The 57,671-nt window shown below is 41.5% G+C and carries 43 protein-coding genes and 1 tRNA gene; 24 read left to right on the top strand and 20 right to left on the bottom strand.

What is annotated here, in order from left to right; translation table 11 throughout:
• Positions 1-109: 109 nt before the first annotated feature.
• Both HWQ44_RS08175 and HWQ44_RS08170 read left to right on the top strand, forming a co-directional pair.
• On the top strand, positions 110-1,402 hold the full coding sequence (locus HWQ44_RS08175) for an ATP-binding protein (RefSeq protein ID WP_292717324.1): 1,293 nt from the start codon (positions 110-112) through the stop codon (positions 1,400-1,402).
• Entirely contained in the window at positions 1,392-3,176 is a 1,785-nt protein-coding gene (locus HWQ44_RS08170) for a tetratricopeptide repeat protein (RefSeq protein WP_292717321.1), read from the top strand. Before HWQ44_RS08175 ends, HWQ44_RS08170 begins: the two co-directional genes overlap by 11 nt.
• 268 nt (positions 3,177-3,444) lie before the next feature.
• Here HWQ44_RS08170 and HWQ44_RS08165 read toward each other — a convergent pair whose 3' ends face one another.
• Entirely contained in the window at positions 3,445-4,311 is an 867-nt protein-coding gene (locus HWQ44_RS08165) for a calcium-binding protein (RefSeq protein WP_292717319.1), read from the bottom strand.
• A 180-nt stretch (positions 4,312-4,491) separates the two neighbouring features.
• Positions 4,492-5,751 (bottom strand): glycosyltransferase family 4 protein, encoded by a 1,260-nt coding sequence (locus HWQ44_RS08160; protein ID WP_292717317.1) that lies wholly within the window; start codon positions 5,749-5,751, stop codon positions 4,492-4,494.
• Positions 5,752-5,902: 151 nt separating this feature from the next.
• Here HWQ44_RS08160 and HWQ44_RS08155 point away from each other — a divergent pair, with 151 nt between their 5' ends.
• Positions 5,903-6,673 (top strand): DUF429 domain-containing protein, encoded by a 771-nt coding sequence (locus HWQ44_RS08155; protein ID WP_292717314.1) that lies wholly within the window; start codon positions 5,903-5,905, stop codon positions 6,671-6,673.
• Positions 6,674-6,724: 51 nt separating this feature from the next.
• On the opposite strand, the gene glgP is transcribed toward HWQ44_RS08155, so the two are convergent.
• Positions 6,725-9,289, bottom strand: coding sequence for an alpha-glucan family phosphorylase (glgP, locus tag HWQ44_RS08150; RefSeq protein WP_292717311.1), 2,565 nt, complete (start codon positions 9,287-9,289; stop codon positions 6,725-6,727).
• Between the two features lie 554 nt (positions 9,290-9,843).
• Positions 9,844-10,167, bottom strand: coding sequence for a hypothetical protein (locus HWQ44_RS08145; protein WP_292717308.1), 324 nt, complete (start codon positions 10,165-10,167; stop codon positions 9,844-9,846).
• 606 nt (positions 10,168-10,773) lie between these two features.
• On the opposite strand from HWQ44_RS08145, the gene HWQ44_RS08140 reads away from it, so the two are divergent.
• From HWQ44_RS08140 to HWQ44_RS08125, 4 genes are all read left to right on the top strand, one after another.
• Positions 10,774-10,902 (top strand): hypothetical protein, encoded by a 129-nt coding sequence (locus tag HWQ44_RS08140; RefSeq protein WP_256091202.1) that lies wholly within the window; start codon positions 10,774-10,776, stop codon positions 10,900-10,902.
• Positions 10,903-11,566: 664 nt separating this feature from the next.
• Positions 11,567-12,262 carry a DapH/DapD/GlmU-related protein gene (locus tag HWQ44_RS08135; RefSeq protein ID WP_292717292.1) on the top strand — a complete coding sequence of 232 codons (696 nt, stop codon included), beginning with the start codon at positions 11,567-11,569 and terminating at the stop codon, positions 12,260-12,262.
• Between the two features lie 363 nt (positions 12,263-12,625).
• Positions 12,626-12,742 (top strand): photosystem II reaction center protein I, encoded by a 117-nt coding sequence (locus tag HWQ44_RS08130; RefSeq protein WP_041566417.1) that lies wholly within the window; start codon positions 12,626-12,628, stop codon positions 12,740-12,742.
• Between the two features lie 196 nt (positions 12,743-12,938).
• Positions 12,939-15,821 (top strand): DUF3769 domain-containing protein, encoded by a 2,883-nt coding sequence (locus tag HWQ44_RS08125; RefSeq protein WP_292717289.1) that lies wholly within the window; start codon positions 12,939-12,941, stop codon positions 15,819-15,821.
• A gap of 219 nt (positions 15,822-16,040) precedes the next feature.
• Here HWQ44_RS08125 and HWQ44_RS08120 read toward each other — a convergent pair whose 3' ends face one another.
• The 4 genes from HWQ44_RS08120 to HWQ44_RS08105 all read right to left on the bottom strand — a co-directional run bounded on the left by HWQ44_RS08120 (position 16,041) and on the right by HWQ44_RS08105 (position 19,432).
• A complete protein-coding gene (locus HWQ44_RS08120; protein ID WP_292717287.1) occupies positions 16,041-16,325 on the bottom strand; it encodes a hypothetical protein in 285 nt (94 codons plus the stop codon).
• A gap of 210 nt (positions 16,326-16,535) precedes the next feature.
• A complete protein-coding gene (locus HWQ44_RS08115) occupies positions 16,536-17,048 on the bottom strand; it encodes an outer membrane beta-barrel protein (RefSeq protein ID WP_292717284.1) in 513 nt (170 codons plus the stop codon).
• Between the two features lie 152 nt (positions 17,049-17,200).
• A complete protein-coding gene (gene murJ, locus HWQ44_RS08110) occupies positions 17,201-18,805 on the bottom strand; it encodes a murein biosynthesis integral membrane protein MurJ (protein ID WP_292717281.1) in 1,605 nt (534 codons plus the stop codon).
• A gap of 225 nt (positions 18,806-19,030) precedes the next feature.
• Positions 19,031-19,432: a hypothetical protein gene (locus HWQ44_RS08105; RefSeq protein ID WP_292717279.1), complete on the bottom strand. Its 402-nt coding sequence runs from the start codon at positions 19,430-19,432 to the stop codon at positions 19,031-19,033.
• A gap of 96 nt (positions 19,433-19,528) precedes the next feature.
• On the opposite strand from HWQ44_RS08105, the gene HWQ44_RS08100 reads away from it, so the two are divergent.
• Positions 19,529-22,546, top strand: a complete 3,018-nt coding sequence (locus HWQ44_RS08100; RefSeq protein ID WP_292717276.1) for a GAF domain-containing protein — start codon at positions 19,529-19,531, stop codon at positions 22,544-22,546.
• 121 nt (positions 22,547-22,667) lie between these two features.
• Here the strand turns inward: HWQ44_RS08100 and HWQ44_RS08095 are convergent, their stop codons facing one another.
• Together HWQ44_RS08095 and HWQ44_RS08090 are read right to left on the bottom strand one after the other, a co-directional pair.
• Complete coding sequence (locus HWQ44_RS08095) at positions 22,668-23,174, bottom strand: pentapeptide repeat-containing protein (protein WP_292717274.1); 507 nt, start codon at positions 23,172-23,174, stop codon at positions 22,668-22,670.
• Positions 23,175-23,322: 148 nt separating this feature from the next.
• Positions 23,323-24,843 (bottom strand): LCP family protein, encoded by a 1,521-nt coding sequence (locus tag HWQ44_RS08090; protein ID WP_292717271.1) that lies wholly within the window; start codon positions 24,841-24,843, stop codon positions 23,323-23,325.
• Between the two features lie 115 nt (positions 24,844-24,958).
• Between HWQ44_RS08090 and HWQ44_RS08085 the strand changes: the two genes are divergently transcribed.
• The 5 genes from HWQ44_RS08085 (at position 24,959) to HWQ44_RS08065 (ending at position 30,157) form a co-directional block, all read left to right on the top strand.
• Positions 24,959-26,023: a mannose-1-phosphate guanylyltransferase gene (locus HWQ44_RS08085; protein WP_292717268.1), complete on the top strand. Its 1,065-nt coding sequence runs from the start codon at positions 24,959-24,961 to the stop codon at positions 26,021-26,023.
• A 78-nt stretch (positions 26,024-26,101) separates the two neighbouring features.
• Entirely contained in the window at positions 26,102-26,398 is a 297-nt protein-coding gene (yidD, locus tag HWQ44_RS08080) for a membrane protein insertion efficiency factor YidD (protein ID WP_292717264.1), read from the top strand.
• A 31-nt stretch (positions 26,399-26,429) separates the two neighbouring features.
• Positions 26,430-28,076 carry an AarF/ABC1/UbiB kinase family protein gene (locus tag HWQ44_RS08075; RefSeq protein WP_292717261.1) on the top strand — a complete coding sequence of 549 codons (1,647 nt, stop codon included), beginning with the start codon at positions 26,430-26,432 and terminating at the stop codon, positions 28,074-28,076.
• Between the two features lie 231 nt (positions 28,077-28,307).
• A complete protein-coding gene (locus HWQ44_RS08070; protein ID WP_292717258.1) occupies positions 28,308-29,291 on the top strand; it encodes an ATP-binding cassette domain-containing protein in 984 nt (327 codons plus the stop codon).
• A 77-nt stretch (positions 29,292-29,368) separates the two neighbouring features.
• Positions 29,369-30,157 (top strand): ABC-2 family transporter protein, encoded by a 789-nt coding sequence (locus HWQ44_RS08065; protein ID WP_292717255.1) that lies wholly within the window; start codon positions 29,369-29,371, stop codon positions 30,155-30,157.
• Positions 30,158-30,401: 244 nt separating this feature from the next.
• Here the strand turns inward: HWQ44_RS08065 and HWQ44_RS08060 are convergent, their stop codons facing one another.
• Together HWQ44_RS08060 and HWQ44_RS08055 are read right to left on the bottom strand one after the other, a co-directional pair.
• Entirely contained in the window at positions 30,402-32,132 is a 1,731-nt protein-coding gene (locus tag HWQ44_RS08060) for a serine/threonine-protein kinase (RefSeq protein WP_292717252.1), read from the bottom strand.
• Positions 32,133-32,420: 288 nt separating this feature from the next.
• Positions 32,421-33,257 carry an alpha/beta hydrolase gene (locus HWQ44_RS08055; RefSeq protein WP_292717339.1) on the bottom strand — a complete coding sequence of 279 codons (837 nt, stop codon included), beginning with the start codon at positions 33,255-33,257 and terminating at the stop codon, positions 32,421-32,423.
• Between the two features lie 264 nt (positions 33,258-33,521).
• On the opposite strand from HWQ44_RS08055, the gene HWQ44_RS08050 reads away from it, so the two are divergent.
• The 3 genes from HWQ44_RS08050 (at position 33,522) to HWQ44_RS08040 (ending at position 40,351) form a co-directional block, all read left to right on the top strand.
• Positions 33,522-35,054, top strand: coding sequence for a SagB/ThcOx family dehydrogenase (locus tag HWQ44_RS08050; protein WP_292717336.1), 1,533 nt, complete (start codon positions 33,522-33,524; stop codon positions 35,052-35,054).
• A gap of 970 nt (positions 35,055-36,024) precedes the next feature.
• On the top strand, positions 36,025-38,826 hold the full coding sequence (locus tag HWQ44_RS08045; RefSeq protein ID WP_292717249.1) for a PAS domain S-box protein: 2,802 nt from the start codon (positions 36,025-36,027) through the stop codon (positions 38,824-38,826).
• A 7-nt stretch (positions 38,827-38,833) separates the two neighbouring features.
• Positions 38,834-40,351, top strand: a complete 1,518-nt coding sequence (locus HWQ44_RS08040; protein WP_292717246.1) for a hybrid sensor histidine kinase/response regulator — start codon at positions 38,834-38,836, stop codon at positions 40,349-40,351.
• A gap of 14 nt (positions 40,352-40,365) precedes the next feature.
• Here HWQ44_RS08040 and HWQ44_RS08035 read toward each other — a convergent pair whose 3' ends face one another.
• Positions 40,366-41,280: a rhodanese-related sulfurtransferase gene (locus tag HWQ44_RS08035; RefSeq protein ID WP_292717243.1), complete on the bottom strand. Its 915-nt coding sequence runs from the start codon at positions 41,278-41,280 to the stop codon at positions 40,366-40,368.
• A gap of 71 nt (positions 41,281-41,351) precedes the next feature.
• Between HWQ44_RS08035 and HWQ44_RS08030 the strand changes: the two genes are divergently transcribed.
• Positions 41,352-41,424, top strand: a tRNA-Ala gene (locus HWQ44_RS08030).
• Between the two features lie 176 nt (positions 41,425-41,600).
• On the opposite strand, the gene HWQ44_RS08025 is transcribed toward HWQ44_RS08030, so the two are convergent.
• The gene (locus HWQ44_RS08025) at positions 41,601-42,029 is read right to left on the bottom strand and encodes a hypothetical protein (protein WP_292717241.1); all 429 of its coding nucleotides are present in this window, start codon (positions 42,027-42,029) and stop codon (positions 41,601-41,603) included.
• Between the two features lie 290 nt (positions 42,030-42,319).
• Here HWQ44_RS08025 and HWQ44_RS08020 point away from each other — a divergent pair, with 290 nt between their 5' ends.
• Positions 42,320-42,766 carry a DUF2127 domain-containing protein gene (locus HWQ44_RS08020; protein WP_292717238.1) on the top strand — a complete coding sequence of 149 codons (447 nt, stop codon included), beginning with the start codon at positions 42,320-42,322 and terminating at the stop codon, positions 42,764-42,766.
• Between the two features lie 197 nt (positions 42,767-42,963).
• Positions 42,964-44,370, top strand: a complete 1,407-nt coding sequence (locus HWQ44_RS08015; protein ID WP_292717236.1) for a 1-acyl-sn-glycerol-3-phosphate acyltransferase — start codon at positions 42,964-42,966, stop codon at positions 44,368-44,370.
• Between the two features lie 69 nt (positions 44,371-44,439).
• On the opposite strand, the gene HWQ44_RS08010 is transcribed toward HWQ44_RS08015, so the two are convergent.
• The 4 genes from HWQ44_RS08010 to rsmI form a co-directional block, all read right to left on the bottom strand.
• Positions 44,440-48,084 carry a response regulator gene (locus HWQ44_RS08010; protein ID WP_292717233.1) on the bottom strand — a complete coding sequence of 1,215 codons (3,645 nt, stop codon included), beginning with the start codon at positions 48,082-48,084 and terminating at the stop codon, positions 44,440-44,442.
• Positions 48,085-49,084: 1,000 nt separating this feature from the next.
• Positions 49,085-49,996, bottom strand: a complete 912-nt coding sequence (locus HWQ44_RS08005) for a hypothetical protein (RefSeq protein ID WP_292717230.1) — start codon at positions 49,994-49,996, stop codon at positions 49,085-49,087.
• Positions 49,997-50,054: 58 nt separating this feature from the next.
• Complete coding sequence (locus HWQ44_RS08000; protein ID WP_292717227.1) at positions 50,055-50,333, bottom strand: GlsB/YeaQ/YmgE family stress response membrane protein; 279 nt, start codon at positions 50,331-50,333, stop codon at positions 50,055-50,057.
• Positions 50,334-50,951: 618 nt separating this feature from the next.
• Positions 50,952-51,812 (bottom strand): 16S rRNA (cytidine(1402)-2'-O)-methyltransferase, encoded by an 861-nt coding sequence (rsmI, locus tag HWQ44_RS07995; RefSeq protein ID WP_292717224.1) that lies wholly within the window; start codon positions 51,810-51,812, stop codon positions 50,952-50,954.
• A gap of 119 nt (positions 51,813-51,931) precedes the next feature.
• Between rsmI and HWQ44_RS07990 the strand changes: the two genes are divergently transcribed.
• From HWQ44_RS07990 to HWQ44_RS07970, 5 genes are all read left to right on the top strand, one after another.
• The gene (locus HWQ44_RS07990) at positions 51,932-52,825 is read left to right on the top strand and encodes a sugar kinase (protein WP_292717221.1); all 894 of its coding nucleotides are present in this window, start codon (positions 51,932-51,934) and stop codon (positions 52,823-52,825) included.
• Positions 52,826-52,871: 46 nt separating this feature from the next.
• Positions 52,872-53,732 (top strand): 3'(2'),5'-bisphosphate nucleotidase CysQ, encoded by an 861-nt coding sequence (locus tag HWQ44_RS07985; protein WP_292717218.1) that lies wholly within the window; start codon positions 52,872-52,874, stop codon positions 53,730-53,732.
• 394 nt (positions 53,733-54,126) lie between these two features.
• The gene (locus tag HWQ44_RS07980; protein ID WP_292717215.1) at positions 54,127-54,438 is read left to right on the top strand and encodes an RNA-binding protein; all 312 of its coding nucleotides are present in this window, start codon (positions 54,127-54,129) and stop codon (positions 54,436-54,438) included.
• A 123-nt stretch (positions 54,439-54,561) separates the two neighbouring features.
• The gene (rpsU, locus tag HWQ44_RS07975) at positions 54,562-54,756 is read left to right on the top strand and encodes a 30S ribosomal protein S21 (RefSeq protein WP_292717212.1); all 195 of its coding nucleotides are present in this window, start codon (positions 54,562-54,564) and stop codon (positions 54,754-54,756) included.
• Between the two features lie 298 nt (positions 54,757-55,054).
• Entirely contained in the window at positions 55,055-55,777 is a 723-nt protein-coding gene (locus tag HWQ44_RS07970; protein ID WP_292717209.1) for a hypothetical protein, read from the top strand.
• 65 nt (positions 55,778-55,842) lie between these two features.
• Here HWQ44_RS07970 and HWQ44_RS07965 read toward each other — a convergent pair whose 3' ends face one another.
• Together HWQ44_RS07965 and HWQ44_RS07960 are read right to left on the bottom strand one after the other, a co-directional pair.
• Positions 55,843-56,730 (bottom strand): hypothetical protein, encoded by an 888-nt coding sequence (locus HWQ44_RS07965; protein WP_292717206.1) that lies wholly within the window; start codon positions 56,728-56,730, stop codon positions 55,843-55,845.
• A gap of 49 nt (positions 56,731-56,779) precedes the next feature.
• Positions 56,780-57,289: a hypothetical protein gene (locus HWQ44_RS07960; RefSeq protein ID WP_292717203.1), complete on the bottom strand. Its 510-nt coding sequence runs from the start codon at positions 57,287-57,289 to the stop codon at positions 56,780-56,782.
• Positions 57,290-57,671 lie beyond the last annotated feature (382 nt).

Here is a 57,671-nt window from a genome sequence, read left to right as displayed (position 1 = left end):
GGATTTGAGAAATTATGTAGGCATACTCTATCCTAGACATGAGCTAAACTTGTGCTTCAAAAATCATGAGCCATTATATGAATAGTTAGCACGTTTACGGCACTCTCTAATGTCTGAAGACTTATTAAACTCCTTTCAAGAAGCATACAGCAATCTCGAACTGTTTCCGTTGATGGAACGGAACGAAATGGAAAGATTTCGAGTCGAATATGGTGATGATTTGATTGCAGACCTGAACCAATTAGTAGAAGATAGTCCTAATGGAGATGGCAAAATTGTCTTTACAGGACATCGGGGATGTGGTAAGTCTACTTTGTTAGCTGAATTTAGCCGACAAATTCAAGATAAATATTTTGTAGTTCTGTTTTCTATTGCTGACAAAATTGAAATGTCGGCGGTTAATCATATTAATATACTGTTTGCGATCGCAGTTAATTTGATGACAGAGGCAGAAGCACGCAAAGTTGATATTCCGCAATCTACTAAAGAAGCTCTTTATAAATGGTTCGCTACCCGCACTCGCACTGAAGAATCCAATTTGCAAGCAGAAGTTAGTATAGGTTTTGACCTTTTAAAGTTGATTAGCTCTAAATTAAAAGCTGATGCTAGTGTTCGGGATGAAATTAAGCAAGAATTTGAACGCAAGTTATCAGATTTAGTTGCCAGAATTAATGAAATTGCTGCTCTAATTCAAGCTGCAACTCAACAAAATGTTTTAGTAATTATTGATGATTTAGATAAACTTGACTTAGGAAGAGTTAACGAAATTTATCGAGATAACATTAAGGCTCTCTGTCAACCTAACTTTCAAATTATTTACACCATCCCGATCGCAGTCCTTCGGGAAACATTTATCAGCACAATAATTACCACAGAAACCAACGATCAGGTTGTAGCAATGCCTGTATTAAAAATTTTTGACAAAGGTAAAAATCGCTTTCCTAATGCCCAACCTCGTTTGGAAGCAACCAAGATTCTCGGTGAAGTTTTACAAAAGCGGATTCCCAGTGAATTAATCGCGGCTGAAACTGCTGAGAAAATTGTGATTTACAGTGGTGGTGTATTGCGAGAGTTAATTCGGATCTCTAAAGAATGTTGCCGCATTTGTTTGCGGATGATCCGGCGAAATCCCTCAGCCGAAGTTATCATTGATGATAAAATTCTCCTTCAAGCAATCAATAAAATCCGCAATGATTTTTCCATCCGCTTAGGAAAGACTGATATCGATATTTTGCAGAGTGTGTATGAACAATTTATGCCCAATGATCCCAAACAAGCAGAGTTTTTAGATTTGTTACATGGGCTGTATGTTCTAGAGTATCGCACCGATGAAACTTGGTATGATGTTCATCCAATTATTATCGAAAGCTTGAGAAGACAGGGAGCTATTAATGTTAAATGAAGAATTATTAGATGATGAGGGAGAAAATCAAGATGCGTATGATGATTTAATTGTCTCTATTGAAGCTCAAAAACGGGGATTAAATTTACTGATTGCAGTTTGCGATGATGCTAGCTTTCGTGATGAGATTATTGCCCAGTATGAAGCCGAATTACAATCCACCTTCCGTTCCTATCGAGTAACTTTAGCACATCACGAACCGAGCCTAAAAGCTGCTCTTAACCAACTAGTACAACAAGAAGAATATCTCCGTCAGCAGAACCTGGCGGTGATTACTGTGACGGGTGCTGAACAACTTTATTTTCTCAGATTGGGAAATGAGCAATCGGAACAGGAGAAATTTTTTGGTTATTTACAGTGGACAAGGGAAGGATTACGCGAGTTTCCTTTTGCGATTGTACTTTGGGTAACTAACCAAATTTTAGTCAACCTGATTAAAAAAGCTCCTGATTTTTGGAGTTGGCGCAATGGTGTATTCCGATTTGAATCTAAAAAGACAAATGCTATTCCTGGTAAAGAACTAGAAAATATCCGCTTTGTTTTTCGAGATACAGAATTAGCCAGCACAGATACTAATGAAAATAATCGTTTTTTCTTGCCCATTCAAGATTTACAAAGGCTAATCGAGAAAGTAGAACAGGAACAGGGAACTAAAGATCCCACCTTGGCTACCTTATATTCAAGGTTAGGTGATATTTACCGCAGCAGATTAGAACGGGGTGAATCTCAAAATTATCAAGAAGAACAGGAATTAGCAATTAAGTATTGGCGTCAAGCAAGTGAACTACAAAATGAATTAGGTTTGCAGATAGATTTAGCTACTAGCCTCAATAATTTAGCAGGAATATATCGTGCAATAGGAAACTACAGCGAAGCCGAACCTTTATATAAACAAGCTTTAGAATTAAGGAAACGCCTGCTAGGAGACAATCATCCTTCTTTTGCTACTAGTCTCAATAATTTGGCAGGACTCTACAAATCTACTGGACAATATAGTAAAGCGGAACTCCTATATCAACAAGCTTTGGAACTGAGGAAACGCCTGTTAGGAGAAAATCATGCCGATGTTGTCGCCAGTCTGAACAATTTGGCACTACTATATGATGAGCAAGGACGTTATAATGAAGCAGAACCTTTGTATCTGCAATCATTAGAACTCGAAAAACGTCTGCTTGGCGAAAATCATCCTTCTTTCGCTCTCATTCTGAATAATTTAGCGCTACTTTATTATCATCAAGGACGTTTCAGTGAAGCTGAACCGTTGTCGCAACAAGCAATAGAACTAGATAAGCGGTTTTTGGGAGAAGAGAATCCTGATGTTGCAACAGATTTGCACAATTTAGGTTTAATATACCGCGCTCAAGGACGCTACGATCAAGCCGAAGCAGTGTTTTTGCAATCATTGGAACTTAAGCAGCGTTTACTGCAAAAGGCGCATCCACTTTTAGCAGATACTATCTATGCTCTTGGTTATATGTACAGGGAGCAGGGGCGTTACAATGAAGCAGAACTCTTATGTATAAAAGCCTTAGAACTTGATAAGCATCTATTGGGAGAAAATCATCCCAATGTTGCCGAAAGTCTCAACAATTTAGCAGAAATCTATCGTGCAACAGAACGTTACAGCGAAGCAAAACCCCTTTATCTGCAAGCTTTAGCTATTTGGGAGCGAGTCTGGGGTGAAAATCATCTTCGTAGTGTTACTGCTCGTCAAAATCTAGAAAAACTTGCCGCACTAATGCAGAATAATGGTGAGTGCGATCGCATTACATAAATTTTTTCAACTACCCTTCGTCCAACGCCCTTCAACGTTACCAAGTTAAGTTAATAGTCTATGATCCTAAACAGGAAGAGATTTGACAATGGATAAGATAAAACATTATCGACAACTAATAATACAAAGATTGACAAAACATGCACAAATTATAAATAATCCGAAGTAATTAACCGGACTTGATATCAAACTCTAGCAGAACTTCAAACCCTTTATAAATAGCGATCGCATTAATCTTGTTCACAACCAGCAAGTTCTTAAATTCGATTTATCGTTCTGCTAAACCCACCTGTCCACCAATTAGTCCCAGAAATCCTGTTCCAAAGTGCTGAATTTCCAAAAAACTTGCTTGCTCAGGTGAGGTTTTGTAAATTCGGAATGTCTTCATAATTCCTAAGGTGGCAGCACTTTCTAAAGGCCCAACAAAGCTAATATCTCGGTCAAAAAAATAAGTTTGATTAGCCCATTGAGCCATCTGATTTGCATTTAAAAAATAGCAACCAGCGTGAGGATTGAGGGCACGACAAAAGGTAATTGGTGTATTCATAATTGTACCTTTTAATTCTTTTTGCTCCTGCACCTTTTGAAAGGGAGCAGTTACTCTTAAAGCCAAATCCCCATCAATGTAAGCTTTGTGAACCAAACCGTGGGAGGAGACTTCATAACGATGTGGCTGGAGCAAATTTAAATCACCCGCTTGTTGAGTAAACCAGTTTAATTTTATAAAAAACCAAGGGTCATGGATAATTAGATCATCTTCAAGAAAGCAGTAGTAATCATATTCACCAAGACAATTTTGCAGAACAGCTTGGCACTCAAACCCCAAAAGTAGAGGTTCTGCATTGCTAGAATGATGCCTATATAAATGGGATGGTAAGGGAAGCTGATTTAGAAGATGATCGTTTTTAGTTGTACAAATAACAATATCTAGTTCATGAGACTGCGGTTGATTAGCAGGCAAAGCTAGTCGTTGAGCAATGTTGATAATACTTTGAGATTTGTCAAATAATTGATGTAAGGCAGTAATGCTTTTAGTTAACGCCTGCAAGCGGGTTTGGGGGTTTTTACGTTGGGAAGCATGACGACCCTCATTGCTAGGTTTGAAAAAATGGGCAATAGTAAAAATAATTCGCATTGAAGCTATAGATTTATTCTTTGTAAAATTAATTAAATTGTCTAGTATAGCAATCCTATTTGATTTGCGATCGTTGCAAGCCGCAGATCCCTGATTTGTTAAAGAAATCAGGAATCTTGTTTCTCAGGAATAATTTCAGATTGCTATGGTAAAAAACTTTAATTATTCACACTTACTTACTTAACTTCTGCCAAAACCTTTAGAATGTGGGCGCTTTTTCAAACTATCAGAACTTTTGCCAGCTAACATCCATTGCAAATGCTGTGGTAATAGTTTCGCTAAATCATAACGCTTCAAAATTGTCTCTCGCGCATTCGCACGAATTGCATTCATCTCCTGAGGATGATTCAGCGCCTCTTCAACCCTATTAGCAATATTTTGGGGAGAAAAGAAATCTACTAACAGTCCATTTACTCCATCCTGTACGACTTCCAATACTGGCGGAGTTCTAGAAGCTACTAGTAAACATCCTGCTGCCATTACTTCTAACATTGACCAGGATAATACAAAAGGACGGGTTAAATAAACATGAGCAGAAGAAGCTTGTAAAACCTGAAGATATTCATTGTAAGGAAGTCTATCTGTAAAGTGCAGCCTCGATAAATCCAAAGATAACTTTTCTAGCATTAATTGTTTATAAGTCTTACCATCGGGGAGATTCTTCCCATAAGCCACCCGATCTTCTCCTACAACTACCACATGACACTTAGGTCGTCGCTGTTGAAGTAGCGCCACCGTTTCCATAAACTGTGGAAAACCTCTATAAGGTTCCATCCCGCGTCCCACATAAGTTACCAACTCTTCCACATGGGAAAGATCCAGATTTATTCTTGGTAAAACTAACTTTGCGCCTGGTTTGGGGACAAAATATTGGGTATCAACACCATCATGAATTACAGTCAGTTTGCTATGATATTCTTTGGGAAACTGCTGGCGCTGCCAATTCGTTGGAGAAAGACCGCGATCGCAGCTATATAAATCAGTTAAAATCGGCGCATTTTTCACGCGGATGCGGCATTCATCATCAGCATTCAGCGGTTCATTGGGATCAAAATCTGCATCTGAACCATGAGCCTGATAAAACCACTCGAAATAACACAATAATTCTGCTTTGGGGAAAACATCTTTCATAAATAAAGTTGGCCCCCAACCAGAATGACCATAAACTATATCTGGAACGAAACCCTCAGCTTTTAATTTTTCTGCTACGCGATAAACAGCCTGAGCTGTAAGAACAGCATTTTCTAGGCTGCGAACGTAGTGGTGGGTTTGGGGAGCCGCTTCCCGAGAAGGAGTGTAAATAGCTTTATAAACGCCAGGTATTTCCCCTTCCCGACGATTTGTCCCAAAGACCACTTGGTAATTAGGATCTTTACCTAAAACTATCGCTAGGTTGCGAAATTGTGAGGGAAAATTGGGATGTAAAAATAAAATTTTCATTGGAATAATCTTGATTAACTTATTGCCAGATAAAATAAATTAAGACAAGCTGCCTAAGATTATAAGATTATTCATCACGATTTTTAGCAAGTAAATTTAGGTAAATAGTTGCCCGATAATGCGAAAATAATCGCAAGTTCGTGTTATTACTATGAAATTTATTGGCATTGATTTAGGCTGGCGATCGCAACCAAGTGGACTATGCTGTTTAGAATGGATAGATGGACAACTACAACTAGTTGATCTAGACCGCAAAGAAGCCATTGCAGACATCCTCACCTGGGTCGATGAGAGTGTACAACCAAGTGAACCAGCCATCATCGCCGTAGATGCACCTACCCTCATACCCAACGCTAACGGCAGTCGCCTCCCCGACAAACTCAGCCACAAGTACTTTGGCAAATATCATGCGGGATGCTACCCAGCTAATCAAAACCTACCCTTCGCCGATCGCACCATCAACTTTGGTTTAGAATTAGAATCACGCGGTTTTGCACATGCCCCCACCATTGAACCCCAAAAACTCAGCAGATATCAAATAGAAGTCTTCCCCCACCCAGCAATCGTTAATCTATTCAACTTAGAACGCATCCTCAAATACAAAAAAGGACGCCTCAGTGAGCGTCGCCTAGAACTAGTCAAACTCCAAAATTATCTTCTTGATATCCTCCCCTTCCTCTCACCTCCTCTGCGTCTCTGCGGTAGCCTACGGCAAGTCACTGGTGCGTCTACGTTCCTTCTTGAAATCCCCACTACAGGCGCAGCCCTCAAAGCAGCCGAAGATAAATTAGATAGCCTAGTTTGCGCTTATGTTGCTGCATACTGGTGGTATTGGGGAGAACAACGTAATTTAGTATTAGGCGATCGCACCACTGGCTACATTGTCATCCCCCAAAGAATTTTAGATAAAAGGCGTTGCTAAAGTTAAATTAGCAACGCCTCGTTTTGAGTATTCAATAACTACTCAACACTCTTACTCTGCCCAAGCAATCAACCTTGGTTCATAGGGATTAGCCAGGTGTGGATTTTTCGGCAATACACGCAAAGATAAACCTTGCAAACCAGAAGCAGTATAGATGATATTACCTGTGTAAATACTCAATTGCTGTGCATCTTCACCTTGGTAATCCATCACCACTGGCACAGCGTTGACAATCTCACCATTGGCATCGATCGCCCCTTGATATAGCTCCACCTGCACATCATCATTGGTCAAAGTTGCCAAGTCAACCTTGGCTTTGACAGCAACGGTTTGGTTCACCTCAATGTCTGAAGCTGCTGATACGTCAACATCTTTGATTCTGATGTTAAACCAGTGTTCGCCCAGTTTTGCTTTCCAAGCAGCTAGTTCTTTAGCTGGGGCATAGTTATCAACAGTCAGGGTATGATAGCGATCGCTGGCTGGGAAATAAGCCCTTTGTGCATATTCTCCTACCATTCGCGCTGTATTAAAGAATGGACAATTCAACCGAATTGCATCCTTCATTTTGGCAACCCACGGACGGGGTAAGCCATCAGTATCGCGATGTTCATAAAATAGCGGTACAACTTCTTTCTCTAACAACTCGTAGAGAGCATTTGCTTCTACTTCATCTTGGTAGTTAGGATCGTCGTAATTCTCTCCATGTCCAATTGCCCAGCCTGTGCGGACGTAATCAGCTTCATCCCACCAACCATCTAGTACACTTAAATTTGGCAAGCCATTCATTGCCGCTTTCATGCCGCTAGTACCAGAGGCTTCCCGTGGACGACGCGGTGTATTTAACCAGATATCGCAACCCGCAACCATCAATCGAGATATGTGAATGTCGTAATTGGGAACAAACACTACCTGTTTTTCTAAATGTTGTTCGCGGATAAAGTGATTGATATCGCGGATCAGTTCTTTACCGGGGATATCCTTGGGATGTGCCTTACCAGCAATCACGAATTGCACTTTCCGGTCTTTGTTAGCCAGCAGAAGCCGCTTAATGCGATCCAAATCACGCATCCAGAGGGTGGCGCGTTTGTAGGTGGCAAACCGCCGGGCAAAGCCAATGGTGAAAGCGTAAGGATCTAAAACTTCTTGGGCTTGGATAATTTCGGAAGCAGAAGCGCCGCGATCGGTCAAATGCTTGACCAAATGCTCTCGCACATGCAAAATCATATCTAAGCGGCAGCGTTCGTGATTACGCCACAATTCTTCATCGGGTATGGCATCCATCCGCTCCCACAATGGGCTATCTGGTGGTGCTGATGACCAATTTGGGCCGAGGTAGCGATCGTACAATTCTTGAGTCGATTTCGCCACACAACTCCGAGCATGGACACCGTTAGTAATTGCGGCGATTGGTACTTCCTCTACTGGCACTTTCTGCCACAAACCCTGGAACATTTGCCGCGACACTACACCATGCAGTTGAGCGACACCGTTAGAAAATGTTGCCATCTTCAGCGCCAGCACCGCCATACTGAAAGGCCCAGATAAATCGCCTGTATTCTCACGCCCCAGTCCTAAAAACTGCTCTTTAGGCAATCCAAATATCTCTGCATAGTACCCCAGGTAGTACAACATTTTGTCGGGAGCAAACAAGTCAATTCCCGCTGGTACTGGCGTGTGGGTGGTAAAGATATTGCTGGAAGCTACCACCTGTCTAGCTTGGGGATAATTCAGTCCCTCTTCCTGAATCAGCAAGCGGATGCGTTCTAGGGCAGAGAAGGCAGCGTGGCCCTCATTCATGTGGTAGGCAGTGACCTTCAGCCCCAAAGCTTTGAGCATTTGCACACCACCGATCCCCAGCATGATTTCCTGGTGGATACGCATATCGATGTCGCCACCATACAGCTGATCTGTGATGTCGTGGTCGTAAACATTGTTGGGTTCAATGTTGGTGTCCATCAAATATAGGGGCACAGTTCCTACCTGTACGCGCCAAACTCTGGCATATACCTTGCGTCCTGGATAATCTACCGCAATCCGCAGTTCTGAACCATCGGCATTGCGCTCTAGATGCAAGGGCATATTGTAAAAATCATTCATCAGGTAGCGTTCCTGCTGCCAGCCATCAGCATTTAAATACTGGGCAAAATAGCCTTGCTGATACAGTAAACCTACACCTACAAGCGGTAGCCCCAGGTCACTGGCAGATTTGAGGTGATCCCCCGCCAGAACGCCCAAGCCCCCAGAATAGACGGGCAAACAATCCACAAGTCCAAATTCCGCCGAAAAATAGGCGTAGCATTCTTTTGGTTTATGCTCCCGTTGTTTCTGATACCAAGTGCGCTCTTGCAAATAATCTTCTAACTGACGGTCAGCTCGATCCATTTGGGCGAGAAAACCTTCATCTTCGACAACTTCCAGAAGCCGCGATTGAGAGATAGTACCCAACATTAACACCGGGTTGTGATGGCTAGACTCCCATAGGTCAGAGTCTAAGCGACGAAATAAATCTTTAGTTTCAACGTTCCAATCCCAGTGCAAGTTCTGCGCCAGCCGCCGTAGTGGTTCGAGTCGCGGCGGTAGTGAAGGGGATACGTTAAATGTACGAATTGGCTGCATAGGTTGGCAAAACTCCAAGTTTAGCTATGGTTATTGTTTACTCTCTTTACCAATGTTGCCAATTCTTTATACTGTAGTTTGTGAAAAAGCGATGACTTTGTTAAGCATTGAGAATTATTTTTAACCTCGTTGCTAAAGTTTACACCAAGGTGTTTCTAATTCTATGCCTTACTCTGAGCCATGTACTTGGTATATTAAGATTTAATCATTTACTGGCATGTATCACTTAAAAAAATCTCGTTTTGAATAAATAATTTATATTTATTTTAGTATTGCTTCTGGGGATCAATTCTAGAGTCATGGCTGAAGGTGAAAATTCCCCATAGCTGTGTCCAGGAAAGTTAAATTTTTAATTATTTTTTAATAAAATTACGCTGGGAAAGTTGCAGTGTCAGAAGGTAGGAGGCAGAAGAGAAACCCCATAAATAATCCCATGAAAACCGTACCAAGCAGTTAACCAGGAAAAGCGATGCCTGCGGCGGGCTACGCCTATGCAACTACTTGGTATTAAATATTGAAGCTAAATCAGGAACATGACTTAGTAACGTGTTATTTTATGCACCTAGTGAAGGCTGATCTTTAGTATTTTTTGTCATTGTCAGAGCTACAGCTGCTGCATAAGCAATCTCCGCTGCCATTTGATAAGCAAGTTTGATACTTGATGAAGTGTCCTTGGCTTTAGGAGAGGGGGAAGCTTTTTTTCGGCGCGACTCAAGTTTTACATCACCTGCTGCAATCGCTCGTTGTAAAATGATCCAGGCATCTAGGTCTTCTGAGTCATAATTACTTTGAAGCTGCGATCGCAGTCGATCTTCGGCTACAACACTTAGATAGCCAGTAGTTAGAGCTTGTTGCACAATTTCTTTAATTAAAGCCATAATTTGAACCAAGTGTGTGAGTTAAAACCGATACCTCAATTTGGGCAATTGGATGTTATTTTGTGGACTTCTCCTGGAAACTAAGCTAAATTTTAGGTTTCTTTCAATAAAATTTATAATAAGTAGTGCCAAGCACGCATCACCCGCTTGGCTCACCCGAATGGGTGATTTACAAATTTTTAGATATAAGTAATAAGGAAGAGGAAAATTTTTAGCTTTTTCAAGAATAGGGTGTCACAAGTATAGTAGATATCATTCTGAGTTTAACACCCAATCATAAAATTACTTGGATGAGCAACGGTAAAAATATGGACAAAAATGCTAATTATTACAGCATTTTTAACTCATCGGACTCAATGGATTTAACCTAAGTGTCTCAAATTATTTTAGAGTAGCGTAGACTTTGTCCGCCGTAGGCATCGCACCAGTAAAAAAGGTAACTTAATTTCTACCATTCTCATCAACAAGCAACCTGAAAATCAACTTATTTAATGAGAATGTTCCACTAAAAATAAAATGTGTTATCGTTAAAAACAATTGTTATTAAAAACCATTCATGTAATTACAAACGTGAATTGGCTAGTCTGTAAATCATCCGTGTGCAACATGATTGGAGCAGCATACTCTAGAAATTCGTTGCAAGAAAGCCGTCATAGCAGTCGGGGAAGCGCTTACTTGTTTGCACCGATGGTTAACTTCAATGTGATGGCTGATGTGGGAGATAATCCACCCTAATTGGGTTTTATTTGGGCAAAAATACCCAGAAAAATCCAACAATAATTACATTGTCATGCTAGGCAGAAATTTTATCTAAACTTTGAATATAGTCTAGTTAAATGTATTTTTTGTTGCCAGATAGCTTGTGGAACTGAGTTGTTTCAAAAGACTAAAACCGCTTGAGAGAAAATAACCTCAAGACAAACAACATTATCCCTAGTTATTTTAGGAGTGCTGTTAGCGGTAGCAAGCTTTTCAAATTTGCCAGAAAACCAAAACAGTAGCCTAATCTTTACCAGCCAATTTCCCATCAGACAATTTAATAGTCTGAGTTTTGACTCGGCAATGCACTGAAACTGTTTTGTTAATTGATTTTGTGAAAAAGAAGCCAAAGCTTTACGTACATATAGTACAAAAACTTCTAGCGACTTAACGCAATTGTGCATATTACTTGAGTAATTCTACACACCTAACCTCAAGAATTGCTCGCATAGTCAAAGCCAGAGTCTGGTTTTTCAAATCTTGGAAAACCATCTAAAAATCCTGGGAAATTTTGGTGATCCTGCTATATTAGCTCATGTATTAATACACACAGAGCTTATTGGTATTGGCAGAAGATTAGGATACAGGCAAAACAACTTTAAACACTGTCAACAACAATTGATTAAAGAGATATGTAGCCATGCAGAACGAGCAATATTTTTCAAAATTGCAGCGCGTGCAAGAACTTTTAGTAAGTACAGTGTTAGGAGATATTCCGACACTTTTTCTCGGCCCAAAGTTGCGTAATTTTGGATATCGGAGTATTTTTGCCCAGATAGGCAGCCCAGTATATATTCAAAATGGTGTTGAATTTAACGGTACTTCTTGTATTGAGATAGGCAGTGGAGTCTATATTTTCAAGGGTGTGCGGATGGATGCTAGAGGTCACAAAAATAATAGAATTCATCTAGGAGATAGAGTTGCTATTGAGCGTAATGTTGATATAGGGTCTTTGGAAGATACATCTATATATATTGATGAAGACACCTTCATTGCTCCTAATGTCTCTATTGAGGGGCCAGGAGACATTAGAATTGGTAAACACTGCTTGATTGCTGCCCACTCAGGGATATATGCCAATAATCATAATTTTACCGATCCGATGGAGCCGATTAAATACCAAGGTGTTACTCGCCAGGGAATTGTGATTGAGGATGATTGTTGGTTAGGACATGGAGTAACAGTATTAGATGGCGTTACTATTGGCAAAGGCAGTGTTATTGGTGCGGGAGCAGTTGTCAATAGAGATATTCCTCCTTTCTCGGTTGCTGTAGGCATACCTGCACGAGTAATCAAAAACCGAATTGGCAAAGATATAGCCAAAGCTTCAAGCTGAGAAATGGGGGATTGGGGACTGGGGACTGGGGACTGGGGACTGGGGACTAGTGGGATAGTAATTATTTTCTGTAACCTGTAACCTGTTCCTTTTTTTTAGAAACCTTTACCGTTAGTCAACGTCACAGGAGTAAACACTCTCTGAGTTATTTCCTAAGGGCATCTAAAAGTCAGACGATATCTTGCACTATTCTCAATAAGTGTAGGATAGGCACTATCAATCCCTAATCCCCAGTCCCCAATCCTCAGTCCCCAGAGTCCTCTAAAAAAGGGACGAGATTTGGGTAATATAAAGTAGCTGTGTTTTCTGCATGGCAGATCCTGAAAAAAAGCTCTCTTTGTTTTACCCGTTGGAGATATTTCTATGCTGACTTTAAAAATCGCTGTTTATATTGTTGTTGCCTTCTTCGTAACTATCTTCATCTTCGGATTTTTGTCGAACGATCCAGCTCGTAACCCCGGCCGTCGGGACTTAGAGTAAAAGGGCGATAAATCATCCGCGACTTTGGAAGGCGGAAAATACTAAACGCCACGGAAACTTACTAAGCGAAAATTAGTAAGTTTCTTCCTCCAGGTAGCTTGCTGTAGGTAGCAGAAGGCGACAGTCGGAAGGCAAAATGTATAGTTTATCCTTCCCTTCGTCATTTGGCTGTTTGTTAGCCCGATTTTGCTCACTTATGCTTCATCCAGTTCTGCCACCCGCTCCGCCTCCTATCGTTGAATCTTTACAACCTGTAAATCCCACCTCATCTGCTAGTCATACACAGTTTCTTTCAGGTGTAGATACTGGAATACACGAAAAAACAGATAAATCCAAGCAGCCAAAGGATTTGCCTCAGTTGGCAATAGTGGGCAACTCCAAGAGTGATCCTTCATTGCCAACTCCGATCAACTCAACTCAAGATGACTTGGTAGTTGCCGAAACTTCCTCTGTACCTTATTCACCAGAAACCTTCCCACCGGAAAGTTCGCCACTCATCGGTTCTACAACTGCTGCGCTTTTGGGGCAGCCACTGGTCGTTGGTTATCCCACGCCGGAAGTTACAACCTCTAATCGCCAAAATACAGAAGACACAAAGACAAGTCCTAGTGGCGGAGTTCGGCGCTCGGAACTTCTCCTCATATCGGCGCTGCGGAAACGGGAGATGCAAAGAGAAACCGCTGCGTTGCCAAGAAAAGTTGCAGCAGAGGCTTCTGACCACGCAAAAAGTGAACCTTCTCAACAACTCGGTGAGCGATCGCTAGATCCAACCTCTAGTGGTGCAGAAAAACAAACCTTTTTGGACTCTTCTAGCTTTAGCTATAGAGTTTCTCCAAATCCCCTTGTCGCTCAATCTCCGCGCCCTCTTCAAATTGCCCCAGTTGTCACAAACAGCAACAAGTTAGGCAAATCCAAGGCGGAAATTTTAGCTGAGAAGTTAACCCAACAAAAACAGCAACGTGATATTACTGCACAACAGTCTCCAAAAAGAGACAATATCTCTGTATCTGCTGCTGATCTTGCACCGAGTTCTCAATCAGTACAAAATTTTATAACATTCAAGTCTCGTAAACCGACAAACCAACTCTCAACGCCCATCACTGTAGAATTCAAGTCCCAAGTCCAGCAACAAGCTCAAGTACCAACGCCTACACCACAGGTAAATACCACTAATCAGCCACAAGCTCAACCATCTGGTACAACTGCGCCAGCTAGCACGCCGCCAACCGGGCCGAGAATTGTAGAAGTCACTTCAGATCGGCAAGAGTATGATGAGCAACGGCGAATTATTACAGCTGTAGGTAATGTAGTTGTGCGATTTGATGGGGCGGTAGTGGATGCCGATCGCTTGCAAGTAAATTTGGACAACTTGATCGCTGCGGGGGAAGGCAACATCACTTTAACACGGGGCGATCAGATACTGCGTGGACAACGCTTTACCTATAACTTTGTTCAAGATAGTGGGGAACTGGAAAATGGTCGAGGAGAAATTTACGTACCCTCAGCACAAACTGATTTTGCTTTTTTACCCACCGATGTAAGTACTGGTGGAGTCCCAAAACGTCCGCCAAGCGATCGCATTAGAGCCAATCAGCCCGTTTCCGGTGTGAGCAGTCCTGGAGGAATTGATCTGACATTTGGTGGTCAGGCAGATGCTAGCAACATCCCGCCCCAGAAAACAGGGGGTGCAGTGAATCGGCTCAGGTTTGAAGCTGAACACATTGACTTCTACCCACAAGGCTGGCAAGCAAACGATGTCCGCATCACCAACGATCCTTTTTCGCCCCCAGAACTAGAATTACGCGCAGATAAAGTAACTTTGACGCGAGAATCACCCTTGGTAGACCGCATCAGGACACAGAAGCAGCGTTTAGTATTGGATCAAAGAATTTCCTTACCAATTCCGCTGAATGAGCGGACTATTGACCGCCGGGAGCGGGACGTGACACCTGCAATAGTCTCCCCTGGCTATGATGGAGATAAGCGGGGTGGTTTATATATTGAGCGTGGCTTTCCAGTGATCGATACAGAGCAGACACGCTTGACGATCACGCCCCAGTTATTCGTACAGAGAGCTGTGCAAGAAGGCACGGGTGACTTAGGCGCACTGTTTGGTGTGAAGACCAAGATAAATTCTGTTTTGAGTCCACGGACGGTAGTTCAGGGAACTGGGGAGTTAACTAGTTTTAACTTGAACAACGTGGAAGAAAATTTGCGAGTGAATTTGGGATTACGCCAGATATTAGGCAGTTCCCTTCCCCACACATTGAATGTGCAATATAACTACCGCGATCGTCTCTACAACGGTACTCTGGGTTTTCAAACTGTCCAGAGCAGTTTTGGCGGCATTATTACCTCTCCGGTGATTCCTTTAGGAAAAAGTGGCATCAACCTCAGCTACCAGGGAAGTGCCCAGTATATTGATGCCAACACCGATCGCCAAGACTTGCTAAAACCAGTCCGAGAAAACGATCGCATCTCACTAGGTCGTTTACAAGGCAGCGTTGCCCTAAATACTGGGGTGTTGCTATGGCGGGGAAAACCATTACCACCTACTGCTGCTGAGGGATTACGATACACGGCTAGCCCTGTAGTTCCTTACTTGCAAGCGATCGCTGGACTCACAGGCACTACCAGTTATTACAGCAATGGTGATAACCAAAGCACCTTAACTGGTACAATTGGCTTAGTAGGGCAAATTGGTCATTTTTCTCGACCTTTTTTAGACTACACCGCCTTTAATATCATTTTCTCTCAAGGCTTAAATAACGGTTTATCACCGTTTTTGTTTGACCGTTCCGTTGACAACAAAGTTTTGACGGCTGGAATATCACAGCAAATCTACGGCCCTTTTCGCTTAGGTTTTCAAACATCTGTTAACTTGGATACTGGTAAAGAATCTAGTACCGACTACATTTTGGAATATAGCCGTCGCACCTATGGCATCACCTTGCGTTACAATCCGGTGCTGGAGTTAGGCGGCTTCAGCATCCGAATTAGTGATTTTAACTGGGGTGGTGGCACTGATCCATTTTCGGAAGTTAAGCCAGTAGTGGGCGGTGTGCAACAGGGTAATTAATGAATCGTGCTGAGTCGATACGGTTCGGATAAGTAGGGGAGACAGGGGAGGAAAAATGCCTATTATATTATTGCATCTGCGGATCTCCGTGTCCCCATATCTTTGCGTCTTTCTAGCCATTTGAACTATGCAACTAAAAAGCACATCATATTGCCTGCCTATACAAATAAATTCAGAAATCAAAGCAGACTGCTATAGATTTTCTCTCTTTTACCCAGTCTAAGGACTTGGGACAACTCGACAGGCGATCGCAGAATTGGTTGATGCACCACCAGGTATTCTCAAGTTGGCATAGTCGCCGCTTAGTTGAACACGTGATGGTGGTTGGTGTAGAGTTACACAGCATCTGTGAACTGCGGCTTGGTACTCTCGCCATTGCTTACGGATTGCAATACTTGCGGCATCATTACCTAAGTCAGAAAATCTTAGCCCCGCTCGAATCAGCCAAGATTCCACGTCAGTTGTTTCACCAACTATTTCTGGAATGGAATTAATTTTTTTCATCAGTAATATCTTATACGTATATTCGCTATTGCTCATTTCACTTTAAGAGAAAGTATCAATACTAGCCAATATCATTTTTTATCAAAATCATCAAAAAAAATGATTCATACCTGAATATGAATACTCAGGTATGAAAGAATGAATTACTATTACGGCTGGTAAACATCATTGCTTTAACTTCCGAATAAGCCGTTTTCTAGCTCGTAATCACTAGAAACGATAGCCTAATCCGGCTTGGAAACTGACGGCATCAGCATCACTATTTCTGTAAGCGTCAATACCCCATTTAGTATCGCCGTAGGCAATGACATTTTTGCTAACTTCTGATTCAATACCAAGGGTGACTACAGGTGAATTCCGATTGCCCAATGGGGTTTTTTGACCTTCGTCAGTTACAAAAGAATAACCACCACCGAAGTAAACGTTAGTATTTTTGGCGATGGGTGCATCATAAGTGACTATGGGCATAATTGCAGCAGCATCACCACCATACAGCACAGAACCCCGCAGTGAAACAGGGGCATTGGGAACGGCGTATCGTCCTTGAATATTACCACCAATTTGTGCTTCATCGTTTCCTTGTCCGCCACTGGTTGCACCAACAGCAACACCAGCACCGATGTAGTTACCGTTAGTACCTGCTGTTTGAGCAGATGCAATGCCGGCTGAGAGGACAATGGAAGCAACAGCAAGGAAAGAGGCAGCTAATTTTGTAAATTTCATAGAATTATTCTCACTAGAGTTAGTAAAATCAATCTTCTCTAGTACTAGAATCTCTTTTTTTACAAAATGTAACCTCGCACACTTGGTTCACCCAAGTGGCTGAATTATTTCTCACACACTTGGGTGTAACAACTGAAAAATTCAAATAACAGTTATTTCTTCAAAAAACGCTGACGTAGACGAGATATAAATATATTCACCTCTGGTATTTTCAGCCATGAAGCGATCGCAGCAAACACCACAAGCCCTACGAAGCCAGATACACACAACTGCAACACCAGAATTAGTAAACCCGTTTTACCTAACAAGTGCTGAGAACCAATCAAAGTTCCATAGCTTGCTACCCCAGCTAGCACGCTACCACCAGCCAAACCCAGAATCGGCAAACTCCACTCACGCCAAGGTAAACCATTGAGTTTGCGATCAAGCAACCATAACAGCATTAACATTGAGCTACAATTTACACCCACTGTTGCTAACACCAAACCGGGAGCGCCAAAAGGTTTAACGAAAAACCAATCTAATAAGATGTTGAGCAAGATATTAAAAATACTGATGCGAAAAGGTGTTTGTCCATCGCCCAAAGCATAGAATACTCGCACCAAGACATCACGTCCCAAATAGACAAACATCCCAATTCCATAAGCCACTAACAATGATGAAACTAGCTGTGTGGCTTCTGGCTTGAAAGCACCGCGTTCATATACCACCTGCACAATGGGTACTGATAGCGACACCATCAGTGCCCCTAGCGGTAACATCGTAAAAGCAGTGAGTAGCAGTCCTTGGCGAATGCGTGATTTTAACTCTGGCCAATTTTCGGGGCCAGCAAGTTTGGCAAATATCGGTAATAGAGGCAGTAAAATGATATTAGAAATAATCCCTAAGGGAGTTTGGACTAATAGATTGGCATAGTTAAATCCTGCCGCCGCCCCAGGGATAGGACTAGCAAAATAAAGGTCAGTGGCAACATTAATAGGCATCATTCCAGAGGAAACTGTTGCCGGAGTCATGATTTTGATAACTTCTTGAACGCCTGGGGATTTAAACTCAAACCGCAGGCGTAATGTGCCCAACCCTAACCGCCACTGGACAATTAGCTGCACTAACCACTGGAGAATTGCTCCTGCCAAAGTTCCCCAAGCTAATACCATTCCCCCGATTAAAGCGTACTCCGGCTTAATAATGTCCTTGCCCAGTTGCATTGCCAAGATAGCAAGACCGCCAACAACGGTAATACTGGATAATAAAGGGCTAATGGAGAGTAACCAATATTGATTGGCTGTATTGAGAGTACCGAAGCCTATGCCAATTAAACCGGCAAATAAAGCCATCGGTGCCATAATGCGGAGTTGTTGAATGGCGATCGCTCTGGTTGTCTCTTCCAAACCATGACCAACTATATCAACGATCGCATCCGCAAAGAAAATCTGAGCAACTGTCACTAGTAACAGCACTCCACCGACTAGCGTTGTCACAGTTTCCACTAGGGGAGCCGCTTCTTCTCGCCGCCGCTTCGCTAAAACGCTGACGAGCGCACTGTGTAATGGTCCATTTACGCCACCGAGTAAGATCAATAGAAAGCCAGGGATAATATAGGCATAACTATAGGCAGTGGCAGCAGCACCAACACCAAATGCGGCAGCGATCGCTTGCTGCCGTACTAAACCGAAGACTTTACTAATTAATGTGGCTGCGGCAACAATGCCAGCAATTCCAGCGAAAGAACGAGAGGGTTTTTGGTCTTGTTGTGTCACGAATAATACCCGACAACTCTTGCAGAGTGCATACTTTAAAACATTTAACCTGAAATCCCGCAGTCTGTCAGGTAAATTTTGATAAATTAGTAATTTTAAACCCCTTCGCCCCTGCATTGGCGGAGCGATGTCTACTTTGGGCTACGCCTACGCTTAAAATTAAATTCCTGAGTATTGCTATGATACAGCGAATTGCAAGTTGGTTAGATCCCGATTCCAAAGGGGTCAGATCGCTTTTCTGATTTGCCTGGGCAACACTAACTTAGTCATCTCCTCTGTTGTGGACAAGCCAAAATTATTTTTTAACCCATTACGAGGATAGATCAAGAAAGGGGAACTATAACAATCAGGAGGCAGGAGTAACCCACTCTTAAAAACGTGGGACTTAGGCTGTGGAAGCTTTATATCTCGGGCTGCACGTCTTGCACCAGTATCTTCTATTTCAACTGGGTAATCACCCAGCACTATGGTTCCTGAGCTTGTCGTTGGCGCAGCCTCTCGTAGAGAAGGAAAGTTTTCATTCATACTTCTTTTCTCCTGTCTTCTGCGGCTCGACTGAGCGATCGCTGAACGTCCTTCTCCCTCCTGCCTTCTCTCATAACCGTCTTCTGGGAAATAGTTGAACACTGTAAAAATTTACAGTTTGTCATATTTTTGACACCCTTTAACCCTATGAAGTTTTGTGTCAGGAACCTTTGTATAAAAACGACATAATCCAGAGCAATGGAACCCAATTCAAATTTCACGGAACATCAACTTCTCTTGTCAAGCGCTCAACTTCAAGAGCAACTAGAGCAACAAAAGGCTTTGGCGAGTGTAATTGTGCGGATTCGGGAGTCTCTTGACTTAGAAACAATTTTTCAAACTACCGTTACACAAGTGCGACAGTTGCTAAATGCTGACCGAGTAGCAGTCTTCCAGTTCAACCGTGAACAAAACTGGGAGGGAGAATTTGTTTCTGAAGATGTTGCACTTGGCTGGGACTCAGCAATGGCAGTAAAAGTTTACGATCACTGCTTTGGAGAACAATTTACTTCCAGTTATCAACAAGGTGAAGTCCAAGCAATAGCAGATATTTACAAGGCGGGACTGAGTGATTGTCATCTGGCAATTTTGAGTAAATTCCAGGTACAGTCCAATCTTGTTGTTCCTCTATCGCGAGACAAGGAACTGTGGGGATTGCTTTGCATTCATCAGTGCAGTGAGACTCGTGACTGGAAAGAATCAGAAATTGAATTTATTCGTCAAATTGCTGACCATCTTGCCGTAGCGATTCAACAAGCGAGGCATCTCCATGAAGTTCAATTGCAAGCCGCAAAATTAGCTCAAGCAGTTCAGCGCGACCAAGTAATTGCTCAGATTGTCGATGAAATTCGCTCACCTCTTGATATTGAAACCATCTTTAAAACCACAACTCAAGAAATACGCAAGCTGCTGCAAGCTGATCGAGTTGCCATATTTAGCTTCAATCCAGATTGGAGTGGTAACTTTGTTGCTGAATCATTTGCTGAAGGCTGGACTCCTTTAGTTGGCGTTCAGCCTGCGATCGCTGATACTTATTTACAACAAACGCAAGGGGGACGTTACGTTAATAACCAGACATTTACCGTCAATGACATTTATCAAGCTGGATTAACAGACTGTCACGTAACCCTGTTAGAGCAATTTCAGGCAAAAGCCTTTGCAACTGCCCCTATTCTCCAGGGAGATCAACTTTGGGGAATCATCGCTGCTTACCAAAATACCTCACCCAGACAGTGGCAATCTTATGAAGTCGAATCACTGCTCAAAATTGGTACACAAATTGGGGTAGCAGTCCGACACCATAAGTTGCTGGCATACGCTCAGTACCAAGCAGAGCAACAAAAGACATTAACTAGTGTGATTACTCGAATTCGGGAGTCTTTAGATTTAGATACAATCTTCCAGACTACTGTCACCGAGGCCCGGCAAATGTTGCAAGCAGACAGAGTAACAGTCTTTCGTTTTGACCCGCAAAAAGATTGGGAAGGAGAATTTATTTCTGAGGATTTTGTACCTGAATGTAACTCGGTAATAGCAGAAAAAGTTTATGATTATTGCTTCGGGGAAAACTTTGCACACCTTTACGCCCAAGGTCGGGTAAATGCGATCGCTGACATTCATCAAGCAAAGTTTCCCGGTTGCTACGTCCAAATCCTAGAAAAATTTCAAGTGCGGGCAAATCTGGTTGCACCTCTATTGAAAAATGGTGAACTTTGGGGATTGCTGTGTATTCACCAATGCACCGCTCCTCGTTATTGGCAACCCTCTGAAATTGAATTTACTAGTCAAATAGCCGAGCAATTGGGAGTAGCATTAAAACAGGATTCTTATTTAAAGCAAGTTCAAATGCAGGTTGTCCAGTTAGCAGAAGCCACTGAACGGGAGAAAGCAATGGAACGGCAAGAACTGCTGGCTGCAACAATTGATAAAATCCGCCAGTCACTCGATATTAAAACTATTTTTAGAACCACTACTCAAGCTGTGCGAGAGTTGCTCGAAGTCGAGCGAATTGCAATCTACCGCTTCAACCCGGATTGGAGCGGTAAATTTGTAGCAGATTCTTTTAAAGATGGTTGGAAACCTGTTGTACAAGCCCAACCAATGATTATAGAAACTTTTGAGGACACAGATGACGATAACGAACTTCCGCGTAACGAAACCTTTGTTCCGATTCGGGAAGGTGAAAAATTATGGGGATTATTAGTTGCTTATCAAAATTCGCAACCGCGTTATTGGAAAGAGGAAGAAATTAATTTACTGGCTCAAGTCGGGGTGCAATTAGGAATTGCGATTCAACAAGCAGAATTACTCGAACAAACTAAACGTCAAACCTTAGAACTGACTCAAACTCTGCAAGAATTAAAACAAACTCAGACCAGGTTAATTCAGGGTGAAAAGATGGCAGGATTAGGACAACTACTTGCTGGAGTTGCCCATGAAATCAACAATCCCATCAGTTTTATTTTTGGCAATCTGATTCATTTAAATGAATATACTCAAGAACTGCTAAAGATAGTGAAAATTTACCAACAAAACTCTTCACTGTTGCCAACTGTCCAAGAGCAAATTGACAAAACTGATTTGAACTTTATCATTGAAGATTTACCCAAAACCCTTGAGTCAATGCAACTAGGAACAGAGCGGATTTGTGAAATTGTGCTATCACTGCGTAACTTTTCTCGTACAGATGAAGCTGAATTGAAGCCCGTAGATATTCATGAAGGCTTGGATAGTACTTTGCTAATCTTAGGGCATCGACTCAAAAATAACATTGAACGTCCAGCTATTAAGATTATTAAAGAATACGGTACTTTCCCTTTGCTCGAATGCTATCCAGCACAATTAAATCAAGTGTTTATGAATCTTTTGAGTAACAGTATTGATGCATTAGAGGAAAAGTTTAACACTATACAGCAAAGATATTTGAAGTTATTGCAAACGTGTCCGAAAATACCTTTGACCATCTGGATTAGTACGCAAGCCGTTCAGAACCAGATTGTAATTAGAATAGCTGATAATGGTCTTGGGATTCCAGAAGAAGTGCGATCGCACATGTTTGACCCCTTCTTTACCACCAAAGCACCAGGTAAAGGTACAGGGTTAGGATTGTCTATCAGCTATCAAATAATAGTTGAAAAACATCATGGTCAGATTAAGTGTTCCTCTAAACCAGGAGAAGGAACAGAGTTTTTAATTGAAATTCCCAGTGGTAATTAGAGGCGACTGATTTTTGACAATTCTAAATAATACTATTTTACCAAATACCTGGTACAGATCCATTGGTAGGGGCGTACAGATGTACATTGGTATTGGTGTCAACTTAAAATAACACATCCTACTATCGACAACCCAAACTATCTCGCGTTGACACATCCGTAACCGGATTTACGCCATCAGCCCTTTCACACAGCAGTGACACTTGATAGCGGTCAATTAAAGCATCGGTAAAATCAGCGCCAGTGACATCAGCATCAAAAAAGCGGCTGCGGGTCAAAGTTGCTTCAGTAAAGATGGCATTTTTCAGGTTAGCACCATCCATAGTGGCGCGATCGACTAAAGCGCCGCTCAAGTTCGCACCTTCCAAATTTGCCTTTAATAAAACTCCTTTAGTCAGAATTGCGTTGGTTAAATTCGCTCCTTGAAAATTCGTCCCCCGCATTTCTGCTGCTACAAAAGTTACACCTGCCAAATTAGTATGAGAAAAGTCACGATTTTCTAAATTTATATTGTTGTAATTAATTGTGTTTATCTGAGCGAAAGCCGGTTTGGGATTAAGTATTATCCACCCAAAGGCTAGTAGCAAAATCACAATCAAACCCAAAAAGCGGAGTAAAATCTTTTTCATAACTTTATTATTTTTCAGTAGTCCTTTGTCATTAGTCCTATCTTACAAAGTTCTGAGCAGAGGAAACCTCTGCTCAGAACTTTGCGCTTTGTCATTTAACCAATGACTAATGACTAATGACTAATGACTAATGACTAATGATTCTTCGTTATTTCCAATCTTTCCCAATGCGGATTGTCAGATCAGATTCTAAATCACCAATGGCAGACACCTCAATTTGACCCAAGCCTAAGACTTTTTGCAAATCAACTCCAACTCGTCGGTTGCCTTTTTGGACAATAATCTGAGTTTGACGTTGAGTATCTGGCCAATCAGGCACTTTGTAAATATTATTAAAGCCTTTCTGTTTGAGATAAGCAATAACTTTTTCAGTTAGCTGAGGTTGATTTGAAGCATTTTGAATAGCAATTTTGAGGTTAGGAACCTGACGCATATCTGGTTTTAGACCAGGTACATTTACCCCAACATAATCATTCAACAGGCTCTGTTGTCCAGTCATATTCAGCCAATAGCTATCAGGGTCTTTGCTAAAACGGCTAAAAGTACCAGGCAACACGGTCATTTGGAAATTATCGCGATCCAAGTTGAGACCGAAGTTCACCAACGCCATCATTTCTTCCATCTTCAGGTTGGTATCAAAGTATTTTCGCATTAAGCGAGTTAATTGAGGCAACCTGGGTAAGACAGTGGGACTATTTAAGCGTTGCAGCAGGGCTGCTGTTAGTGCTTGCTGACGCTGCACTCTCGGCAAATCTCCCAAACCTGGTTCGCGGAATCGGACAAACTGTTCTGCTTGTTCGCCGTTGAGGGTTTGCCAGCCACTGACTAAATTAATCGACAGTCGGCTGCTGGAGTCTTTATATTCCATTGATTGGGGAACAAAAACCTCTACTCCGCCTAACTGATCGACTAACTGCCGTAAGCCGCTAGTAGAAATACGGATATAGCGATCGATTGGGGCGTTGTTTAAGGTACGGCTAACTACCCGTGCTGCCAAGACTGGGCCGCCTTTGGCATTGGCATCAGATACCTTAGTTAATCCCTTTTCTCCCTTTTCGGGGATGGCAATCATTGTATCTTTGGGAATGGAAAGCACCCGTACAGATTTTTCACTAGGATTAAGGCGTACCAGCAGCATGGAGTCGCTTTTCCCGGCAAAGCTTTCTGGTGAGCCATCAACAGTACCGCTGACTGGTTCAATCCCCATGATTAAAATATTCATCGGTCGTGAAAGCTTGTACTGGGAGAGTTTGCTCCATAATTCCCCTGGTAGTGGAATTTTTGGCTCGTCTTTACCAGCAGTTCCTAAATCTTCATCTGTTCGATCTAGATTGCTCCACAAAGGAGTCCACAGCGCTAACGTTGACACCAGCAGCCCAGATAAGATGATGCCAATGACAACCGTCATGATCCACAACAGCCATCGAGGCATGGTTAAGCCCAGTCTCTCAGAAAGCTGATTGGGAATCGCGCCTACAGATTCGACGACGCTACGGTTCAGATTCGCTGGCTGGTTTAGTTCGACCTCCTCCTCCTCTGAGTCGGCTACTGGTGCAGGCGTTACTTGATTTTCTGTCCGTTGAAGTTGCTGCGATCGCACTTCATTTTCAAACTCTACTACTTGTTGAGATGTAACCGGATTTTCCGACCATTCGACTTGTTTTATCACAATTATCTCCCCACTCAACCACTCCCTAAAAGTATGTTAATGCAAGCTACAAATATTGCCAGTGGAAAAGCTCACTGTAAACTTGTAATGTTCTTCGGTAGGCGTGTATGACAACATGAATACTTTATTGTTCCCCGTAATCCTTGCTGGTGGTAAAGGTGAACGTTTTTGGCCCCTGAGTCGCAAAGACCGACCCAAGCAATTTTTAAGTCTTGATGGTAGCTCTAGAAGTCTATTACAAGCAACCGCCGATCGCTTGTTAGCACTCGGAGGAAGTTGGGATTCCTTGTGGGTCATAACTTCTAGTCAGATAGCTGAAGGGGTAAGACAACAATTACCTGATTTACCAGTTGAAAACTTACTGATCGAGTCAGAAGGAAGAGATACTGCCGCAGCCGTTGCTTGGGCAAGTTTAGAAATCAAACAGCGCTATGGAGAAGACGCTGTGATTGGCTTTTTCCCTGCTGACCACTGGATTGCTGACCAAGAAGCCTTTGCACACACATTAAGCGCGGCTACGCAACTGGCAACAAGCACAGCAGCGATCGTTACACTGGGGATCAAGCCTACTTTTCCATCAACCGGTTACGGCTACATTGAACAAGGTGAAAAAATAGGTAGCTTTAATGAGTTGCCAGCTTATCATGTCAACCGCTTTACTGAAAAGCCCAACCGGGAAACGGCAGAGACTTTTTTATCTACGGGACACTTTAGCTGGAATAGTGGAATGTTCGTTTTTCGGGCAGGGGTTGTTCTCAAGGAACTACATACCCATGCTCCAGAAATTATCGAACCTTTAGAACAACATGGTCCTGATATCTATCCCCAGTTGCCTAAGAAGAGTATAGACTATGCCTTAATGGAAAAGACAACTCTAGCATACGTTTTGCCAGTTGATTTTGGTTGGGATGATTTAGGAGATTGGAATGCGATCGAACGCTTACTGAAGACAGAAGAGACTCCCAATGTGGAACTTGCTACCCACGTAGGGCTGGATACGCAGGGGGCGATTATTTATGCCTCAAATCCAGAGGATGTAGTTGTTACTATTGGTTTAGAGGACGTGGTGATTGTGCGCGATCGCAATGTCACCCTCGTTGTTAAAAAAGAACGTACCCAGGAAATCAAGCAGATCCTCAAAATTCTCCAAAGTGATTCCCGATTTACCGACCTGCTATAAAAGTTAAAACCCTTGGCAGAGGCGAAAAAGTCTATTTTTCCATTATAACTTGACAGTCTATTATTTTATCTGACAGTTATGGACATTATTCGCTTTGAGCCTCTTGCCAAGACAATGGCAATCGATTCTATTACTGCCTATCAAAAATATATTTCTCCATCCAAAGGATTTTCTTGTTCCCATCGCTTATTACACGGTGGGGATTCCTGCTCTAATTACGTCAAAACTCTTCTGAGTGAACAGAAGCTCTACGAAGCCGTACAATCATCCATAAAAAGATTTCAAGATTGTGCAGCAGCTAGCAAAACTTTAACAGGCATCAAAAATAGAGCCGATTTCGGTTGTATTGTCATTCCCTGCTGCTTACCTCTTTAACTCCTCTGCATCTTTGCAATTTTTTACAACAATGTTCCTCACCCAAACTGTTCCCCGTCAACGAGAAATCCTGGAAGTCTTCCTTCGCAATGGCTGGGACTATATGCGAAGGTTGCTTACTGGTGGCAAAGCTGATGAACCCCAGCTGCCGACACCTGCGGTTTTAAAAAATATTCTGGTAGACTTGGGGCCAGTTTACGTCAAACTTGGTCAGCTACTTTCTACCCGCCCCGACTTACTAAGCGCCTCCTATATTGAGGAATTGTCAACTTTACAAGACGAAGTACCACCAGTTCCTTGGTCAGAGATAGAAATAATCCTCCGCAAAGAATTAAAACGTCCACTAGCAGAAACCTTCAGCACAGTTAATCCGATTCCAGTAGCCGCGGGATCAATTGCCCAAACACATCGCGCTACATTAGCAGACGGTCGAGAAGTCGCTCTGAAAGTGCAACGTCCAGGAATTGATATTACTATTGCCCAAGATATTGCTTTAATTCAAGGTATTGCCGATTTAGTGGCGCGGACTGAATTTGGGCAAACCTATGAAATCAAATCTACTGCTGAAGAATTTACCAAAGCCTTAGAAGCTGAGTTAGATTTTACACGGGAAGCGGGTTTTACAGACCAACTGCGGCGCAACTTATCTAAAAGTCGCTGGTACGATCCCACACAAATAGTGGTTGCGGAAATTAACTGGGAGTTGACCACAGAGAAATTGCTGGTAATGGAATGGCTGGATGGAGTACCGTTTCTGGCGGCAGATTTGGATAATGACCCCAACGTTAAAGACTCTGCCGAAAAGCGTAAAGAAATAACTACTTTGTTATTTCGGGTATTTTTCCAGCAACTATATATTGATGGCTTTTTTCACGCCGATCCCCATCCAGGAAACTTGTTTTATCTCAAAGATGGTCGTGTCGCTCTCTTAGACTGTGGCATGGTGGGAAGACTCGATCCCCGGACACAGCAGATATTAACAGAAATGTTGTTAGCGATCGTTGATTTAGATGCTCAGAGGTGCGCTCAGTTAACTTTACAGCTATCAGATTCTGCTCAACCAGTAATTTTATCGCGGTTAGAAAATGATTACGATCGCATGTTGCGAAAGTATCACAATGTTAGCCTCACACAAATAAACTTCAGTCAGATAATTTATGAAGTTTTACAAGTTGCCCGCAACAATAAAATTAAGTTGCCTAGTAATATGGGTTTGTATGCCAAAACCCTAGCAAATTTAGAAGGGGTAGCGCGGACATTCAACCCAGAGCTTAATTTTTTTGATGAAGTCAAACCATTAATTACAGACTTGTTTCGTCGCCAGCTAGTAGGGGATAATCCAGTGCGATCGCTCCTGAGGACAGCCTTGGATCTAAAAAGTCTGTCTCTCCAATCTCCCCGCCAAATAGAACTGTTATTAGATCGAGTTACCTCTGAAACCTTACAGTGGAATCTATCGCTGCGGGGGTTAGATGGGGTGCGGCGCACTATGGACGATGCTGCTAACCGACTATCTTTTAGTATTTTAGTGGGTTCGCTGATTATGGGTGCAGCAATTATTTCCACCAGAGCGCAGACAACTCAGCTATCTTTTTTAAGCACTATCCTATTTGCAGTCGCTAGTTTATTGGGTTTGTGGTTAATTATCAGTACATTGCGATCGGGACGTTTACGGTAGAACCATTTTAGATTTTGTTAGCGAGTCCACGTTCGCTTTTAGCGTCTCGTATAGAGCGTCATTTTGGATTTTTAATAGAAGAAAAAATCTAAAATATAAAATTGAATGACTCCTGCTGTCAACAGCGCTAAACACCAATAATTTATGTGTGTTTACCCCGAAGTCTGAGCGTTGGCTTCTGCCGCTCAGGCTTCTCTGTGTGTACATCTGTGGTTCAAATATAAAAAAAATATGTCAATCATCATTGCTGAAAATCTGAGTAAATATTATCCAGTAGCAGTTAAAAGTCCAGGAATTAAAGGTACAATCACTCACTTTTTTCGCCGCACCTACCGCTCAATTAAAGCAGTTCAGGATGTTTCCTTTGAAATTGCTCCTGGTGAAATAGTGGGGTTTTTGGGCCCAAATGGTGCTGGGAAAACCACTACACTCAAAATGCTCACGGGGCTGATTCATCCCTCTAGCGGTACAGTCAAAGTAGCTGGACAAGTTCCATTTCATCGTAAAGAAGCATTTTTGCAAAAAATTACCTTGGTAATGGGGCAAAAGCAGCAGCTAATTTGGGACTTACCAGCTCTCGATTCTCTGAAAATTAATGCTGCTGTATACAACATCTCTGATAAAGAGTTCCAACGGCGTGTGGGAGAATTAACAGAGATGCTTTCCCTAGAAGGCAAACTTACCCAATCAGTAAGGAAACTGTCTTTAGGTGAACGGATGAAGGCAGAATTATTGGCAGCACTTTTGCATCGTCCCCACGTATTATTCCTAGACGAACCGACGCTAGGATTGGATGTAAATGCTCAAGTAGCGGTGCGCGAGTTCTTGCGTGAATACAATCAGCGTTATCAGGCTACAGTGCTGTTGACGAGTCATTACATGGCTGACATCACAGCTTTGTGTCAACGGGTGCTATTGATTCACCAGGGAAGCCTGATGTATGACGGTAGCTTAGATGGACTGCTGGAACGTTTTGCTCCTTACCGAGAAGTCTATATAGAGTTAGCCCAACCTCTACCAATAGAAAAACTCATGACCTATGGTGACGTGAAACTCTTAGAAGGGCGAGCAGTGCGTTTTACAGTATCGCGAGAGGCGCTTACCCGCACCGTATCTCAGATTTTAGCGGATTTAGAGGTAATTGACTTAACAGTTACCGAACCGCCTGTGGAAGAAGTAATTGGACGAGTTTTTCAGGCAGGTGTTGTGGAGTAGAGACGCGATTAATCACGTCTCTACAAGAGTGAGAAATTCTGAGTAGGTGGGTAATTTTTGTAGTGGAAAGTGAATAAATGAAGCAGATAATCAGAAAAGCCCTAACTTTGCTGTCAGTATACTACGCCTATATGGTTGAGTATCGGGCAGAACTAATATTATGGGTTTTAGCTGGGTCTTTGCCAATTATCCTCATGGGTGTCTGGATACAAGCCGCACAAGGAGGAAAGTTTGGGCTATCACCTGTGGATTTTGCCCGTTACTTCATCACGGTTTTTATTGTCAGACAACTCACAGTTGTTTGGGTAATTTGGGACTTTGAAAGGGAGGTTGTGGAAGGCAAGCTTTCGCCCAAGTTACTACAACCACTCGACCCAGTATGGCATCATGTTGCATCCCATATTTCTGAAAGATTTGCTCGCCTAATGTTTGCTTTTTTATTAGTGGGATTATTTTTTATTCTTTATCCCCAGGCTTTTTGGATACCAAGTTTAGATAGATTTTTGCTGTTTACATTGGCGGGAGTGCTAGCTTTTACTTTGCGGTTTTTGATTCAGTACACTTTTGCCATGTTCGCCTTTTGGACAGAACGGGCTAGCGCTTTAGAAAATTTCTGGTTGTTATTTTATCTATTTTTGTCTGGTTTGATAGCACCTTTAGAGGTCTTTCCAGAACCAGTACGAAAAATAGTTATGTTTACGCCTTTTCCCTATTTGATTGATTTTCCTGCGAGTCTTTTGGTAGGGCTACCCGTGGATATAGGACGGGGATTTTGGTCAATGGTGGGTTGGATATTAGTATTTTGGGGTGCGAATCGCTTGCTTTGGCGTGTGGGTTTGAAGCGGTATTCTGGGATGGGAGCATGAACAATTTATAATTCCTAATTACGAGGTTTATACCCAAGAGTTTAGCTCAATTGAGGAAATTTGAGTGTTGCGAATTAGTTCATCCACTTCATCTAAAATATTCATCTTGAATACGCCTCAGTAAATTACCTTTAATTGTTCTAAATCTGAAAATGGAGAGATTTTTGGCATCAGTAGTTTATGGCTATAGCGGTAATATCTACGATGTGCTATGACTCTGCACTGATATACTTTGCTAGAGATTTTATAAATTGCTCGGTATCGTCTTAAATTTTTGTGCTGACCCTAAAGAATAGTCTTCTAATTTAAAATCAGCAAAAGGCTTCTTTTCTAACCTATTCCGTAGCGCCTCATCGATAATCACACCTGCCGATTCTTTTTTGACGCCGATGATTATAACACTTCTCTGATATGTGGTTAAATCCTGATTTACCTGACAATTACTTCGTTGAAATTGACCCAAATTTAATAAGCGATAACCTTTGACACTTGGTGTATTAATAAATAAATTTTTTACTAAAAGTTGTATTTGTTTGGAACGTTCTAAAGCCACACCTTCTTGAACTGTTGTGTTACCTTTACAAGAAGCTGTGCCTACAGAGATAATCTCACTAGGAGCTTCCATTATTTTATCTATACCTTCTTGTTCTAAGTTCAATTTTAAAAGGTCAATACTAATAATCTCATCATTATATTTAATTTGAAAGTTGCTACCTAAAAGCCATTTATATTCTAGTGATAAAACCGCTATATTAAACTCAGCTATTCTTCCCTGACTATCCTTACCTTCTCTATAAGTAAAATAATTGATGCTCCCTTTTTTTTCTGGATATTGTCTATAACTTGACATTCCAGAAGGTTCTGATTTTCGTGTTGTTAAAGCCACTATACTAAGTAATCCTAACACCACTAGCAACGCTGCAAAAAATGCCAGTAGTGGCACTTTTTCTGGTTGTTTATGTGGAGACAGTAAGTCGTTATTAATAGGCTTAATAGGCTGGGGTAAAGGTTCAAGTTGAGAAACTTCTATGGGATTGATATTTACAGAATTAGTTTCTGTTAGTTGAGTTTCAATTTCTTTTAGGGAATGCAAAATTTCCTGCGTATTGGCAGGACGTTTTTCTATATCTAATGCTGTTAGCCAATCAATTAAGTTCAACAGTAAGGGTGAGATATGGATGGCATGATTTTGCCAGTACAATAAATTGTGCTGGACATCATACATATCCAAAGGATGATTTCCTGTTAGCAAAAATATAAATGTGCGTCCCAAAGCAAAGAAATCTGATTGCGGTACTGCTTGACCATTCATTTGTTCTGGAGCACTGTAACCAGATGACATAAGTGCTGTCATCTTGTCGCTGTCGTTGAGTTGGTCTTGGTAGGTTTTAGTAATTTCACTGGCAGTGCCAAAATCAATCAGTACTAGGTTTCCCCAACCCTTCTCAAGGGGGGATTTAATCATGATGTTAGATGGCTTAATATCTCGATGTAGGTACTGTTTGCTATGCACTACATCCAAAATTTCTATAAACTGTCTTAACCAGTCTATGGCTTGTTCTTGGGATATGGGGCTATTTTGCTGCTGTAGCCACTTTTCTAAGTTGTAGCCATCGATTTTTTCCATTGCAATGCAATGCAACACTAAACCATTTCGGGTTTGATACTGGAAGTAACTATCTTCTTTGGGAATGCCGGGATGCTTGAGTTGTCCCAATACGGTTACTTCTTGCTGAAATAGTTCTACTGCTTTGGCGTCGCCTGATAGATCCTCTTTGAGTATCTTGAGGATTTTGGGAGTATCTTGTTCGTATGCCTCATAAACTTTACTAAAACCTGTTTTGTCACTCAACAGGCACGTCACCCGATAACGCCCTAGCAATTCCAGATGGGAACCACAACTTTGACAAAAGCGGTTTTGATGATTATTCGGGTGATTTGGTTTAGGGCAAACGGGATTGATACAAAGGCTCATGACTAACTAGGGAGTGGGGAAGGTGGGGCCCCCTCTGGGGATAAGGGGTAATGGGGAATGAGGAGTGGGGGAGATGAGGGAATAACCAATGCCCAATGCCCCTGATTAGTGCTGTTAGGGGTAGCGGGGCGTTTAGCCTGTACTGAGTAGAAAATCTCACTTCTTTACTCAGAACTCGGAACTGGGAACTCGGAACTGTTTGCCCCATGCCATAATCCCCTTAGACATCGCTCCTATTAATTCTTCTGTTGCAGTATGATAATCCCGTCTAAATAATAATGAGATTTTCTATCTGTGTTCTGCCAAGAAAGCTGCCACAGTTTGGTTGAATGCTTCTGGTTGTGTCAAAAACGGCCAATGATTGCCGGGAACTTGGCAGATGCGTAGGTTTTTAAGATAAGTTTTGTAGGGTTGGATTTGCCAACCTTGGCGGTTTAGACCTTGTTTTGGCTGGACGAATAGGGCAGGGGTGTGAAGGGGAATTGTAAAACCGGGCACCTGCATTACTGCCTCAAAAATTCCGTCGCGGGCGGCTATGGTAAATTTGCTGCCCCAACTACCATCGGATTTTTGTTCTATTCCTGCTTGGAAGACTTGCTGCTGTAAGGAAGTCCATCCTTGATATTGCTTTAATTGCTGTGCTTGTTGTTCGGCTTCTTCGTAGCTGGCAAAGGGGCCCATGCTTTTGAGAAAAGGCAAGAAGCGATATAACATCGGAAAAGTTACTCTGAGAAGACTGGGCATTTTCCAGATGAAAATTGGATCGACAAGAATTATACTCCGCAAACGCTTTGGGTTTTGCCTTGCCCAGATGGCGGCCAATTTGCCTGTCCACGAGTGACTGACAATATGGGCAAAAGTCCATCCCAGATGATCCATGAGTGCTTCAAGGTCTGCGATCGCACTCTCAAAGCTATAATCTATCTCTGGCTTACTACTTTGGCCATGTCCGCGCATATCTGGTGCAACTATGTGGTAGTCTGCCGCCAAGTAATCTCCTAAACTAGACCACACAAGAGCATGGTCGCCTAAGCCATGTAACAGCAGTAAAGGTTCTTGACCTTGGTTCCACTCTAAATAAGAAAGTTGAATATCAGGCTTTGATAAAGTTTGACGTACAGGCATCATTGCACATCCACCCTTAGTTAGATAGTTTTGCGTTTATATAGTACTGCGAAAGGAGATGAGGGAGTGGGGAAGCAGGGGAGGCAGGGGAAGAACAATCTAATGATTCTTGAACAATGCCCAATGCCCAATGCCCAATGCCCAATTCAATTGTTACCAAATACCACTTTGTGACTCTGAGGATTGTACCAATTGACACGAAATAATGAGGCTAATGAATGCCAAGATCAAAAAAAAGGATGCGCCAAGGATATTGAAAGTACTATGCCAGAATTACACCAATCAATTGCCCAGCATTATCACGAACGGACTAAATACAACCCTGAGACTCTCGCCTCCAAAAATCAGCGGTTAGACTGGGCTAAACAGCCAGTGCCGTTTAAAGAATATAAAATTGGCTCTACTTTTGATCTCAAACCCTATATCCAAGAAAAAGCAGAGGCTTATGCTAATAATCCAGATGCTCTATGGTGGCAAAGACTCTCGCGACTGTTGTTTCGCAGCTATGGATTGACGGCGAAAATGCCTTCTATGGGTAGTGCGGTGTATTTACGTGCTGCTCCCAGTGCAGGCGGATTATACCCTGCCGAAGTGTATGTGGTTTCCCGTGGTACGTCGTTATTGCCACCTGGTCTGTATAACTACCAGTGTCGGACTCATTCTCTCATGCATTATTGGGAAAGTGATGTTTGGCAAACTCTCCAAGCAGCTTGTTTCTGGCATCCTTCTTTAGAAAATACCCAGTTAGCAATTATTGTTACTGCGGTTTTCTATCGTTCTGCGTGGCGCTATGAAGATCGGGCTTATCGTCGGATTTTTCTAGATACGGGACACTTGTTGGGCAATATCGAGTTAGCTGCTGCGATTACTGACTATCGCCCCCATTTAATCGGCGGCTTTGTGGATGAATCTGTTAACGATTTGCTTTATATCGATCCGCAACAAGAAGGTGCGATCGCTATCTTACCTCTGGCAGACTTGTTAGATGTCAATCAAAATTTGCCATTGGGATGTACTGCTTTACCTTCCGCTACCGAAACCAGTTATCCCCAAATTCCTGATGGCGAACTGCTGACATATTTCCATCGACACACCCAAATCCAATCAGGTATAACTGGCAATCTCAATCTACCAACTATCAAACAAGAAAAATCTTTGGAGGATAAATACAACTTTCCTTTCTGTTTAAAAATTCCCACCACTACTGCGCCCATACAATGGGGACAAAAACTGTCAGAGTTAGAAATCACTATGTACAAGCGACGCTCTACCCGCGCCTACAATGGTGATGATTTAACTTTCGATGAATTGAAAGATTTACTCGATTTCACTTACCAACCGCAAAATTATATCGACCAAAGTTTAGATATTTCTCCTGACTACTTTGATCTGAATTTAATAGAAACATTCATTGCTGTTTGCGGAGTCAAAGGATTGGAGGCAGGTTGTTATTATTACGCACCTAAAGCCCAAGAATTACGCCAAATTCGGTTTAAAAACTTTCGGCGAGAGTTACATTTTCTCTGTTTGGGGCAAGAATTAGGACGGGATGCCGCAGCAGTGTTATTTCATACAGCCGATTTGAAAGCTGCGATCGCACAGTATGGCGATCGCGTTTACCGTTACTTACACATGGATGCTGGTCATTTGGGACAGCGCTTGAATTTAGCTGCAATGCATCTGAATGTAGGCGTCAGTGGTATCGGTGGATTCTTTGATGATCAAGTAAATGATGTTTTGGGTATTCCTGCTGATGAAGCTGTTTTATATATAACTACATTGGGACGCCCAAGATAAAACATAGCGCAGGCTACCGCAAATAACACAAAGTCCATAAAGATTCTTCTCTACGAGAGGCTACGCGAATGAACTCTTCTGGTGCGTCCACGGCGCGTAGCTTGCTTTCCGTAGTATGCGGTTCCTTTCTTAACTTAAACTTCTGTTGGTAAATATAATCTGTAAATATTTTTACCTGATAAAGGCACGTGACTACAGTTATTACTTCAGTTTTACCATCAATTTTTACCGTCCCAAAAAATTGTCAACCTTCTTTTGGGGTTCAATTTGCTTTCATCTGAGGTAATACCTTTTGAAACTTTGCTGTAGCAAAAGCAAGCTATCCCTGTAAACTTAGTTTAGGAGTTAGGAGTTATTAATCTCTGTGTGTCCCCATCTTCTTGATTGTTTAGTAAGTGAAATCCTTTACTCAACTTATCTATCGACGAGGTTGTAAAAACTGCCCATAGTTTGATAAAAATACTGTTAGTGAATATTATTTTTTTGAAACCTACCCTTAAGCAACGCCAATTATATCAAGTCCGATTAAAACTTCTCATTAGGGCTGATGCGGGGATGCAAAGACACAGAGAGTTTTTTTGGTTGGCAATTAGACAGACATAATATTAGTTATTCAAATGAAGGAAATTATGACCAAATCAAAATAAATATTTGAACAATTTTTTAGAGTAATAACATTGATTAATTTCAGGATATATAGGATTTAACTAATTTAATATTGCATCATAAACGTTAATAAAAATAAAATTTTTATTTCGCAAATTTTATCGAAGAAGGTAGGAGAAAAACTGCCCTCAGTCTCAGGAAAGCAACTAGAGAATGCAAGACTTTAAGACCTCCACTTTTGGCGTCAGCTTCTCCCAGAGTACAAGAGTTAATTGCCTTCTGCTTCATTCAAAAAAAATCATTTTTTTTCATATTTAAGCAAATTAAATCTGATACTTAAAAAACTTTTGTCACATAACTACTAATGCTATTTCCTGAGAATGAAAGCCAACGTCTAGAAGTACTTAATCAATATCAAATTTTAGATACGCCACCAGAAGAAGTTTTCGATGAACTAGTTCAACTAGCTGCTAACCTTTGTGAAACACCAATCGCTCTCATTAGCCTAGTTGATGCAGAACGAGAATGGTTCAAGTCAAAAACTGGAGTAACTATATCGGAAGTCTCTCGAAGCATTTCTTTTGGTAGTTATACTATTTTGCAAAATCAAATATTAATTATTCCTGACACTTTGCAAGATGAACGGTTTGCAACAAATCCCCTTGTCACATCAAATCCTTATTTCCGCTTCTATGGGGGAGTTCCGCTGATTACCTCAAGCGGCTTTGCATTAGGTAGTCTTTGCGTAATTGATTTTGCACCGCGAAACTTAAGTGTTAAAGAACAAGTAGCCTTACAACAATTGGCTCGACAAATAATCAGATATTTAGAGTTAGAACTGCAAAAAAATATTGATGATAGCCAAAGGAGTTTTAATCTCCTTTTCTCCAAAAACCCTAACCCAATGTGGGTATATAACCAGAATAATCTGCAATTTTTAGATGTAAATGAAGCTGCTGTTGTTCACTATGGCTACTCACGAGAAGAGTTCTTACAAATGCGAATAACTGACATTCGCCCTGTCGAAAATGTGCCTATCTTCATGGAATATTTAGGACAAAAGTACCCTAACTTATACTTTGCTGGACAATGGCGACATCGGCGAAAAAATGGACAGATTATTGATGTTGAAATTTTCACACATCCAATAGACTATGGCCGTTATAACGCTCATTTGGTTAATATACGAGATATCACAGAATACAAAAAAATAGAAAAAACTCTTCAGGAAAGTGAAGCCAGGTTTCGAGCCATTTCTGAAGCTATTCCTGTTCCATTAATTATTTCGCGCGTATCTGATGGGTTGATCTTATATGCTAATCCAGAATTGCTTCAAACATTTCGATTTTCTCCAGAGCATTTAGTTAATCATAAAAAAATATTAGATTTGTATCATGATTTTGAAGATTTCAAAGTGCTTCTAGAAGTTCTTAATCAACATAGGATTATTCATAATTATGAAATTCAATTAAAAAGAGCAGATGGAACTTATTTTTGGGCGATCGCTTCCCTACAATATTTAAATTTTAATAATGAATTAGCAATACTTACAGTATTTTATGATATTAATGACCGAAAAAATGCCGAGACAAAACTCCAAGAGCAAAATGAGTTTTTACGAATAATTTTTGAGAGTATACCGTTGATGATTACCCTGATTAATGCCAATGGCAAACTCCAGTGGGTGAACCAAGAATGGGAAAGTGTTCTAGGTTGGAAATTTCAAGATTTTCAAACTCGTGATGTCTTGGAAGGGTTATATCCTAATCCTGAATATCGACAGTATGTAATTAATTTTATTCAGTCTGCACAACGCAATTGGGGTGACTTTAGAACTCAGGTACGCGATGGTTATTTACTGGATACGTCTTGGACTAATGTTAAACTTTCCAATGGTCAAATTATCGGTATTGGGCAAGACATCACAGAACGGAAGCGAACAGAACTAGCTCTAAAAGCCCAAGCCGAACGGGAGCAATTGATGCGAACTGTTGCTCAACGGATTCGTCAATCTTTGAATCTCCAAGATATTCTGAATGCAACAGTTCAAGAAGTGCGAGATTTACTTGGGGTCGATCGAGTGGTAGTTTATCAGTTTGACTCTGAGATGATCGGCACAATTATGGCGGAATCCGTGGAACCTGGATGGACAGTTTCCTTGGGCGTAGAGATTCATGATACTTGTTTTCAAACAGGCGCAGGAGTAGGGTATTATCAGGGACACAAACGAGCGATCGCTAATATTTATGAAGCTGGACTAACTGATTGCCATATTCACCTGTTAGAACGGTTTGAAGTCAAAGCAAATTTAGTTGTGCCCATTTTACTAGAAGTAAGCTCTCAAAACCCTGGCTCTCATCTTTGGGGTTTACTGGTTGCTCACCAATGCTCTGGTTCCCGCAAGTGGGAAGAAAATCAATTAGATTTGCTCGATCAAGTTACAGTCCAATTAGCGATCGCAATTCAACAATCCAGTATCCTTGAGCAAGCTCAAACTGAACTTGTTCAAAGACAAAAAGCTCAAGTCAAGTTAAAAAATGCCTTAGCTGAAAAAGAAGTTCTCTTAAAAGAAGTTCATCATCGAGTTAAAAATAATTTGCAAATTGTCTCTAGTCTATTACAACTTCAGTCTCAAACACTCAAAGATCCGGAAGTCATCAAAGTTCTTCGAGAAAGTCAAAACCGAATTGAGTCAATATCTCTAATTCACAAAAATTTATATACTTCCGCTAATATTGGGCAAATTGATGTTGCTGACTATATTAGTAATTTAGCAGCAAGTCTGCTCATTTCTTATCAAATATGTCCTGGTAAAATTGCTCTAGAAACTGATATAGATTCAGTCAGTTTGAATGTTGACCAAGCTATTGCTTGTGGATTGGTTATTAACGAATTAATCTCCAATGCCCTCAAGCACGCTTTTCCCAACCAACAAGTAGGTACAATCAGTATTGCTCTACGCAATATCGGTAATAGTATCGAGATGACTATCCGAGACAATGGGATTGGTTTACCAGAGAATTTAGATTGGAGAAATACTGATTCTTTGGGTCTGTCCTTAGTATATGACTTGGTTACAGAACAACTCGAAGGCAACATTACTCTAGAGCGAAATCATGGAACAGGATTCAAAATCCAATTCACGCAGTTAACTTTGCATCAGTAAATATCAAATGGGTCAAGCTAGGATTTTAGTTGTTGAAGATGAAGTGATTGTGGCTAGGACTATTGCCAGCCAACTCAGTCAGCTAGGATACATTGTTACGGGTACCGCTTCATCTGGAAAAGTTGCCATTGCCAAGGCATCGGAAACTCAACCAGAACTAGTATTAATGGATATTATTCTCAAAGGTGATATGGACGGTATTGCTACCGCCAGCCATATTCGTGAGCAGTTAGATGTGCCTGTAATTTATTTAACAGCTTATGGTGACGATCATACTTTAGAAAGAGCCAAAATTACTCAACCCTTCGGATATATCGTTAAACCATTTACTACAAAAGATTTAAAAATAGCGATTGAAATCGGTCTTTTAAAGCACCAATTAGAACGGGAACTGCGGGAAAATCGAGATCAGTTAGCAACCCTTTTAAACTCGATGAGTGATGCTGTAATTGCTACAAATGAGCAGGGAAAAGTGACATTTATGAATCCCGCAGCTGAGGCGCTGACTGGCTGGCAACAAAAAGATGCTTTAGGAAATGAGGCAGCGAAAATTTTTCATATTGTTGATGAAGTTACAGAGACTACATTAGAAAACCCTGTGACAAAAGTGTTGCGGGAGCAACAGGTTGTTTATTTAGGGGAATTCACATCTCTGATTACAAAAAACGGCAAAAGAGTTCCAATTGGTGATAGTGCTTCACCACTAAAGCGAGGATCTGACCATATAAATGGTGTAGTAGTTGTTTTCTGGGATATTAGCGAACGACGCCAAACAAAATTGCTAGAGCAAGCATTGGAGAAGGAGCAAGAACTTAACCGTCTCAAGTCCCTATTTATCTCTACCGTATCTCATGAGTTTCGTAATCCCTTGACTGTTATTCAAACGGCAGTAGAACTCATAGAAATGCAAGGAGCAAATTTGACAGATGCAAAAAAAGGCATCTATTTAAAGCGAATTCAAGGTGCTGTACAATCTATGGAAAAGCTGATGGAAGATGTGCTGTTTATGGGTCGAGCAGAAGCCGAAAAACTCATATTCAACCCGATTCCACTTAACTTAGAGCAATTTTGTCGAGAGTTGATCAAAGATTTTTCGATTGTTAAAAGTAGCAGATGTGAAATTATTTTTACTTGTCATAGTCCTCATACTAATGCTGTCATGGATGAAGTCCTCATACATTACATGTTTGTAAATCTGCTCTCAAACGCGGTTAAATATTCTCCCATAGGTGGCAATATTCAATTTGATTTAATATGCGATCCGATTGAGAAAGTAGCAGTTTTTTATATTCAAGATCAAGGTATGGGCATTCCCGAACCAGACCAAGCTCGAATTTTTGAATCATTCTACCGAGCCTCAAATGTTAAATCAATTCAAGGGACTGGATTGGGGTTAGTAATCGTTAAAAGGTGCGTTGATGTACATAGAGGTCAAATCAGTGTCAAAAGTCAAGTTGGAGTCGGTACTACATTTACAGTAATTTTGCCCTTAAATTCCGAATTATCCTTGACTGAAGCTTTATAATTCGGAATTCTTTTTCAACTCACATCCCGATTTTTGTTACCAACCTGGGTTTGGTAGTGGTGCCATTTTTCTTGCTGACGCGCTCTTTTCTCCTCGGTGATGCTATCAAAACAATAAGGACATGAAATCCCTTGCTCATACTTTGGAGACACCTTATCTTCCTCAGAAATCGGGCGTCCACAACTGAAGCATCGCTCACAACTCCCTTCTTCCAATCCATGACTAACCGCTACCCGTTCGTCAAAGACAAAACATTCCCCTTCCCATAAACTTTCTTGTGCTGGAACTTCCTCCAAATACTTGAGAATGCCACCCTTGAGATGATAGACTTCTGCAAAACCTTGGGCAAGCATGAAGGATGAGGCTTTTTCACAGCGAATGCCGCCCGTACAAAACAGAGCAACCTTTTTGTGTTTATTTGGGTCGAGGTGGTGGCGCACATAATCAGGAAATTCCCGGAATGAGCTAGTCTGGGGATTTTCTGCTCCTTGAAAAGTACCGATATTCACCTCATAATCATTGCGGGTATCAATCACGGTTACTTCTGGATTGCAAATCAAATCATTCCATTCTTGGGGACTGACATAAGTGCCAACTTGCTCATTTGGGTCAATTTCCGGTAAACCCAAAGTGACGATTTCCTGCTTTAACCGCACCTTCATTCGCTCAAAAGGCGGGGTTTCGGTATGGGACTCTTTGGATTCTAAGTCTGCTAGACGAGGGTCAGAACGCAAAAACCAGAGAACTGAGTCAACAGCCTGACGCGAACCCGCAATTGTACCGTTAATCCCCTCTTGTGCCAGCAAAATTGTCCCCTTCACACCTTGCGCTTGGCAGTAAGATAGTAAAGAATCTCGTTTCTCAGCAAAATCTGGCAGCTTGACAAATTTATACAGTGCTGCAACAACTTGAATATTTTCTGGCTTCATCCCTTTGGTAATCGAACAATATAAGTTACAATAGCAACGGCAATCAAAGTTACCTACTATTTTAATTTTATGGGGGTTTAGCTCAGTTGGTAGAGCGCCTGCTTTGCAAGCAGGATGTCAGCGGTTCGAGTCCGCTAACCTCCATTGGATATGATTTATCTCAGTGTGTGATCCCTGCGTCGGGCTACGTTTATGCACATACAATGTCAATCAAAAGCCCATCCCTTCATAGGGAATGGGCTTATTTTCCTTGCTAGGCAGGGGTTGAGGAGGGAGTGAAGTTGAAATTGCATCTAAATTACCCCTATCCAAAGTCGTATTTAGTTAGAGAAATCTCTAGATAAGGAGGTGAACTCTGACTTGACGGCACTTAGATAATTTTGATCGTTCAAAACTTGAGGCGGTAATTTGTTAGCCCTGACAGCAGCCTTAACTAAATCTTCCGCAATAATACTTCTGTTCTGGCGTTCAAAGATCAAAGTTCCTGCACTAGGAATGCCCTGTTGCTCTAGACCACCTTGGTAAGCAAGAGAAACAAGATTGAAGGGTTGAAGATAACTAGTAGTCGTGGAATTACTGAGTAAAGTGTTAGAATTTACAGTAACTTTGATTGGCTTATTCTTTGCATCAGTCGTAACACTAGCACTGCCGTAGTTGTTATTTGTGGCTGGTTGAGCGTTAGCAATTCCAGATGTCAGGGCAACTGAAGCAATCAAAACTCCAGAATTGATCAAAGTTGCAAGTTTCATAGAGGTATCCTTAAATAAGTGGGGTTTAATTAATCTTTTCTAGTAGCAGTATCTTCTTTGTTATAAACCTTAACTTCCTGCACTTAGTTCATCCAATAGGTTGAATTGTTTCTCACCCATTCGGGTGAGGTTATGAATTTGTTAGCAATAGTGTAGTCATAAACATTTAGTTTGCTTGTTAGGAAAAGTGGAAATATGGGGTGAGCAAGAACTGCGACAATAAGCGTTTTAGTTGGCATCATTCAGAGCCAGGGAATTAAATTTTTACTTATATATACTTAGGGGGTTGTTTGAAAAAGCGTCCATTGGGGTTAGTGGCAATTGTTCTCTACAAATCATTTACCGCCTTGCTGCTTATGGTTACTTCGATCGCTTTATTATTGACATTAAAAAATTATCAAACTCTAGAAACGTTTTCAGAAAATTATGTTTTAGAAGGTAAATCGATAATTATTGATTGGCTTTTAAAGAAAGTTCTTAACTTAAATCCCCGAACTTTGGCATTTAGCGGCATTGGAGCAGGAATATATGCTATTGTTACTAGTATTGAAGCTGTTGGTTTATGGTACGAAAAACGTTGGGCACATGTCTTAGTATTAGGACTTGTTGGTATCAGTATTCCACCAGAAATTTATGAATTGTTTTGGGGAATATCTCCTATAAAAATACTGATTCTGGTGTTGAACTTAACAGTTTTTGGCTATTTATTCCGAAATTTTCCTAAACATGCAAACTAATTTTTGATTCGATACTTAGGATCTATCCTTGGAGAGTTTATGAATCCTGTTAGTGGATAGCTAGGGTTTCGCCCATGCTGAGTAACCAAGAGAGCAAAACGTGGGGATTGAAATGTTTGATCGCAAGAGGCTGCGGCTTTACGCAAAACCAAGACCCCCCGTTGTACAATCGCTAGAAATACAATCTGGAGAGCGACTTGCCTAGATCGATTCACTCTACTCAACCACCACTGAAATTTATTCCTCAACGGTTAAACCCGCTGGTACTCCAGATTGTTCGGTGGTTACTGCCGATCGCACTCCGATTTCGCACTCGCCCTTGGCTACCAGCTGGTATTGTCAGGATTGAAGCCAAAAATGTTGAGGTATTAGCTGAACTTTATCAACAATTCCAGGCTGGAAAAATTCGCTTTTTGTTGGCATTTCGCCACCCAGAGGTGGAAGATCCCCTGTGTATGCTGTATTTGCTTTCCCGCATTGTGCCACAAGTCGCTCGTCAGGAAGGTATTACACTACAATTCCTGGTTCACAGCTATTTTCTTTACGATCGCGGGATGACGGTTTGGGCTGGAAAGTGGCTGGGTTGGTTGTTCTCTCGGTTGGGGGGTGTGCCGGTTCATCGCGGTAGGCGACTAGATCGCCAAGCAATCCAAATGGCACGGGAGTTGTTTGCTAATGGCAAACTACCGATCGCAGTAGCACCCGAAGGAGGTACTAATGGTCATAGTGGTATTGTTAGCCCACTGGAACCTGGCGTTGCTCAAATGGGGTTCTGGTGTGTAGAAGACTTGCAAAAAGCTAACCGGACTGAGACTGTGATCATTGTGCCGATCGCCATCCAATATCGCTACGCTGAACCACCTTGGTCTAGACTGGATTGGCTGTTGAGTAAGTTGGAAGCTGATAGTGGCTTGAAAGTTTTGGCAATTGATTCGGGCGATAGCGAAGAGATTTACTATCAACGCCTTTATCGGTTGGCTGAATATCTGATCACTGAGATGGAAGAGTTTTATCGTCGCTTCTATCATCAAGACATCCCAAAAACCATCTCAACTGATGAATCTGCTAGTCCTAATCAGGTGTTGATTGCTCGACTTCATCGCTTACTCGATAAGGCTTTACAAGTTTCCGAGCAATATTTTGCAGTTCCAGCGCAGGGTAATTTTATTGACCGCTGTCGTCGCTTGGAAGAAGCTGGCTGGAATTACATTTATCGGGAAGATTTGCCAGATATCAATGCTTTACCACCCTTTAAACGCGGTTTGGCAGACTGGATTGCAGAGGAAGCAGACTTGCGAATGCGGCATATGCGGATAGTGGAAAGTTTTGTTGCAGTCACAGCTACTTATATTCAGGAAAAACCGACGCCGGAACGGTTTGCAGAAACAGCTTTGCTTGTATTCGATATGCTTTCCCGAATTCAGGATACAACACTTCCGGGGCGACCTCGGTTAGGTTTGCGACAGGCACAAATCACTGTGGGAGAGCCAATTTCAGTTACTGAACGCTCTCACAATTGTCAGGGAAATCGCTTAGCCTCTAGACAAGCTGTGAGCGATTTGACAAAAGATTTACAGGTTGCTTTGGAGAAGATGATTGCTTGATTAGAAAGTAACGAAACGTTTCAAAGGATTTTTGGATCAGGTTTTTTCCTCCCTTACTTTCCTACTCCCTTACCGATACAGCCAAACCCGGAGTAGTGAAAGCAGTTGCTCAGTATCTACAGGTTTGGTGATGTAGTCAGAGGCTCCAGCTTCGATGCACTTTTCCTTGTCACCTGGCATGGCTTTGGCAGTTAAAGCAATGATTGGTAGTGAGCGAAATTGTTGTTGCTGGCGGATGGCGCGGGTGGTTTGGTAACCATCCATTTCCGGCATCATGATATCCATCAAAACTATATTAATGTCAGGATTAGTTTGTAGCCTCTCTATACCATCTCTGCCATTTTCGGCAAACAGCACTTGCATTTGATAGCTTTCTAAAAAGCTGGTGAGGGCAAAAATATTTCGCAGGTCATCATCCACAATCAAAATTTTCCGATTAGCCAGCACCGGGTCTGTTTGATGTAGTTGCTCTAGTATTTGACGCTTTGGTGGAGGCAAATTTGCTTGCACTCGATGCAAAAACAGGGCAGTTTCGTCTAACAACCGCTCTGGCGATCGCACATTTTTAATGATAATTGTCTCTGCTAATCCCCGCAGCTGGGTTTCTTCTTGTCGGCTGAGTTCTTTGCCGGTGTAAACGATAATCGGCAGTTTCAAAAGCTTGGGTTCAAGCTTTATCTGCTCAATTAGTGCAAACCCGCTCATATCGGGCAGACCCAGATCCAGTACCATGCAATCAAAGTGATGCGATCGCAGAATCGAGAGGGCTTCTGCACCTGTACCCACTGCTGTACTCTGGACATCACCATTACCGATCAGTTCGATAATACTTTGGGCTTGTACGGGGTCATCTTCGACGATCAGCAGATTTTTTACCTGACGCTCAATAAAGCCTTTAATCTCAGTCAATACCTGAGTTAGCGCTTCTGGAGAAACAGGTTTTTGTAGATAGGTAATCGCTCCTAAATGTAATCCCCGTTGCTGTCTTTCATCAACAGAAAGGATGTGTACTGGTATATGTCTGGTATCAGGTTTATGTTTCAGACGATCCAGCACAGTCCAGCCATCCATCTCTGGCATGTGGATATCTAGCATAATCGCATTAGGTTTAAATTGTTGTGCGAGTGCTAGACCTTGTTTGCTCTGTAAAGCAACAATGGTTTTAAAGCCCTGCTCACGTGCCATATCTAGTAAGATGCGGGCAAATTTATCGTCATCTTCGATAATTAGCAAAATGCGATCGCCTGGTTGAATTATTTCCCGATCATCTGGAATTTCGCTGGGGAAGGTGGTAAGTATTTTCGCGGACGCAGATGTGTCCACAGTTGTAGGTCTGTTTTCCACCATTGGCACTTCTTTTATGGTCGATGCTGTGCGGATAGAGGTAGTTGGCTCAGGGGGTGGTGTGGTGAGAGGATTTTTAGCATTATTTTCCTGTCGCCTGGGTAAGTAGAGGGTGAAGGTGCTTCCCTCTCCTGGTTGGCTGACTAATTCAATTCTCCCTCCCAACAGTTGAGCCAATTCGCGGCTGATGGACAAGCCCAAGCCAGTTCCTCCGTACTTGCGGCTAGTTGTGCCATCTGCTTGCTGAAATGCCTCGAAAATAATTTTCTGCTTCTCGGCTGGAATGCCTATACCCGTATCGCTAACTGCAAAAGCAATCATGGAATTATCAACTTCACCTGCCTCATCCGCTATGCTAATTTGTAATTTCACGCCTCCCTGTTCTGTAAACTTAAAGGCGTTAGCTAGGAGATTTTTCAGTACTTGTTGTAGGCGTTTGGAGTCGTTAGAAATTGTCGAGGGTAACTTATCATCCAGTTGAATAGTAAAACCGAGTTTTTTATTCTGAGCAAGTTGCCGGAAAGTATACTCTAGAGATGTCTGCAAATCTACAAAAGCAATTTGCTCAATATCGAGTAACATAGTACCCGACTCAATTTTTGCCAAATCTAGAATGTCATTGATCAACTCCAGCAAATCATTTCCAGCCGAGTAAATAGTCCGACTGTACTCTACTTGTTTGTCGGTCAAGTTGTTAAGAGAGTTATCTGCTAGCAGCCTTGCTAAAATTAACAGGCTATTTAGCGGTGTCCGCAGTTCATGGGACATATTCGCGAGAAATTCTGACTTATATTTGGAAGATAACGCCAGTTGTTCAGCTTTTTCTTCAAAAGACTGCCTTGCCCGCTCAACTTCCTGATTCTTGCGGGCAACTTCCTGATTTTGCACTTCTAACAATTCTGCTTTTTCTTCTAACTCTTCATTTAGTTGTTGTAATTCTTCGTTAGACTGCTTGACAAGAAATTGTGATTCCTCTAACTCGTGTGCTTGTTCTTCCAAGCGTTGATTGCTTTGCTGTAGTTCTTCTTGCTGGGTTTGCAGTTCTTCTGTTAAAGCAACAGACTCTTCAAGTAGTTGCTGGGTTTGTAATTGTGAGGCGATGTTATTTAAAAATACACCCAGATTTTCACTTAATTGCTCTAAAAATGTCAGGTGCAACTCGTTAAAAGGCCCAAAAGAGGCAAGTTCAATTACGGCATTTACCTGCGTTTCAAATAGTATAGGCAACACAATAATATTTAGCGGTGGTGCTTCTCCCAAACCGGAACTGATGCGGATATAGTCACTAGGAACTTCCGTCAGGAGGATTCTTTGTTTTTCAAGGGCGGATTGTCCCACCAGTCCTTCGCCCAAGCGAAACTGATTTGCCAGGTTTTTGCGGGCTTTGTAAGCATAACTACTCAACAACTTCAGCATCGGCTGGTTGTTTATAGAGTCCATCACATAAAAAACGCCCTGTGATGCCCCAACCAGTGGTGCTAAATTTGACAAGATTAGGTTAGAGACACTTTCCAGATTTCGCTGTCCTTGGAGCATCTGGGTAAATTCAGCCAAATTAGACTTTAGCCAGTTTTGCTCCTCATTTTTTTTAGTTGTGTTTCGCAGATTAACGATCATCTGGTTGAAGGTACGCGTCAACACGCCAATTTCATCCAAGCGATCGCTATCTGGTAAACTCACTGATAAATCCCCATCTGCCATTTTTTCTGCCAGATCAGAAACTTGCTTCAGCGGTACTGAGATATGTCTGGTTAGGGCGAATCCGATCAAAGCTAAGAGCAAAGAAAATAAGGGAATACTATAGACAATACTGGCGATGGTTTGCTGGGCAGCTCCTTGTGCATTTTCAGAGCGCTGTTTTAGCAGTCTATTCTCCTCAGTTTTCATTGCCTCGATAACTTTGCGGATTTCAGCCATCAGTTGCTTGCCTCGGTCTGTCAGAACAACCTTCTGAGCAGATTCAAAACCTTGGTTCTGACGCAAGTCAATGGTTTCTTGAAGTTCAGCCAGCTTTTGATCGATTAATGGCTGTAAAATATCAAGCCGACTCTGTTGGTTGGGGTTATCTGCTGTTAACCTCTGAAGTTCCCTAACTTTTTGATTCACTACTTGAATGGCAGTATTATAAGGTTCTAAATAGCGCTGTTCTCCAGTAACAATGTAACCACGTTGCCCAGTTTCAGCATTTGTCATTTGTAAGTTCAGGTCTTCAAGCTGACTTAACACCTGGTAGGTATGGTTTTCTCTGCGCGAAGTTTCAATTAGATTATTGGTGCTTTGGTAGGAGATTAGACCAATGGTGGTCAGAGTTGCCAAACTCAGGACAAAACTTACTCCAATCTTGGTTCCAATCTTCAAACGGTTCAACATTATTCCAGGTGGGTATTCAAATTATTTCTGTTTTTGAGACTATTTTGATTATGTTTTAACTATCCAAAACAAATGTTAGATATTTCGTTCACGTAGGATATGTGTAGCTAGTTTTTTTACTTCAAATATTATCATTTCTTCATATATTTACAAATATAACGTTATTTTGAATATAAATAATCTTTTTACCTAAAATCTTGATTCTTTAACTAAGATAAACCTTTAGATAGATAGTATAACTTCTTTGATAATCAGCAATCGTCTTATTTTTAATTAAATCTGGCGATGAATAATTAAATACTTGTTATTAGATTATAAATTTAATATTATAGTTATAATTGACTAAAAAATATGGCTTTTATTTGTACAGTAGTTTCCCTAGCAAAACCCGAATTCTGCAAAGGGTAAAAGGTAGAATTTCTGGGTGGATTGAAAATAGTAATACAATTCCATCCTAACTCTGAATACAGGTCATATCTTAATAGCACCACAAAAGGGTAGAATCGGTTACAAAACTACTATTTGAAACAGATATTATTTTACTCCAAGATTACCCTCTTGTCACTTAGGTTTTATTATATTGACATCATCTTTTTACCAAAAAACACTTAGAGAATATTAAATAATTTAACTCTCATCTAATATTCTATTGTCATGGTTAAACCACTTTTGGGATTGACAAAAAGGCTGGATAGTCAAATAAAACAGCCGGATAGTGAAAATTAGGTTCCTTAAAATGCAATTTATAGAAAAGCTAAATATAATGGCTTTTGCGGTTGGATATGGACATCAGTATAATTGTACATCACTATACAGACCAATAGTAATCTTAGCGAGTACAAGCAATATTATAGTAGAAAGTTAAGGTTTCAAAAGACAAAGTATACCCCTAAGATAATGTAATTTATAGGACAAGATAAATACTTATCCTCTAATTTCTTAGGAATATGCATAATCAGGGGATGTCGTCAAACGTCTTGATATATAACTTGACTTGTAACTAGAAGTTCGTAATAATCTGGCGATCGCTTCTAGGTACGTCAAGTTCAGATTGGCTATAGATACTAAAATGTTGGATCTTGTTACTCTCTAAAATAGCTCTTGCACCTGCTATGTAGATATCAGTGCCTTTTATTACTACTAGGTAATGCCCAAGAGTCACTTGATGTTCATAATATCTGGCGAGCTCATCAGGAATTCCTAAAGTAGTGTAGTTATCTTGGGAACTGCTGATATTTACCTCAAAAGTATCACTTATATTGCTTATACTTTTAGCAACTATTGATACTTGACTCATCGGAAAGCCAGCGGTTCTAAGTTCAGTAAGTGCTCTTTCTACATCTTGGCGGATATAAAAAACACCAACTGCGTGTTTATAGCGACTATTTGGGGTTGAATATGGCTGATAAACACTCCACTGTTGGATATCACGGCGATTAAAAATCCTCTTAGCAAGACGGATTTCTATATCTATGCCGGTTACTATCACCAAATAGTGACCTTTACAGACAAGATTACTGTAACCTAGTGCCTGTTCTTCAGAAATTCCTAAATTTAGCAATATACCAGGCAAACCACCTGTTAAAGTGGTAGCGATCGCTGCTGCTTCTGCTCCGGCTAGGATGACTGGGCCTATACCGGGAATTGCCCAGAGGACTAAACCGACCAATAAGTCGGTTAGACTGTCTAAAGCACTACTAGTAACGGCTCCAGTAGCATCTTTTGAGGAGGTATTGCTAGTGTGTTCTTCAACATCAACACCAGCAATATCACTTTGTTGTTCTGTATCCCGTGCAATTACAGAAACTTTGTGCATTGGAAAATTAGAAGCTTTTAGTTCCTGAAGTACTAATTGTGCATCGGAACATTTAGCGAAAACTCCTATAGTTCTTCGCTCTTTTTCTAATGTCATTTTATCGGCTGATTGCAGCTAGAAGTGATTCCCAAAAGTCTTAGCTAATTTGAGGTAATTATACAGCTCGACGAGTAAGCAAACCCCAAAGGAAAATCAGTAGCATAGCACCAAGAACAGCAAATAAAATACTACCCAGGGATAAAGCTCCCACAGATGCGGCGGCTGCGGAACTACTTCCTAACAAAATTTGACCCAAATAACCTCCGACTACGGCTCCAAGGATACCTAATACAATTGTGGAGAGAATACCGCCACCTTGGGTTCCTGGATAAAATAACTTAGCTAACGCACCTGCAATTAAACCTAAAACCAACCAAGCAATAATGTTAGTCATGTGAATTTCTCCTTCGTGAGAACCTGCTTTGTTTGCTTTTGACTATTTCATCTTAAATTTTACCTACAAAATTTCTGATCTATCTAGAGAACTAATATCAAAAATCTTTAGATATCATTTGAATATTCACCAGATACTCTTTGAGGATGAATATTAGAAACCCGATTGATTCCTAAAATTACTTGTATAAGAGATAACGCCAAAGAATATGTACCATTCTTCTCACAATTAAATAGGAGTCCTATATATAAATTAGTTATAACTTGGTATTCTTGTTAAGCTAGATAGTTGTAATTCAGGTTACAGTCGGCGGGCGTAATATCAGGTTAGGTTAAATACTTATAACATCTGTAGGTTGGGTTAAGGAACGAAACCCAACGCTTGATCCTTGTTCATGTTGGGTTTTACTGCCGTTCAACCCAACCTACATTGATAAATTTTATTATAATTAATCATCCGAACTGGATATAATTTTTCAGGGAAATATTCTTGCATTTAAATAATATTCTTCAACGCCAAGACACTATTTTTTTCATAATTAAATTCTGTGTGACTGGCAGATAGCAAGTCCGCGAATGTCTGATTGATTTTTAAGTTTTAAAAAGCGGTATTAGATATTCAAGGCTCAGAAGTAAGAACTAAAGAAAGAGCTAGTTGATAGAGTTGACGACGGGGAAGTGAGGTAAATTTTGCTAACTGACGACTAGCTTGCGATCGCGATATCCCCTGAGTAATTAACTGTTTCAATTCGGCTTTCAATTCCTCTTCTGTCAGTTGGGGCTGACTGGCTGGAATTCCTGCCACGACTAATGTATATTCACCTTGGGGTTCTCGTTGACTGTAGTGAGCGATCGCTTCAGCAATTGTCCCCCGCCAAAATTCCTCATACAATTTAGTTAACTCCCGTCCTAGCACAATTTGGCGATCGCTTCCCCAAACTTCTGCTAAGTCTTGCAAAGTATCTCGCAAACGGTGGGGCGATTCGTAGAAAATCAATGTACGAGATTCTGTTTGCAGAGATTCTAAATGTTCTTGTCTCTGTTGAGTTTTCGCCGGCAGAAAGCCTTCAAAGACAAACCGATCCGTTGGTAATCCAGCTGCACTCAAAGCGGTAATTGCTGCACTAGCGCCAGGAATAGGAACTACAGGAATTCCCGCCTCAATACAAGCTTTCACCAGTTCATATCCAGGATCGGAAATACCTGGCATTCCAGCATCGCTCACAAGAGCGATCGCTTTATCGTTAACTAAATGCTCTAATAATTCTGGGATACGGCTGGTACGATTGTGTTCGTGGTAACTCACCTGGGGTGTTTTAACTTGAAAATGCTGTAGCAGTTTCCCTGTGTGACGGGTGTCTTCCGCAGCAATGATATCCACAGTTTGCAAAATTCGCACCGCCCGAAAGGTGATATCTTCCAGGTTGCCAATTGGTGTGCCGACGACGTAAAGTGTTCCTGGTTTTGGATCGGTTGGCATAAGCAAGAGTTAGGAGTTTGTAGAGACGCGATTCATCGCGTCTGTGCAGGAGAGACAGGAGAGACGCGATGAATCGCGTCTGTACAAGAGTTAAAAATAATTAAGAACATATATGAGAAATGGATAATCTAAAATCCAAAATTCAAAATCCAAAATCGGATTGCGGGTTATTTGTCGGTTTAGTAACCTTAGATTTGATTTACCTTGCTGACTCTGCCCCTAAGAGTAATCAGAAGATTGTCGCTACTGACTATACTGTAGCGGCAGGGGGCCCTGCAACCAACGCGGCTGTGACTTTCAGCCATTTAGATAATCAAGCTACAGTCTTGGGTGTAGTGGGTTCTCACCCGATGACGCAGCTAATTCGAGGTGATCTGGTAAATTATAAAGTTGCGATCGCAGACCTTGAGCCTACCACTGATTTAGCACCGCCTGTCTCCTCAATCATTGTCACCCAAGCCACAGGTGAACGAGCGGTGGTTTCCATCAATTCTGTCAAAACTCAAGCCAACAGCGGATCTATCCCGCCAAATATTTTGCAAAATGTCGATATAGTACTGATTGATGGACATCAGATGATGGTTAGTTATTCCATAGCCCAAATGGCCAAAGCCAAGAATATCCCAGTAGCACTCGATTGTGGGAGTTGGAAGTCTGGATTTGAGCAAATTCTGCCATTTGTAGATTATGCCATCTGTTCGGCTAATTTTTATCCCCCCAACTGCCAGACTGGAGAAGACGTTTTTGCCTATCTAGGCAGATTTGGCATTCCTCACATCGCCATTACCCACGGACAAAAACCAATTGAATACTTGAGTTGCACTAAAACTGGTATCGTAGATGTGCCGCAGATTCAAGCGGTTGATACATTAGGGGCTGGAGATATTTTCCACGGTGCCTTCTGTCATTACATTTTAAGGGAAAATTTTACTGATGCACTGGCACTAGCAGCTAATATTGCGGCTGATTCCTGTAAATTTTTTGGTACTCGGCGCTGGATGGATTTCAAGTAGAGGCGCACCGCCTAGATTATATATATTTTTAGAGCAGGGCAAATTAATGAAAGACTTACAAGAAATATTAGCGATCGCTCGTGAGGTAGGTTGGGGCGCAGCAGATATACTGCGATCGTATTACCACGGCACTGCTAAAGACCCGAACTTAGAAGTACAATATAAACAAAACGAGCCTGTTACCGTTGCCGATGTCGCTGTGAGTCAATACATTTTGCAGAGGCTACAAGCAACTTTAGGTAACGAAGATTTTGCTTACATCAGCGAAGAAACCTATCAATCGCCAAATAGTAGTACACAGCCTTGTGCCCCTTGGGTATGGATAATTGATCCTTTAGATGGTACACGAGACTTTATTAAAAAAACTGGGGATTATGCGGTTCATATTGCTTTAGTCAAAGAAACCCGCCCAGTATTGGCAGTGGTAGCAGTCCCAGAGGCTCAAAAGTTATATTACGCTATCAAAGGTGGGGGTACATTTGTAGAAACCCGTGATGGATCTGTTCCTTTACAAGTTTCATCAGGTAAACAAGTTGAGGATTTAACCTTAGTCGTTAGTCGCTCTCACCGCAACCAAAGATTAGATTACTTACTACAAAACTTACCCTGTCAAAATCAGAAATCTGTGGGTAGTGTAGGTTGCAAAATCGCCACCATTGTCGAGCAACAGGCAGATATCTACATTTCTCTTTCCGGGAAGTCTGCGCCCAAAGACTGGGATATAGCAGCCCCAGAACTAATTTTAACAGAAGCTGGTGGTAAATTTACCCACTTCGATGGCACTCCGTTGCAGTACAACACTGGTGATATCAATCAATGGGGAGGTTTGTTGGCTAGTAATGGTGAATATCACGAGGTGCTGTGTAAGGAAGCAGAAAGGATTTTAGCGCAGTTTGACCATAGCTAATGGGGTATTTGAGGATGAATATTTTTTAATTTGCTTTTAAGACAGTTAGTTATGGTATCATTGCCTCCACTACCGATAATAATCTTTACCCTTTAGTCCACAGCTTAATTTTCAAAACGCTAAATAACTAAGCGATCGCTAGTTAATTCCGATTTTTTGTTAAAAGTGTAACTTTTATAGTACAAGCAACAAAAGCCCGTCGTTGGAAGGTCTGTAAACCTGTCCTGTAGAGTCTATTTGTGAATAAAATTCACTATAAGACGATATTCAAAGGCTGGAGGCTGTGCTACACTCATGGACATAAAGATTATTTTCGGTTGAGTAACTCGTTTTGATTTCTAAAAAGTGTCTCTCCGAATTTAACTCTCTACACTCCCTGAATTCGGAGATTTCTATGTCAATTTACGTCGGAAACCTGTCCTATCAGGTTACAGAAGAGGACCTAAAGCAGGCTTTTGCAGAATACGGAACAGTGAATCGTGTTCAACTACCCACAGATCGGGAAACAGGCCGGCCGCGTGGGTTCGCTTTTGTGGAAATGGAATCAGACACGCAAGAACAAGCTGCCATTGATGCACTTGATGGTGCTGAGTGGATGGGACGTGATTTGAAAGTGAACAAAGCTAAACCTCGTGAGGAAAGAAGCAACTCCTCTCGTGGTAACTGGGGTGGCGGTAATGCCCGCCGTAACAATAATCGCTACTAAGTCGATTCCTGAAAATTTCACATTTAGAGTCTCCAGCAGATAAAGCCAAAGGCTCCACTCTGCTGGAATATTTTATTTTGTATCTAGTCTTGAACTATTCATCCATATTAAGGAGGAATGAGAATGACACAAGTAGTTTTAGGGGAGAATGAAGGTATTGAATCAGCCTTGAGAAGATTTAAGCGGGAAGTTTCTAAAGCAGGAATTTTCCAAGATATGAGAAAAAAACGTCACTTTGAAACGCCGATAGAAAAAGAAAAGCGTAAAGCAATTGCTAGGCACAAGCAACGTCGTCAACAACGTTCTCGCTTCAGTTAACAAGTCCAAGCAAATTTGCCTTTCAATTTGACATCCTGCCAGAATCTCTTTATTGTTACCATCATACCTCCGGCAAGACACAAGTAATTAGGCATACATCAATAAACAATACTGTTCTTAGTAGCGCTGTGTTTGTTTTCAGCGCTACTAAGAACAGTATATAACCATATAAAAGCAATATAATTTGTTGAGTTCCATTTACGGAACTTGCAGCAATATAAATGCACTCTTCCTCTATACCCATAAAGTATTGTAGATATCGTTAGTCTGCAATCCTTGGCTCTGGATTTTTAAGAAAATGTTACGACTTTATCATTTATTACTAGGTTCTATTTTGCTGGTGTCAATACCGCTGGGAGCAAAATTTGTTCTCCCACAATTTTCTCCACCGAAAGTGGAAAAACCCCCTATCATTGCGAAACTTCCCAACCCTAATGAAGGAAATATCTGGCAGAAAATCCTGGGAAATGCTGCTGCTCCTACTAACTGGCAAGTTGCTGCTTGTGAGGGAAATGCACCTCTGTTGTGCGTATCCTCCAAAGGGAAACGTTTGGGTACAGTTGAGATTAATGTTTACCCACTAGCAAACAATGAGGATTTCCGAAAGAAACTGGTAGCAGCTGGAATTCCAACTGGTTCCCAAGTCGACTACCAAAGTTCCCAATACCAAGCCCAGGTATTACCAGTACTCAAGGCTTGGGTTGCAGACCACTACGCTGCTTTTGCAAAAGACCGTCAGGGTGAATATGGAAAGGAGATTACTTTCTCAACCTACCCACCGCAACCAGTACCCGTTGGTAAACTTCAGGGAATCCGCTATGGGTTCGCCGGACTGAAGCAACAAGGTGGAGTACAAGAGCAACATATCGGTCATGTTGCCTTTGATGGCAGTAAACTTTACGTAATTACCACTGCATTTGACACAGGTACGCAAACAGGTAAGTTTGATAAACTGGAAAACTTGGCTATTTTTCAACCTTACTTGTATGCGATCGCAGCAGATTTGCATTTACCCCAATAGGGATTGGGATTGGGGACTTGGTATTGGGAAATCTTCCTCATCTTTAGTCCCCAGTCCTGATCAACCTAAATCTCAGCTACCGCCCGCTCAATCAAGCGATGTGCTAAAGTTTGCGTGCCAGTGTGTTCATAATAATTTGTTGATACATCCAGGAATGCTGCAAGGTAATCTAACTTGTCATCGGCAATATCGACAAAACTTTGCAAATTGTGGACAACCTTTTGTGGCGTTAAATTATTGGCGCTAACTAGCCCACTCATCCAACCTTTAACTGAGTCAAAGCTTTCGCCGATAAAGTTGAGTTTTCCAGCAGAATTATTTCCTGGAATCACATCTTTGATATTTTGAAAAGTCGAGTTTTGTTCTAACTCCTGTGGGTTTGTTTGATTAAGCCCAGATATCGCTTTGCTAATAAAATCAGGGCCCAGAGGTATCAAACCATCAACGCAAACTAACGCTACCATGCGGATGAGCGACTCACCACTATACTCACCTAAAGAGGCGACAAAATCCCCAATACTGTCTCCGGGAATGCCGTTAATTTGACAGAAGGCTACCAACTCAGCCACTAATTTTAATGTCAAATCAATGGTTTGGGCTTTATCAGGTTTGGGAGTGACAGAGTTTAAAAAACCCAACAGAGGAATTTTCTCACCAACTTTGTTAGCTAAAGCTGCTGCACCAAGCGCTCTATCTGTAGCATCAACGGTTTGATAAAGCCACAAGGCTGTTTGGTATCCTTGGGATTTGTCGTTGAATAGATAAATCGCTCGTTCACCAATTTGCTGAATTAAATCTTCGTCATCTTCGCCAGTGACAGTCTTAATGGTGTTGACAAAGCCAACAGTATTTTGCCACTGGCCAGGAGCGACAAAATCCAGGGACTTTAACAGAGAAACAGTCAAACCGCCGGTTGGCAATTGATCAACCAACTCAAAAATCGATTTACTCACAAAAATCTCCTTATTTAGGGTTCATTATCCTTAATGTCAGCAATGTGGATCATTTCAGGTTAGCTAGACGATTAAGATTAAACTTCTCTAACCAATCTGCGCGATCGCTAGCTGTAAATGACGAATCGCGAGAAAGCGCTTTAACTTGGTACTTACCTACCAAAATTGCAGTTTGCGTCTTACCAACTTCTATTGCGGGATAACCACCAATCTTTTTGGTACTTTTCGAGAACTTTGCTGCTGCACTCGGTGTGCTAGTGGTATCTGAAATAGACAGCAATGCTATATCTTTACCGCCTTTTTTCAACTTCGCTTCCGCAAAGCCTTTTTTCTCTTGGGTATAGACGCGCTGGTAGCCATCACCCGAATCAGGGAAAAGTTTATTAAATTCGCTACCCTGAGTTGCAGTCTTAGCAACCGATTGACCCTTTTTTTGTTGAGTGCTTTCTTTTTGTACCTGGTCAAAACGTCCAGGTGCTTTTGGAGTACAGGCTGTTGTCAGTAGTACCACTGACAGCAACAAAGCGGCTACTACCCTACGCCCACGGTGTAAAATCATTCTTGGCTTCTCCTTATAGTTAAGCTTTGAGGCAATTATCTGCGCTGCTAGCAATTATTACCCGTAAAATTTACTTTTTGATAATTATTTCCTAAGTTCTCAACTATAAGGGTCGTTTTTGCACTTAAAAAAGTGTCCAGTGCCATTTTTAACGCAATACGCTTGGGTTAAGCAAAGCCCCGAAAATCAACCTACACAGTTTAAGGTTTGTGGTGCTAACTGAATTATATTGATGTTTAACAGATTAACCCAATGCAAAAACGCCCCCCCTTTCGGGAGAGCGTCTTTGACTTATAGATAAGCGTGAAGAGCGTATCTCAGATTATGATTAACCGTTGATAGCAGGAGCGGTTAGAGCTACAGGAGCGGAATCGCCAGCAGC

Source organism: Nostoc sp. JL34 (assembly GCF_017114945.1).
In the GTDB taxonomy this organism is placed as follows: domain Bacteria; phylum Cyanobacteriota; class Cyanobacteriia; order Cyanobacteriales; family Nostocaceae; genus Nostoc.
This window is presented reverse-complemented; position numbering and strand designations above follow the sequence as displayed.

What these genes read in the sequence shown, in the direction of transcription:
- HWQ44_RS08000 (WP_292717227.1), bottom strand. Translation starts at nt 50,333, where the DNA reads ATGACTAACATTATTGCTTGGTTGGTTTTAGGTTTAATTGCAGGTGCG.
- rsmI (WP_292717224.1), bottom strand. Translation starts at nt 51,812, where the DNA reads ATGCCAACCGATCCAAAACCAGGAACACTTTACGTCGTCGGCACACCA.
- HWQ44_RS08025 (WP_292717241.1), bottom strand. Translation starts at nt 42,029, where the DNA reads ATGAAACTTGCAACTTTGATCAATTCTGGAGTTTTGATTGCTTCAGTT.
- HWQ44_RS08050 (WP_292717336.1), top strand. Translation starts at nt 33,522, where the DNA reads ATGCCAGAATTACACCAATCAATTGCCCAGCATTATCACGAACGGACT.
- HWQ44_RS08125 (WP_292717289.1), top strand. Translation starts at nt 12,939, where the DNA reads ATGCTTCATCCAGTTCTGCCACCCGCTCCGCCTCCTATCGTTGAATCT.
- HWQ44_RS08145 (WP_292717308.1), bottom strand. Translation starts at nt 10,167, where the DNA reads ATGGCTTTAATTAAAGAAATTGTGCAACAAGCTCTAACTACTGGCTAT.
- HWQ44_RS08065 (WP_292717255.1), top strand. Translation starts at nt 29,369, where the DNA reads ATGAAGCAGATAATCAGAAAAGCCCTAACTTTGCTGTCAGTATACTAC.
- glgP (WP_292717311.1), bottom strand. Translation starts at nt 9,289, where the DNA reads ATGCAGCCAATTCGTACATTTAACGTATCCCCTTCACTACCGCCGCGA.
- HWQ44_RS07985 (WP_292717218.1), top strand. Translation starts at nt 52,872, where the DNA reads ATGAAAGACTTACAAGAAATATTAGCGATCGCTCGTGAGGTAGGTTGG.
- HWQ44_RS08085 (WP_292717268.1), top strand. Translation starts at nt 24,959, where the DNA reads ATGAATACTTTATTGTTCCCCGTAATCCTTGCTGGTGGTAAAGGTGAA.
- HWQ44_RS08140 (WP_256091202.1), top strand. Translation starts at nt 10,774, where the DNA reads ATGATTGGAGCAGCATACTCTAGAAATTCGTTGCAAGAAAGCCGTCAT.
- HWQ44_RS08135 (WP_292717292.1), top strand. Translation starts at nt 11,567, where the DNA reads ATGCAGAACGAGCAATATTTTTCAAAATTGCAGCGCGTGCAAGAACTT.
- HWQ44_RS08010 (WP_292717233.1), bottom strand. Translation starts at nt 48,084, where the DNA reads ATGTTGAACCGTTTGAAGATTGGAACCAAGATTGGAGTAAGTTTTGTC.
- HWQ44_RS08120 (WP_292717287.1), bottom strand. Translation starts at nt 16,325, where the DNA reads ATGAAAAAAATTAATTCCATTCCAGAAATAGTTGGTGAAACAACTGAC.
- HWQ44_RS07990 (WP_292717221.1), top strand. Translation starts at nt 51,932, where the DNA reads ATGGATAATCTAAAATCCAAAATTCAAAATCCAAAATCGGATTGCGGG.
- HWQ44_RS07980 (WP_292717215.1), top strand. Translation starts at nt 54,127, where the DNA reads ATGTCAATTTACGTCGGAAACCTGTCCTATCAGGTTACAGAAGAGGAC.
- HWQ44_RS08095 (WP_292717274.1), bottom strand. Translation starts at nt 23,174, where the DNA reads ATGAAAAAGATTTTACTCCGCTTTTTGGGTTTGATTGTGATTTTGCTA.
- HWQ44_RS08130 (WP_041566417.1), top strand. Translation starts at nt 12,626, where the DNA reads ATGCTGACTTTAAAAATCGCTGTTTATATTGTTGTTGCCTTCTTCGTA.
- HWQ44_RS08005 (WP_292717230.1), bottom strand. Translation starts at nt 49,996, where the DNA reads ATGACATTAGAAAAAGAGCGAAGAACTATAGGAGTTTTCGCTAAATGT.
- HWQ44_RS08070 (WP_292717258.1), top strand. Translation starts at nt 28,308, where the DNA reads ATGTCAATCATCATTGCTGAAAATCTGAGTAAATATTATCCAGTAGCA.
- HWQ44_RS08045 (WP_292717249.1), top strand. Translation starts at nt 36,025, where the DNA reads ATGCTATTTCCTGAGAATGAAAGCCAACGTCTAGAAGTACTTAATCAA.
- rpsU (WP_292717212.1), top strand. Translation starts at nt 54,562, where the DNA reads ATGACACAAGTAGTTTTAGGGGAGAATGAAGGTATTGAATCAGCCTTG.
- HWQ44_RS08165 (WP_292717319.1), bottom strand. Translation starts at nt 4,311, where the DNA reads ATGCGAATTATTTTTACTATTGCCCATTTTTTCAAACCTAGCAATGAG.
- HWQ44_RS08075 (WP_292717261.1), top strand. Translation starts at nt 26,430, where the DNA reads ATGTTCCTCACCCAAACTGTTCCCCGTCAACGAGAAATCCTGGAAGTC.
- HWQ44_RS08100 (WP_292717276.1), top strand. Translation starts at nt 19,529, where the DNA reads ATGGAACCCAATTCAAATTTCACGGAACATCAACTTCTCTTGTCAAGC.
- HWQ44_RS08160 (WP_292717317.1), bottom strand. Translation starts at nt 5,751, where the DNA reads ATGAAAATTTTATTTTTACATCCCAATTTTCCCTCACAATTTCGCAAC.
- HWQ44_RS08040 (WP_292717246.1), top strand. Translation starts at nt 38,834, where the DNA reads ATGGGTCAAGCTAGGATTTTAGTTGTTGAAGATGAAGTGATTGTGGCT.
- HWQ44_RS08060 (WP_292717252.1), bottom strand. Translation starts at nt 32,132, where the DNA reads ATGAGCCTTTGTATCAATCCCGTTTGCCCTAAACCAAATCACCCGAAT.
- HWQ44_RS07970 (WP_292717209.1), top strand. Translation starts at nt 55,055, where the DNA reads ATGTTACGACTTTATCATTTATTACTAGGTTCTATTTTGCTGGTGTCA.
- HWQ44_RS08175 (WP_292717324.1), top strand. Translation starts at nt 110, where the DNA reads ATGTCTGAAGACTTATTAAACTCCTTTCAAGAAGCATACAGCAATCTC.
- HWQ44_RS08170 (WP_292717321.1), top strand. Translation starts at nt 1,392, where the DNA reads ATGTTAAATGAAGAATTATTAGATGATGAGGGAGAAAATCAAGATGCG.
- HWQ44_RS07960 (WP_292717203.1), bottom strand. Translation starts at nt 57,289, where the DNA reads ATGATTTTACACCGTGGGCGTAGGGTAGTAGCCGCTTTGTTGCTGTCA.
- HWQ44_RS08155 (WP_292717314.1), top strand. Translation starts at nt 5,903, where the DNA reads ATGAAATTTATTGGCATTGATTTAGGCTGGCGATCGCAACCAAGTGGA.
- HWQ44_RS08115 (WP_292717284.1), bottom strand. Translation starts at nt 17,048, where the DNA reads ATGAAATTTACAAAATTAGCTGCCTCTTTCCTTGCTGTTGCTTCCATT.
- yidD (WP_292717264.1), top strand. Translation starts at nt 26,102, where the DNA reads ATGGACATTATTCGCTTTGAGCCTCTTGCCAAGACAATGGCAATCGAT.
- HWQ44_RS08035 (WP_292717243.1), bottom strand. Translation starts at nt 41,280, where the DNA reads ATGAAGCCAGAAAATATTCAAGTTGTTGCAGCACTGTATAAATTTGTC.
- HWQ44_RS08055 (WP_292717339.1), bottom strand. Translation starts at nt 33,257, where the DNA reads ATGCCTGTACGTCAAACTTTATCAAAGCCTGATATTCAACTTTCTTAT.